39 protein-coding genes, 1 tRNA gene, 1 pseudogene and 1 riboswitch are annotated in these 42944 nt (G+C 64.6%); of the genes and pseudogenes, 15 read left to right on the forward strand and 26 right to left on the reverse strand.

The genetic code is table 11. The features are described 5' to 3' along the window. The 3 genes from IT472_RS08470 to IT472_RS08480 all read right to left on the reverse strand — a co-directional run. Positions 1-1322: oligopeptide transporter, OPT family (locus IT472_RS08470; protein ID WP_297180834.1), on the reverse strand; the 1322-nt coding region annotated here is incomplete at its 3' end. A 256-nt stretch (positions 1323-1578) separates the two neighbouring features. Beyond that, positions 1579-1833 (reverse strand): helix-turn-helix transcriptional regulator, encoded by a 255-nt coding sequence (locus IT472_RS08475; protein ID WP_297180836.1) that lies wholly within the window; start codon positions 1831-1833, stop codon positions 1579-1581. Between the two features lie 2 nt (positions 1834-1835). Beyond that, on the reverse strand, positions 1836-2123 hold the full coding sequence (locus IT472_RS08480) for a type II toxin-antitoxin system mRNA interferase toxin, RelE/StbE family (RefSeq protein WP_297180838.1): 288 nt from the start codon (positions 2121-2123) through the stop codon (positions 1836-1838). 189 nt (positions 2124-2312) lie between these two features. Here IT472_RS08480 and IT472_RS08485 point away from each other — a divergent pair, with 189 nt between their 5' ends. Beyond that, entirely contained in the window at positions 2313-4055 is a 1743-nt protein-coding gene (locus IT472_RS08485; RefSeq protein WP_297180905.1) for an oligopeptide:H+ symporter, read from the forward strand. A 76-nt stretch (positions 4056-4131) separates the two neighbouring features. Then, entirely contained in the window at positions 4132-6129 is a 1998-nt protein-coding gene (locus tag IT472_RS08490; protein ID WP_297180840.1) for a M13 family metallopeptidase, read from the forward strand. A 66-nt stretch (positions 6130-6195) separates the two neighbouring features. On the opposite strand, the gene IT472_RS08495 is transcribed toward IT472_RS08490, so the two are convergent. Next, positions 6196-6864 (reverse strand): rhomboid family intramembrane serine protease, encoded by a 669-nt coding sequence (locus IT472_RS08495; RefSeq protein WP_297180842.1) that lies wholly within the window; start codon positions 6862-6864, stop codon positions 6196-6198. A gap of 41 nt (positions 6865-6905) precedes the next feature. Beyond that, positions 6906-7250: an MGMT family protein gene (locus tag IT472_RS08500; protein ID WP_297180844.1), complete on the reverse strand. Its 345-nt coding sequence runs from the start codon at positions 7248-7250 to the stop codon at positions 6906-6908. Between the two features lie 48 nt (positions 7251-7298). Between IT472_RS08500 and IT472_RS08505 the strand changes: the two genes are divergently transcribed. Beyond that, positions 7299-7709 (forward strand): hypothetical protein, encoded by a 411-nt coding sequence (locus IT472_RS08505; protein WP_297180846.1) that lies wholly within the window; start codon positions 7299-7301, stop codon positions 7707-7709. A gap of 102 nt (positions 7710-7811) precedes the next feature. Here the strand turns inward: IT472_RS08505 and IT472_RS08510 are convergent, their stop codons facing one another. Both IT472_RS08510 and IT472_RS08515 read right to left on the reverse strand, forming a co-directional pair. Then, on the reverse strand, positions 7812-8933 hold the full coding sequence (locus IT472_RS08510) for an inorganic phosphate transporter (RefSeq protein WP_297180848.1): 1122 nt from the start codon (positions 8931-8933) through the stop codon (positions 7812-7814). Positions 8934-8946: 13 nt separating this feature from the next. After that, positions 8947-9573, reverse strand: coding sequence for a DUF47 family protein (locus tag IT472_RS08515; RefSeq protein ID WP_297180850.1), 627 nt, complete (start codon positions 9571-9573; stop codon positions 8947-8949). A 219-nt stretch (positions 9574-9792) separates the two neighbouring features. Between IT472_RS08515 and IT472_RS08520 the strand changes: the two genes are divergently transcribed. Further along, positions 9793-11112 (forward strand): hemolysin family protein, encoded by a 1320-nt coding sequence (locus IT472_RS08520; RefSeq protein WP_297180852.1) that lies wholly within the window; start codon positions 9793-9795, stop codon positions 11110-11112. A gap of 12 nt (positions 11113-11124) precedes the next feature. Here IT472_RS08520 and IT472_RS08525 read toward each other — a convergent pair whose 3' ends face one another. From IT472_RS08525 to IT472_RS08535, 3 genes are all read right to left on the reverse strand, one after another. Then, a complete protein-coding gene (locus IT472_RS08525) occupies positions 11125-13251 on the reverse strand; it encodes an EAL domain-containing protein (RefSeq protein ID WP_297180854.1) in 2127 nt (708 codons plus the stop codon). Then, positions 13248-14156, reverse strand: coding sequence for a phosphate/phosphite/phosphonate ABC transporter substrate-binding protein (locus tag IT472_RS08530; protein WP_297180856.1), 909 nt, complete (start codon positions 14154-14156; stop codon positions 13248-13250). Before IT472_RS08530 ends, IT472_RS08525 begins: the two co-directional genes overlap by 4 nt. A 67-nt stretch (positions 14157-14223) precedes the next feature. After that, positions 14224-15030: an RNA methyltransferase gene (locus IT472_RS08535; protein ID WP_297180858.1), complete on the reverse strand. Its 807-nt coding sequence runs from the start codon at positions 15028-15030 to the stop codon at positions 14224-14226. Between the two features lie 93 nt (positions 15031-15123). On the opposite strand from IT472_RS08535, the gene IT472_RS08540 reads away from it, so the two are divergent. After that, positions 15124-15945, forward strand: coding sequence for an inositol monophosphatase family protein (locus IT472_RS08540; protein WP_297180860.1), 822 nt, complete (start codon positions 15124-15126; stop codon positions 15943-15945). 106 nt (positions 15946-16051) lie between these two features. Here the strand turns inward: IT472_RS08540 and secF are convergent, their stop codons facing one another. The 6 genes from secF to IT472_RS08570 form a co-directional block, all read right to left on the reverse strand. Then, positions 16052-17014, reverse strand: coding sequence for a protein translocase subunit SecF (secF, locus tag IT472_RS08545; protein WP_297180861.1), 963 nt, complete (start codon positions 17012-17014; stop codon positions 16052-16054). Positions 17015-17026: 12 nt separating this feature from the next. Then, positions 17027-18895 carry a protein translocase subunit SecD gene (gene secD, locus IT472_RS08550; protein ID WP_297180863.1) on the reverse strand — a complete coding sequence of 623 codons (1869 nt, stop codon included), beginning with the start codon at positions 18893-18895 and terminating at the stop codon, positions 17027-17029. 60 nt (positions 18896-18955) lie between these two features. Continuing rightward, the gene (yajC, locus tag IT472_RS08555) at positions 18956-19297 is read right to left on the reverse strand and encodes a preprotein translocase subunit YajC (RefSeq protein WP_297180865.1); all 342 of its coding nucleotides are present in this window, start codon (positions 19295-19297) and stop codon (positions 18956-18958) included. A gap of 102 nt (positions 19298-19399) precedes the next feature. Further along, on the reverse strand, positions 19400-20524 hold the full coding sequence (gene tgt / locus IT472_RS08560) for a tRNA guanosine(34) transglycosylase Tgt (protein WP_297180867.1): 1125 nt from the start codon (positions 20522-20524) through the stop codon (positions 19400-19402). Further along, positions 20521-21561: a tRNA preQ1(34) S-adenosylmethionine ribosyltransferase-isomerase QueA gene (queA, locus tag IT472_RS08565; protein ID WP_297180870.1), complete on the reverse strand. Its 1041-nt coding sequence runs from the start codon at positions 21559-21561 to the stop codon at positions 20521-20523. The genes tgt and queA overlap by 4 nt, the downstream gene beginning before the upstream one ends. Positions 21562-21604: 43 nt before the next feature. Then, complete coding sequence (locus IT472_RS08570) at positions 21605-22036, reverse strand: Lrp/AsnC family transcriptional regulator (protein WP_297180872.1); 432 nt, start codon at positions 22034-22036, stop codon at positions 21605-21607. A 143-nt stretch (positions 22037-22179) separates the two neighbouring features. On the opposite strand from IT472_RS08570, the gene IT472_RS08575 reads away from it, so the two are divergent. Then, positions 22180-23673, forward strand: coding sequence for an aminotransferase class III-fold pyridoxal phosphate-dependent enzyme (locus IT472_RS08575; RefSeq protein ID WP_297180874.1), 1494 nt, complete (start codon positions 22180-22182; stop codon positions 23671-23673). A gap of 93 nt (positions 23674-23766) precedes the next feature. Continuing rightward, positions 23767-24399, forward strand: a complete 633-nt coding sequence (gene upp / locus IT472_RS08580; protein WP_297180876.1) for a uracil phosphoribosyltransferase — start codon at positions 23767-23769, stop codon at positions 24397-24399. A gap of 115 nt (positions 24400-24514) precedes the next feature. Here the strand turns inward: upp and IT472_RS08585 are convergent, their stop codons facing one another. The 5 genes and pseudogenes from IT472_RS08585 to rsmD all read right to left on the reverse strand — a co-directional run bounded on the left by IT472_RS08585 (position 24515) and on the right by rsmD (position 29421). Continuing rightward, positions 24515-25402: an MBL fold metallo-hydrolase gene (locus IT472_RS08585; RefSeq protein ID WP_297180878.1), complete on the reverse strand. Its 888-nt coding sequence runs from the start codon at positions 25400-25402 to the stop codon at positions 24515-24517. Positions 25403-25959: 557 nt separating this feature from the next. Then, a pseudogene (ggt, locus tag IT472_RS08590) lies at positions 25960-27606 on the reverse strand (gamma-glutamyltransferase); the annotation flags it as partial. A gap of 162 nt (positions 27607-27768) precedes the next feature. Continuing rightward, complete coding sequence (locus IT472_RS08595; protein ID WP_297180882.1) at positions 27769-28257, reverse strand: hypothetical protein; 489 nt, start codon at positions 28255-28257, stop codon at positions 27769-27771. A 59-nt stretch (positions 28258-28316) separates the two neighbouring features. After that, entirely contained in the window at positions 28317-28814 is a 498-nt protein-coding gene (coaD, locus tag IT472_RS08600; protein WP_297180884.1) for a pantetheine-phosphate adenylyltransferase, read from the reverse strand. A gap of 7 nt (positions 28815-28821) precedes the next feature. Beyond that, complete coding sequence (rsmD, locus tag IT472_RS08605; protein ID WP_297180907.1) at positions 28822-29421, reverse strand: 16S rRNA (guanine(966)-N(2))-methyltransferase RsmD; 600 nt, start codon at positions 29419-29421, stop codon at positions 28822-28824. Between the two features lie 54 nt (positions 29422-29475). Between rsmD and ftsY the strand changes: the two genes are divergently transcribed. From ftsY to IT472_RS08625, 4 genes are all read left to right on the forward strand, one after another. Next, positions 29476-30531: a signal recognition particle-docking protein FtsY gene (gene ftsY / locus IT472_RS08610; protein ID WP_297180886.1), complete on the forward strand. Its 1056-nt coding sequence runs from the start codon at positions 29476-29478 to the stop codon at positions 30529-30531. A gap of 127 nt (positions 30532-30658) precedes the next feature. Beyond that, the gene (locus IT472_RS08615; RefSeq protein ID WP_297180887.1) at positions 30659-31951 is read left to right on the forward strand and encodes a hypothetical protein; all 1293 of its coding nucleotides are present in this window, start codon (positions 30659-30661) and stop codon (positions 31949-31951) included. Beyond that, positions 31948-33003, forward strand: a complete 1056-nt coding sequence (gene mutY, locus IT472_RS08620) for an A/G-specific adenine glycosylase (protein WP_297180890.1) — start codon at positions 31948-31950, stop codon at positions 33001-33003. The genes IT472_RS08615 and mutY overlap by 4 nt, the downstream gene beginning before the upstream one ends. Next, positions 33000-33272, forward strand: coding sequence for an oxidative damage protection protein (locus IT472_RS08625; RefSeq protein WP_297180892.1), 273 nt, complete (start codon positions 33000-33002; stop codon positions 33270-33272). Before mutY ends, IT472_RS08625 begins: the two co-directional genes overlap by 4 nt. Before the next feature lie 41 nt (positions 33273-33313). On the opposite strand, the gene IT472_RS08630 is transcribed toward IT472_RS08625, so the two are convergent. Continuing rightward, positions 33314-33766 (reverse strand): DUF6491 family protein, encoded by a 453-nt coding sequence (locus tag IT472_RS08630; RefSeq protein WP_297180894.1) that lies wholly within the window; start codon positions 33764-33766, stop codon positions 33314-33316. 313 nt (positions 33767-34079) lie between these two features. Here IT472_RS08630 and IT472_RS08635 point away from each other — a divergent pair. Then, a tRNA-Phe gene (locus IT472_RS08635) sits at positions 34080-34155 on the forward strand. Positions 34156-34314: 159 nt separating this feature from the next. On the opposite strand, the gene IT472_RS08640 is transcribed toward IT472_RS08635, so the two are convergent. After that, the gene (locus tag IT472_RS08640) at positions 34315-36171 is read right to left on the reverse strand and encodes a peptidoglycan recognition family protein (RefSeq protein WP_297180896.1); all 1857 of its coding nucleotides are present in this window, start codon (positions 36169-36171) and stop codon (positions 34315-34317) included. A gap of 581 nt (positions 36172-36752) precedes the next feature. Beyond that, positions 36753-36848: riboswitch (TPP riboswitch) on the forward strand. A 58-nt stretch (positions 36849-36906) separates the two neighbouring features. On the opposite strand from IT472_RS08640, the gene IT472_RS08645 reads away from it, so the two are divergent. Both IT472_RS08645 and pnuC read left to right on the forward strand, forming a co-directional pair. Then, complete coding sequence (locus IT472_RS08645; protein ID WP_297180898.1) at positions 36907-39081, forward strand: TonB-dependent siderophore receptor; 2175 nt, start codon at positions 36907-36909, stop codon at positions 39079-39081. After that, entirely contained in the window at positions 39078-39695 is a 618-nt protein-coding gene (pnuC, locus tag IT472_RS08650; RefSeq protein ID WP_343231824.1) for a nicotinamide riboside transporter PnuC, read from the forward strand. Before IT472_RS08645 ends, pnuC begins: the two co-directional genes overlap by 4 nt. Positions 39696-39827: 132 nt before the next feature. Here the strand turns inward: pnuC and IT472_RS08655 are convergent, their stop codons facing one another. After that, positions 39828-40355 (reverse strand): hypothetical protein, encoded by a 528-nt coding sequence (locus tag IT472_RS08655; protein WP_297180900.1) that lies wholly within the window; start codon positions 40353-40355, stop codon positions 39828-39830. 327 nt (positions 40356-40682) lie between these two features. On the opposite strand from IT472_RS08655, the gene IT472_RS08660 reads away from it, so the two are divergent. Continuing rightward, a complete protein-coding gene (locus IT472_RS08660) occupies positions 40683-41261 on the forward strand; it encodes a hypothetical protein (RefSeq protein ID WP_297180902.1) in 579 nt (192 codons plus the stop codon). Positions 41262-41307: 46 nt separating this feature from the next. Here IT472_RS08660 and IT472_RS08665 read toward each other — a convergent pair whose 3' ends face one another. Both IT472_RS08665 and IT472_RS08670 read right to left on the reverse strand, forming a co-directional pair. Then, complete coding sequence (locus IT472_RS08665) at positions 41308-41544, reverse strand: hypothetical protein (protein ID WP_297180904.1); 237 nt, start codon at positions 41542-41544, stop codon at positions 41308-41310. Between the two features lie 107 nt (positions 41545-41651). Then, complete coding sequence (locus IT472_RS08670; protein WP_297180911.1) at positions 41652-42623, reverse strand: integron integrase; 972 nt, start codon at positions 42621-42623, stop codon at positions 41652-41654. Positions 42624-42944: the final 321 nt, after the last annotated feature.

Consider the following 42944-nt stretch of genomic DNA (forward strand, 5'->3'; position numbering starts at 1 on the left):
ATGTAGCCGGCCTTCAAATCCTGCAGGTTGTCGCCGCCGACCGCCGCCGCGCAGCACACCACCGCGCCGATCATGATCGCCGCCACCGCGCCCAGCGGCGCGCCGTTCACCCCCACCGCCTGCTTGCCAGCCTCGCCCAGCAGCACCAGCAGCACCGCCGAGGCAAACAGGATGGTGGCGATGGTAATTCCCGACACCGGATTGTTGGAACTGCCCACCAGTCCGGCCAGATAGGCCGACACCGACACGAACAGGAAGCCGGCCACGATCATGATGATCGCCATCGGGATGCTCACGTGCCACAGGCCGACGATGGCCTGGTACAGGCCCAGCAGCGGCAGCACGAACACCACCAGCGCGATCAGCATCCACTTCATCGGCAGGTCGCGCTCGGTTTCCGCCACCAATTCACCGCTGCCCTTGCGCGCCGCGGCAATCCCGCTCTTCACGCCCGACAGCAGCGATTTGCGCAAGCTGAACAGCGTCCACACGCCGCCGATCAGCATCGCCCCGACGCCGAGGTAGCGGATCTTGGCCGACCAGATCGCACCGGCGATATCCTCCGCACCCGCACCCACGATTTTCTGCGCCAGCGCCGGATCGCTGTCGAGGAAGAAGGCGTGGTAGATCGGGATCGCGATATGCCAGGACAGGATCGAACCGGACACCACCACAATCCCGATGTTCAGGCCGACGATGTAGCCCACGCCCAGCAGCGCCGGCGACAGATTGGTGCCGAGGTAGCCGAGGTATTTGCCGAAGAATCCGGCGCCAGCGGCGGTGTCCGGAATCAGCCGCATGCCGCTGGCCGCCGCGGCCTTGATCAACCCGCCCAGGGTCGCTGAAAACGCCAGGATCTTCAGCCCCGGCCCCGGGTTTTCGCCGGCTTTCAGGACTTCCGCCGCCGCCTTGCCCTCCGGGAACGGCAGCGGCTCTTCCACGATCATCGAACGCCGCAGCGGCACCGAGAACAGCACGCCCAGCAACCCGCCCAGGCCCGCGATCGCCAGCACCCACAGGTATTTGAAGTCCTGCCAGTAGCCTAGGATGATCAGCGCCGGGATGGTGAAGATCACCCCCGCCGCGATCGACGACCCCGCCGACGCGCCGGTCTGGACGATGTTGTTCTCCAGGATGCTGCCGCCGCCAAGCAAGCGCAGCACCCCCATCGACACCACCGCCGCCGGGATCGCGGTGGCGATGGTCAATCCGGCGAACAATCCCAGATAGGCATTCGCCGCCGACAGGATCACCGCCAGCACGATTGCCAGCACCACCGCACGCAGCGTCAACTGCGGCACCTTCTCACCCGGGTTCGACATCAGCGATCCTTTCAGACAGGCAGCCGGGCAACGCTAGCCGCTGCGGGCGGGCAAGTCCAGTATCGCTTGCGCAAACTCACGACCTAGCGCCGCGGCGAAACACCTTCCCCCCATGGATTCAGGCTCTGCACGTGCGCCTGCACGGCGATCTGCGCCCGCGGATGCACCTCGGTGCAGCGCGCAGCATCATGTTCCTGCCGGCCAGCTTCAACGGCTGCTTGCCGACGCGCAAAGTCGCGGGAACCTGACTGAATTGTCAGGCGACAGATTTGATCTGCCAGCCGGGAAACACGAGAACGGCAGGATGGCAGCGCAAGGCCGTACCCAGCGTCTTGGCACGTTCCACACCCAGATTGACCCGGCCATTTTCAATGCTGGAAATGGTGGTCTGAGGGATGCCGCACAGGGCGGAGAGCTGCGTCTGGCTGAGCCCCTGCAGTTCGCGGATGATGCGCACCGATTCACCGGGCGTGACGTCGATGCGCTTTTTGGCGGGAATGAGTCTGCGCATATTCAGCGTTTCCGATAGTCATGTGGAGTCACTCGAACGACCTGGACAATCATCACATCCGCCTCGATGGAATAGACGACACGCCATTGTTCGTTCAGCCGAGAGGATCTGCAACCTTTCCAGTCGCCCGAGAGTGCCTCATCCCGGAAGCCCTTGATGGCGCGAAGCCCTTGCGGGCCGGAAAGCATGGCAATGTCCTTCCATTTTTCATAGCGCTTGAGGATTTCGACGGGAACACGCCCGGAAGAGAGTTCCTTGTCCGCCTGGCGATGTTCAAGTATCTTCCACATTGTTTATTGTGACTAGGTTAAATATAGCATGTCAAGCGGTAACAATGCACAGCTGTCCGCTGTCATTTGGCCACTGAACCCACTTCGCCACGCGGCTGCAGCAACCAAACCCCGCCCTACCAACACTCACCCCTACAATCCCCCCACTATCCCACCCAGGCCACGCCCTTGACCGCAGCCGCCAGCGCCATGCCCGCCCGCGAGGATTTCCTTGGTCATCCCAAGGGGGTTTACGTCTGTTTTTTCACCGAGATGTGGGAGCGCTTCTCGTTTTACGGGATGAAGGCGCTGCTGTTGTTGTATCTGATCAAGTACCACCGGTTCGGGGATGCATCGGGGCTGGATCTGCTGGGGGCTTACGGCGGGCTGGTGTACTGCCTGCCGGTGATCGGTGGCTTGTTGGCCGACCGCTGGTTGGGGATGCGCAAGGCGGTGACGTTTGGCGGCATCCTGCTGGTGCTGGGGCATCTGGGCATGGCGGTGGAAGGCCATGCGGCCAGTGTCGTGAACGGGGTGGTGGTGCGCGATGAGGGTGCGCTGCGGGTGATGTATCTGTCGCTGGCGCTGATCATCATGGGTGTGGGTTTCCTCAAGCCCAACATTTCCACCATCGTCGGCAAGCTCTACGCGGACAACGATCCGCGCCGCGATTCCGGGTTTTCGCTGTTCTACGCCGGGATCAACCTCGGCGCCCTGTTCGCTTCGCTGGTGTGCGGCTATGTTGGCGAAACCTGGGGCTGGAAGTACGGGTTCGGCGCCGCCGGCATCGGCATGGTGATCGGGCTGGCGATGTTCCTGTGGGGCCAGCGCTACCTGCACGGCCACGCCGAACCGCCGCGGCCGCAGGCGCTGCGCGAATCGGTGGCCGGGATCCGTCGCGAATGGCTGATCTATGCACTGGCCGCGCTGGGCACGCTGCCGGTGGCCTGGCTGATGTGGGCCACCGCCAACGGCGCGTTTGCGCTGGGCGGCCAGATCTCGCTGGCGCTGCTGTTGATGATCGTGGTGCTGGGCGCGGTGCTGGTCTGGTTTGGCTGGTTCATCGGCGCCCGCTGCACCAAGGTCCAGCGCGAGCAGATGCTGGCGATGATGGCGATGATCTTCATGGCGCTGGTGTTCTTCACCCTCTACGAGCAGACCTACGGTTCGTGGGTGACGTTCACCGATCGGCTGCTGACCAAGGACATCGTGCCGGCAATGGTGGTGCGCGACGGCACGCCCTGGCCCTGGTCCACGGTGTCGCTGCTGCTGGCGCCGCTGGCGTTCTTCCTGGCGGCGCGGATGTCCGACCGCAACCCGGATTCGAACGCACCGCGCACGCTGTTTCTGGTGGCCAGCGCGGTCATCCTGGTGCTGCTGATCCGCGACTGCGTGGCACTGCCGCAAACCGCCGGTTCACTGACGTACCTCGGCGCGTTTTTCCTGGTCGCGCTGGCGCCGATCTTCACCGCGCTGTGGGGCTGGCTGGACAAGCGCAGGCTGGACCCGTCCAAGCCGACCAAATCGGCCATCGGGCTGCTGTTCGGCGGGCTGTCGTTCGTGCCGATGGCGCTGGCGGCGCAGCAGGTGGGCGCCACCGGCGCGATCGCCAGCGTGTGGTGGCTGGTGCTGGCCTACCTGATTCTGGAAATCGGCGAGATGTGCCTGTCGCCGGTGGGGCTGTCGGCGGTGACGCAGCTGGCGGTGCCGCGCGTGGTCAGCCTGATGATGGGCACCTGGTTTTTGGCGACGGCATTTTCGGAAACGCTGGCGGCGCTGTTCGGCAAGCTGGCCGCCATCGATGTGCCCGAGGGCGAGGCCATGGATCTGGTCGCCGCGGCCGCCAAATACGAGCACCTGTTCTGGCTGCTGATGTGGATCGGGATCGGCTGCGCGGTGCTCGCCTTCCTCGTCGCGCCGCTGCTGCGGAGGATGATGCACGGGGTGAAGTGAAGCTGAATCGGCATGGCCTATTCTCCTGTCGGTCGCTGCTACACTCGGGAACTTGATCGCAACGAGTCCTGACCGTATGCCCGCACTGCGCCCGCTCACCTTTGCACTCGCCGTCACTCTCGCCGCATCACTGGCTCCGCAAAGCAGTCTTGCCGCCAAGAAGCCGGCGCAAAACAGAAGGCCTGCGGCCGCGTGCAACGATTTCTACGCCGAGGCCAACAAGGGTTGGCTGGCCGCCAACCCGTTGCCGTCCAGCGGTGCGGTGTCCGCGCTGGGCGAGTTGGCGATGCATGCACAGCAGCAGCAGCGGCAGTTGCTGGAAACGGCCATGCGTGCGCCGCAAAACGATGTCCAGAAACTGCTCGGGGACTTCTGGGCCAGCGGCATGGACGAGGCGGCGGTCGAAGCTGACGGAGCAACGCCCATCGCCCCGCTGCTGCAACGCATCGCGGCCATCCGCAGCAACAAGGATGTCGCACCCGCGATCGCTGCCTTGCACCAGGTCGGCATCCCGGTGGCGTTCCAGTTTGGCGCCGACGTTGACCTGCGCGATCTCGGCCGTCACCTCGGGTACTTCAGCCAAGGCGGTATCGGCCTGCCGGATCCCGCCTATTACACGCGCACCGACGACGACACCCGCGCATTGGTCACGCGCTACACCGATTACATCCGCAAGATCCTCGCCCTGACTGGCGTCCCGCAGGCCGAGATCGAGCGCCAGACCGCGCTGGTGCTGGACATGGAGCGGCAGATCGCGCAATCGGCCCGCCCGCTCGCGGACCTGCGCGATCCGCGCAACAACTTCGCGCCGGTGGCCACATCCGGCCTCGGCAAGCAATTCCGCAACCTGCAACTCGATGCCTTCCTCAAGGCGCAAGGCATCAGCGACGACACGGTTTCGATGTCCAACCCGGAGATGTTCGCGAAAATCGACCGCCTGGTCGGTTCCCTGCCGCCGGCGCAGTGGCAAGCCTACCTGCGTTTCCGGGTCGGCGATTCGATGGCCCCCTATCTTTCGCAATCCTGGCGCAATGCAAGCTTCGATTTCCGCGGTCGGGTGCTGCTTGGCCAGACTGGACCGGCTCCGCGCTGGCAACAGGTGCTTGATGCGATCAACCTGGCCGCCGGGCCGATGCTGGGCCGGGAATACGCCGCCGCCCACCTCAACGATGCCACCCGCCGTCAGGCCGAGCACATCGCACTGCAGGTCCGCGACGCCCTGAAACAGGCGGTTGGCCGCAGCAGCCTCCTCGGAGAGGCCGCGCGCGCAGAGGCGATCCGGAAACTGGACCGGCTGCGGATCGAAGTCGGCTCCCCGAGCTACGACATCGACTTCAGCATGCAGCCGATGGGTCGTGGCAGTTTCGGCAGCAACATGCTGATCGCCTCCAGCTGGCGCCATCGGCAGGAGATGCGCCGGATCGGCAAGAACAGCGCCGCACGCCGTTGGGACGTGTTGCCACAGCAGCCAGCGCTGGCTTATGACCTCGCGCAGAACCGCCTGATCATCACCGCGGCCACGCTGCAGACGCCGGTACTCGACATGGCGATGCCGGAGGGCAATCGCTACGGTGCCTTCGGCGCATTGGTCGGGCACGAACTCAGCCACGCCATCGGCGGCCGCGGCCGCCACGTCGATGCCGACGGCAATGTGCGTGACTGGTGGGGCGCTGCGGAGTCGACCGCATGGGAGGCACTTGCCGCGAAAGTCTCGACACTGTATTCGGCGCTGCCCTACCCGGGCCTGAGCGGAGTCAAGGTCAATGGCCCGCTGACCCGGGACGAGGACATCGCCGACCTTGCGGGGGTCGAACTCGCCTTCGCCGCCCTGAACGCAGCGCAACCCAGCGCAAGCGGGCAGACCCGGAAGGCATTCTTCACCGGTTGGGCACAGCTCTGGGCCCAGCGCGTGACAGCCGGCGAAGCGCAGATCCGCGCCCAGCAGGACGTGCGTGCGCCGGGCGAATGGCGTGCCAACGTCCCGCTGATGCAAAGCAGCGGGTTCGCAGCGGCCTGGGGCTGCCCGGCCGGAGTCCCGATGCAGGCCACGTCCCCGGTTCGGATCTTCGACTGACCCCAGCCCCCGGTCATCGACAGCGCGTTCGCGGCTTCGGGCAACGCTGATTCATTCAGCGTTGCCTCAGCGCACGCTGCGCAGGTTCGGCGGACCCCGTCGCCCTGTCCCGAACGGTCCCTGCCCACGCCAATGGCGGATCAGCAGCCAGCCAAACAGCATCCCGCCAAGGTGTGCGAAATGCGCCACGCCGGGCATCCAGCCATTGAAGCCGGCACCCAGTTCGAACAGGCCATACAGGATGACCAAGGTGCGCGCCTTCATCGGAATCGGCGGGAACAGCAGCATCACGCGTTGGTTCGGAAACAGCAGGCCATAGCCAAGCAGCAATCCGAACACGCCACCGGACGCACCAAGGGTCGGATACGGCATGGCGCCCTGGGCAACCGACCAAGAACCAACGCAAAGCTGGCATAGGCCGGCACCGAACACGCAGACCAGGAAGAACGTCAGGAACCGCTTCGTTCCCCACACATATTCCAGCGGCGCGCCGAACATCACCAGAGCCAGCATGTTGAAGCCCAGGTGCATCGGGCCACCGTGCAGGAAGCCGTAGCTGAGCAATTGCCATGGCATGAACGCAGGAGCCGAGCCGGACGGGTCGTAAACCGCGCCACTCCACGGCCACAGCATCAAGAAAGAGAGTGCTTCATTGCCGAGTGCGAACTGCAGGCCGAAGCCGACCACATTGGCGATCAGCAGCGCCTTGGTGATGCGGGGAATGTCGAACGCCATCCGGGCGGGATCCAGGTTTCGTTGCAGTGCATCATAACGGGTCAGCGCGGCGCCCAGACCGCCGCGTCCAGGGTTTCTTCAGCTTCGGCCATCTGCACTCGGCCGTTGCGGACGGCCACACCCTCGGCGCGCAGGCGCTTGGCCTGTTCGCGGAACGGCCGAGAACCGGCGGCGAAAGCGATGCGTCCGTCGGCGCGCAAGATCCGATGCCAAGGCAGGTCGGCATCGTCGTTTTCCCCCAGCACCCGCGCCACCAATCGTGCGCGACCGGGCAAGCCGGAACGACGCGCGATCCCGCCATAACTGGCGACTTCGCCACGCGGCACCGCGCGGATCGCATCAAGGATGCGCTGGCGCGTGGAATCGTTGCCTTCAGGCGTAACCATGATCCGGGTTAGCATACCGGTTCACCCGTTCGCGCTTCGTGCCGCCCCATGAACAATTTCGAACAGATCCACCAGCACCTGCGTGCCGCGGACTATCGCCTGTTGCTGGAGGAACCCGGGCTGGCCTGTGTCGAGCTGACCCTGCGGCAGGGCAAGCGACACCAAGCGATCTTCCTGACCGAACTGCAGGACGACGACGGTCGCCGCTTCCTGCGCGTGAGCACCTCGATCGCCCCGATCACCGGGCTGGATGCACGCAAGGCGCTGGCGTTCAACTGGGAAAGCCGGGTCGGCTACCTCGCCATCGGTGAACTCGACGGCGTGCGTTACCTGCAGTTGTGCGAGAACCGTCCCTATGACAGCCTGCTGCCTGCGGAAGTGGATCGGTTGATCCTCGAAATCGGCGGCACCGGGGACGCCATGGAAATGCGTCTGTCGGCTGGCGGGGACTTGCTCTAAAGCCCACGCACCGAAGCGCCTTCGGGGCCGTGGCCGCAACGCGCCCACCGCTGCAATTCGCCGGGCGCACGACACGCCAACGCGCATCTCCAACGCCGCAGATCAAGCCCAGCCAAGGACCTCCAGCAGGCGATAGAACAGCCAAGCCACCGTCGCTGACGCCGGGATCGTCAGGATCCAAGCCCAGATGATCCGCTCGATGGTGTTGATCTTGAGTTTGCGCGGGTTCTTGGCGAATCCCACGCCCATGATCGCGGTGGATACCGTGTGGGTCGTCGAGACCGGCATGCCGAAATGGGCCGCCGTCATCAACACCGTGGCCGAACTCGTATCGACGGCAAATCCATCCAGCGGATGCAGCTTGACCATCTTGTGACCCAGCGTCTTGATGATCCGCCAGCCGCCTGAAGCAGTGCCCGCCGCCATCACCAGCGCGCAGGTCACCACGATCCACGTCGCCACCTCCGCACCCGCCGACTGCGCCGGATGCATGAACGCAAGCCAGTGCGGCAGATCGTCCAAGGCCCCGCTTGCTTCTGCCCCGACCAAGGTCAGGGCGATCACGCCCATGGTTTTCTGTGCGTCGTTATGGCCATGCGCATACCCCATGTATGCGGCGGACAGGATTTGCAGCTTGCCGAACAACGCATTGATCCAGCGCGGCCGGGCCAGCCGTCGCAACCAGCCCTTGGTGCGCTCCAGCCCGGATATCAACGTCCACAGCAGCACCATCAGGGTCAATCCCAACAGGAAGCCGACCAGCGGGGACGTCACCATCGGGACGATGACTTTCCACACCAGTCCCTTGCTCTTGGTCCAGTCGGCCGCGCTCTGGATCCAGATCAGCGCATCCCAGTTCATGTGCGCGGCCGACAGCGCCGCGCCGCACAACCCTCCGATCAATGCGTGCGAGGACGATGACGGCAGCCCGAACCACCAGGTGACCAGGTTCCAAACGATCGCGCCCAGCAGTGCGGACAGCACCAACTGGGAGGAGGCATCCACGACTCCGGTATTGACAATGCCGGTGGCGATTGTGGCCGCGACCGCGGTGCCCGTCAGCGCACCCAGCAAATTGGTGACCGCCGCCAACCCCACCGCCTGCATGGGCGTCAGCACCTTGGTGGCCACCGAAGCGGCGATGGAATTGGCGGTGTCATGGAAGCCGTTGATGAACTCGAAGATCAGCGCGGCGACCACGACGACAAGGACAAGCGTCAGCATCCGGGCGCGTCCGTCAGGAATTCTTGAGCACGATTTGATAGGCAACCACGCCGGCCTCGCGGCAACGGTCGATCGCCTTTTCGAGGATTTCAAAGAATTCCTTGAGCAGGAACATCTGCAGGCTGTCGAGCTTGCCCGAGTAGATCTCCCGGTACAGTTCCAGCATCAGCCGATCGGCCTCGTTCTCGATCGATCGCAGTTTCTCGTTGAGCGCGGTCATGCGATCGAGGTTCATGTGCTCGAGTTGGTCGACCATCTCCACGACCACCCCTGCCGCCTGTTCCAGCATCGCTGCCCGCGGCGCGAAATCGATGTTCCCGAGGTGCTGCACCGCCAGCGCATAGCGATCGGCGAATTTCTCGATCTGCTTCGGGATCTTGTGCAGCGCCGACCCCAACGCTTCGATGTCCTCGCGCTCGATCGGAGTGATGTAGCTGTCCACCAGCGCTTGGCTAATCTTGTCGGCAGCCGTGCGTTCGCGCAGGCGGGCTAGCTTGAAGGCGTCCAGCGCCGGCTCGCGATCCGGATCCCGCATCATCGCGTGCAACGCCTTGGCGCTGTCGAAGGCAGCCGCGGCAGCATCGTCAAGGAGGGCATAGAACTGGGTGCCGGATCCGAATATGGTCTGCAGTGAAAACATGGCGCGTCCGCGGGGTCGTAGGGGGCAATGCGCGGCATCCTAACGTCCCTATGTGACGCGTTCGTGACAGTCCCGCGGCTGCTATCATGCCCACGCGCCACGCACAGCCATGGATTCCAACCCGATCCCACCGCCCCGTTCCGTGCATTGCCCCTGCTGGCAAGCGTTGCCGATCACAGGCAGCACACCGACTGCACGCGACCATCCTGGTATCCGCCCGTGCTGGAACTGCTGATTGTCCTTGCCTTGCTCATCTTCAACGGCTTCTTCGCACTGTCGGAGATGGCGGTGCTCACCTCGCGCAAGGTCCGCCTCAAGCAACAGGCGGAAACCAGCCGTGGCGCACGCACCGCGCTTGAACTGGCTGAACGCCCGGAACGATTCCTGTCCACGGTCCAGGTCGGCATCACCAGCATCGTCATCTTGACCGGCATGTACGGCGGCGACGCCATCGGCCTGCGCATCGGCCACTGGCTGGCGGTCAACGTGCCCACCCTCGGCCGCCATTCCGAAACCGTCGGCAACGTGCTTGCGGTCACCGTGATCACCTACCTCAGCATCGTGATCGGTGAATTGATTCCCAAGCGACTGGCGCTGTTGGCACCCGAGCGCATCGCCGCGACGGTGGCAACGCCAATGCGTTGGCTGGCTTGGTTGGCAAACCCCATCGTCGGGCTGCTGAGCGCGACCGTGCACGCCTTCCTCGCCCTGTTCCGGATCAAGAGCGGCAGCGACGACCAAGTCACCGAGGAAGAAATCCGGATGCTGGTCAGCGAGGGCCACGAACAGGGCGTGATCGACATCGACGAACGCAACATGGTCAATCGGGTGATGCGCCTGGGCGACCGCACCGCCGACAGCCTGATGACGCCGCGCACCCGGATCGCATGGCTGGACACCACCGCCACCCTGCAGGAAAACCTCGCGGTGATGCTGGAGCATGCGTATTCACGCTACCCGGTCCACCGCGGCAGCGACGCCGACGTGGCCGGCATGCTGGAGGTCAAGACCCTGCTGGACGAATTGGGCCGGCCGCGCCCGGACCTGTTCAACGACATCCGCCCTGCCCTGTTCGTGTCGGAATCCACCCACGCAATGAAGCTGCTGGAGCTGTTGCGCGAAGACCAGCAGTCGGCGGCGCTGGTGGTCGACGAATACGGCGACATCCAAGGCATGGTGACGATTGCAGACATCGTCGATGCGGTGATCGGGCGGCTCCAGACCGGCAGCGACGCCGACGACGGCGAAGCCTTGGTGGTCGAACGCGAGGACGGCTCGCTGCTGGTCGATGGCGGCCTGCACATCGACGAGCTGCGCGAGTTGACCGGCGAGCGCATCCCGGATGCCGACGAGATGGAATTCCATACCGCCGCGGGACTGGTGATCGCCCATTTCGGACGCATCCCGCGGGTCAGCGAATATTTCCGGATCGGCCAGTGGCGGATCGAAGTCGTCGACCTCGATGGCCCGCGCGTCGACAAACTCCTGCTGCAACGCGAGGTGCCCACGCCCCAACCGGCAGACCGGCAAGACGCATGAAGCCTGCTGCGATCAGCCGAGCAAACGGACGAAATCGACCGCGGCCAAGGGCTCGCTGAGCCAGTAACCCTGCACGAAATCGCCATCGCGCTCGCGCAGCAGGTCGTATTGGCCACGTTGCTCGACGCCTTCGGCCACGACCACGATCCCGAGCGAATGCGCCATCGCCATGGTGGCGCTGGTCAACGCAAGATCGCCAGGGTCATCAAGCAGGTCGGTAATGAAACTGCGGTCGATCTTCAGGCCATCCACCTGCACCCGGCGCAGGTGATTGAGGCTGGAATAGCCGGTGCCGAAGTCATCCAACCACACCCGCACGCCCAGGTTGCGCAGCTTGGACAGCAAGTCCGCGGCATGCGCCACGTCGCGGATCACCGCGGTTTCAGTCACCTCGAGATGCAACAGGTTGGCGGCGAGTCCGCTTTTTCGCAATGCCTCGGTGACCTGAGCGAACAGGCCGGAACTGCGCAACTGGCGCCCCGACACGTTCACCGACACGAACGGCCGCGAGCCGTCAGCAAGCGCCGGCCACTGGGCCGCCTCCCGGCACGACAGGGCGAGGACTTGTTCACCAATCTCGTCGATCAGACCGCTTTGCTCGGCCACCGGGATGAACGCTTCCGGCGCAATCGCCCCTTCCACCGGATGGGCCCAGCGCAGCAGCGCCTCGGCGCCAACCAGCACGCGATCGCGGGTCCGGTAGATCGGCTGGTAGACCACCGACATCTCGCCGCGCTCCCAAGCACCGCGCAGGTCCTGCTCCATCCGCAGCCGCTGCATCGCATCCTCGTCAACTGCACGACTGTAGAAACGAAAGCAGTTCTTGCCGGCGAATTTGGCTTGGTACATCGCGATGTCGCCGCATTTCATCAACTGCGAGGTGGTATTGGCATCGTCCGGGAAGACCGCGATCCCGACCGAAGTCCCCAACACCAGACGCCGCCCGTGGAGCAGCAGCGGCTGGGCCAGGTCATGGACCAGCGCTTCGGCAATCCGGGTCGCCTGCCCGCGCAAGTCGGTGCCCGCCACGGCCTCCAGCAAGATCACAAACTCGTCGCCACCGAGACGAGCAACCAAGGTCCTTGCACCGTCCTTCTGGGCCACGGCATGTTCGATCCGGGCCGCCGTCTGCACAAGCACGTCGTCGCCCGCCTCGTGCCCGAGGGTATCGTTGATTCCCTTGAAGTCGTCGAGATCGGCAAACAGCAGTGCAAGCTGGCAGCCGGTCCCGTGCATTTCGCGCAGGCGCTGTTCCAGGTCAGCCCGGAACGCCAGCCGGTTGGCCAGTCCGGTCAGGGCATCGCTGTAGGCGGCCCGACGCATGTCACGGTCATGTCGCGCCACGCTTTCACGCATGTGCTCGAAGGCGTGGACTAGGTCACCCAGCTCATCGTTGCGCTCCGCCACCGGGACCGGCGAGGAAAAATTGCCGCTTTCGATTTCCCGCGCGGCGTCGGCGAGTTTCCTGATCGGCTGCACCAGGATCCGCTGTATCATCACGGCCCCGAAGACGCACACCACCGCCAAACCAAGGCACATCAGCAGCAGGCCCCACAGTCCGCGCCGGCTGACCTCGGAAAGCCGCGAGCGCAGCCCGCTGAGCGTCTCCTCCTCGGCCTGCGCGGCCGCAGATGACGAGTAGCCGATGCGAACGCCGCCCAGTCGCTCGTTGCCGACCGAGATCGGACGGGAAACGTCAATGCGCTCGCCAGCCTGCAACACCATGGGTCCATTTGCTGCCACGATCCGGGATGCAAGTGCGTCCTGCATCGGCCGGCCATAGGCCGGGATATCCCCCGAACCATCGTGGAGGATGCGGCCCTGCGGGTCATAAACGAGGACGTAGGTGACGTTCGGCGCCCGCTTGGCGTCGCGCGCGAGGTTGCCGACATCCTCGAGGTCGAAGAAATAGAGCGGATTCGCCAGCGAATCGGCGAGCTGATGAACCTGCGCCTCGCCGCTCTGGCGCAGTTGGGCCCTGAGCAACGACTGGGTGCTCTGACGGGCAATCTCGAACGTCTGGCGCTCACCGCTCATCTGCTGGAACCACAGCCCCAGCGTCAATATGAGCATCAGCATGAACACCACCACCATCGCGGTGGTGTAGCGCCACTGCAGGCTCGATCGGCGGATGTTCACTCGACTTCCCTGCGTACGCGCTGCACTCCACGGCCCAGGCTACGCAGCATCGCCCGGTCCTGTGCCGTGATCGGAACAAAGCGCGAGGTCCCCATGAAACTGCGCAACGCGGCTGCGGCGGCGGGATCGCTGGCCGCTTCCAGCAGGACTTCGCGCAGGCGCGCCTCTAGCCGAGGGTCCAGGCCATTGCGCGCCAGCATCACCGCACGCGGGACGTCCTCGCTCTGGCCGATGACCCGGAAATCGCGAGCAAACACCGAAGGCATGCGCTGCGGGTGGCCCCAGTCGATGTTGCTCAACACCCCGGCGGCAACCAGGCGCTTGTGCACCCATGTGGAGATATTGAGCTCGGTTCGTGCAAAAACGTAGCCGATCCGACCAGCCGCGGGCCGATCGGTCGGCGACAGCAGCGGCTCGAGCGATTCCCCGGCATCCAGCAATTGCGCCGCCGGAAGGTAGTAGGCGCTGGTCGACAATGGATTCTGGAACGCCACACTGTGGCCTTGGAGGTCATGCAAGGTGTGGATGGGGCTGTCCTTGCGCACGAAGAAAATCGCATGGTAGTGCGACACCCCGTCGCGCTCACTGATCAAGAACGAATGGGCCACCCCGCGGTCTTCCAGTCCTGCGGCATTGCCCGCGGTTTCATTGATCAGGTCGACGCGGCCGCGGCGCAGATAGCTGGACATCTGCTGCAGGTCGCGCGCCATCAGGATTCGGCCACTGCGGATGCCCACGTCATGCAGGCGCGGAACAAGGTATTGCAGCAGCGGCTCGAGCTGCTCGTAATGGGCCTTGGGATCGTCGCTGATCCGTCCCAGCACCAGCACGCTGGACTCACCGCCCACATCATTCGCGTCCTGCGCCGAGACTGTCGGAGCAAAGGAAAAAAGCAGTCCGAGCACGCAAACGAGCGCCCACAGGAGACGAGCCGAGGCTGGCGGCATGTTTCGTACAAACATCCCGTCAAGACTACAGGATTTCGCCGTCGCCAGTGCGCTGTCCGGCAAGCCGCGCCATGCGTTCGGAATCGGCAAGGATCCCGTGCAGCAGGCGAACTTCGGCGGCATCGAGGTTGGCGCGCAGGTACAGCCGCCTGAGCTTGCGCAGTGCAGAATCCGGCGTGCGTCCCTTGTGGAAATCGATGGCGTCGAGGGTCGTGGCCAAATGCTCGAACAGGCCTTCGAGTTGGGCGTGGGTTGCTGCCTCGGCGCTCGGTGGCGGCGTGCGCGTTCCTTCCACGCGTCCGGCACCCTCGCCGCCGGTGTCACCGAGCAGTGCGCACCGCAGCTCGTAGCTCAGCACCTGCACCGCCGCCGCGAGGTTGAGCGAACTGAACTCGGGATTGGAGGGGATGTGCACGGCGCCATGGCACAGGGCCATCTCGGCATTGTCGAGGCCGCTGCGCTCACGCCCGAACACCAGTGCCACCGGCCCGTTGGCCGCGGCGAGCACCGCACGCCCGGCGGCGTCGCGAGGATGCATCGGTTCCAACTGGATGCGCCGGTTGCGGGCAGTGCAGCCCAGAACCCAACGGCAGTCGGATATCGCCTCGACCAGGCCGGCAAAGACCGGGGCAGCTTCGATCAAGTCATCGGCACCCGCGGCCATGGCATGGGTGTCGCGATCGGGCGCCTTTTCAGGCGCCACCAGCACCAGTCGGGTCAGGCCCATGGCCTTCATCGCCCGTGCCGCCGATCCGATATTGCCGGGATGCTGGGTACCGACCAGCACGATGCGCAGGTTGCGTTCGAGCGTCGCTTGCGATGTTGCATCCATGTGCCAATGGTAAACTCTCCGCCCCGGACCCGAGCCGGACGCGCTCTTTTCCATCATCGTCCTTGACGCCTTATGCCTGCGAGGCCCTTTGCCATGCAAAAACCGATCGTCAACGTCATGGTCAAGGCGGCACGTGCAGCCGGTGGCGTGCTGCTGCGCGGAATGAACAAGCTGGATGCGATCAGCGTGGTCGAAAAGGACCGGCTGGACTACGCCAGCGAGCTGGATGACCAGGCCGAAAAAGCGATCATTCGCGAACTGAAGCGTGCCCATCCCGATGCCTCGTTCCTCGGCGAGGAAGGCGGTGCCCAGGGACGCGGCGGCGCGCTGTTCGTGATCGATCCGCTGGATGGCACCAGCAACTACCTGCGCGGGTTCCCCCACTGGTGCGTCTCCATCGCCTTGGTCGAAGGTGGGGTGGCGCAGCACGGCGTGGTGTTCGATCCCTTGCGGAACGAATTGTTCCTTGCCAGCCGCGGTGCAGGTGCAGTGCTCAACGACCGCCGCATCCGCGTCTCCGAGCGCAAGGACCTCAACGGCGCCGTGCTGGCCACCGGCTTCCCGCCGCGCGAACGAGAACGCGCCCCGGCGCAGCTCGAATGCCTGCGCGGCATCCTGCAGCAGGCCGAGGATTTCCGTCGCACCGGATCTGCGGCACTCGACCTGGCCTATGTCGCCAGCGGTCGCTGCGACGGCTATTTCGAAGCCGGCTTGAAGGCTTGGGACGTCGCCGCCGGACAATTGCTGGTGCGCGAGGCCGGCGGCCGAGTCTGCGATTTCCGTGGCACGCAGCCCGGCCCGATGGCTGCGCGCGCGGCCGACAGCAGCCACCAGGTCATTGCCGGCAACGTGAAACTTACCGACGTACTGCAGAAGGCCATCGTCGATTCCGGTTACGCAGCGGCGTTCCGCTGACCAACGCAGGTCTGCAGCACGCATAACACAAGGCCGCGCAGTGCGCGGCCTTGCTTCGACAAGCCATGCACGGGGCCGGGAGCAAGCGCACCCGGACCCACTGCTGTCACGGCCGCTTGGCCAGCTCCGCGTGGTCCTTGGCCTTGGGCATCAGGTCCTGCTTGCTGACCTTCAACCCGCCGATGGTCAGCAACGCACAGGAAATGAAGATCGACGACAGCGTGCCGATCACGATGCCGATCATCTGCGATTCCGCCATCCCGCGCAGCGAATCGCCACCAAACAGATACAACGCCAGCGCGGTCAGGAACGCGACGAATGACGTGATGACGGTACGCGACAGGGTTTGGTTGACCGACTTGTTCATGATATCGGTCGGGGCCAGGCGCAGGCTGCGGAAGTTTTCGCGCACGCGGTCGAACACCACGATGGTGTCGTTGATCGAGAAACCCATCACCGAAAGGATGCCGGCCAGCACATTGAGGTCGAACTCGTGCCGGCTGATCGCGAACCAGCCCGCGCAGACGATGACGTCATGCAAGGTGCCGATGGTTGCCGCGATCGCGAATTTCTTCTCGAACCGTATCGAGATGTACAGCAGGAAACCGATGATCACGAACAGCGCCGCATACATGCCGTTCAAGGCCAAGTCCTTGCCGACCTCGGCACTGATCACCGAACTGCTGCGCTTGGTCGCCGGATTGCCCTGGAGCGAGGCCGCCCGCGCCACCGCGTCACCGATGCTGGATGCCTTGTTCTGGTCGCCCTCCTTCTTGTCGTCGGTCTGCAGGCGCACCAGCAGGTCGTGGTCGCTGCCGAAACTCTGCACCTCCGCGCCATGGAAGCCGGCCGCGACCAGTTGTTCGCGGACCCTGTCGACATTGGGTTTCTGCGCGTAGCGCAATTCGACGCCGACACCACCGGTGAAGTCGAGCGAGAAATTGAACCCTTGCGTCATCATCGCGATGATCGAGGCGAACATCAGCACAGCAGCAACCGTCAGCGAGGCCACGCGCATCCGCATGAAGTCGATGTTGCTGTTGTAGGGGAACACATTGAAAGGCTTCATCGCATGTGCTCCTTAGATCGAGACCGACTGCAGCTTGCGCTTGCCGCCGTAGATCGCGGTCGCGATACCACGCGACACCGATACCGCCGTATAGGCCGAGGTGATGATGCCGAGCATGGTGGTCATGCCGAAGCCCTTCAGCGGACCACTGCCGAAGGCGAACATCGCCAGACCGGCCAGGAAGGCAGTGACGTTGGCGTCAAGGATCGTCCCGGACGCACGCTCGTAGCCTTCGGCAATCGCCTTTTGCGCCGGCAACCCGAGCCTCAACTCCTCGCGTATTCGCTCGTTGATCAGCACGTTGGCGTCCACCGACATGCCCACGGTCAAGGCGATGCCGGCGAGGCCGGGCAGGCTCATGGTGGCTCCGATCATCGACATCAGTGCGAACACCATCACCAGATTGATCAACAGCGCCAGACAGGTGATCAGGCCGAACATCCGGTAATAAACGAGGAAGAAGCCGAGTGCGAACAGGAACGAATAGGTCACTGCCTTGAGGCCGCGATCAATATTTTCCCGGCCCAGGCTCGGGCCGATGGTGCGCTCGTCGACGAAATCCATCGGTGCCGCCAGCGCGCCTGCGCGCAGCAGCAGGGCCAGGTCCGCGGCCTCCTTCATGCTCTCGAGGCCGGTGGTCTGGAACTGCCTTCCGAGGGTGTCCTTGATGTCGGCGACCGAGATCACCTGCTCGCGGGTGCGGGTGCTGTGGACTTCCCTGCCATCGACGATCCTCACTTCCGGGATGCGTTCGATGAAGACCACCGCCATCTTCTTGCCGACGTGGACGCTGGAATAATCGAACATGCGCTGCCCGCCGGCGGCGTTCAGTCGCACGCTGACCGCCGGCGACCCCGACTGCGAATCGAAGAACGAGGACGCAGTCTGCAGCTGTTCACCTGAGGCAATCACGCGCTTGTTGAGCAGGACAGGTATCGGCTTGCCGTCCGGCCCCAGTTGCTTGAGATAATAGATCCGCGCCTCCGGCGGCACGTTGCCGGTATCACGCGCTTCGATCGCATTGCCCTCGACCACCCCGCGGTATTCCAGCGTGGCGGTGGCGCCAAGGATGCGCTTGGCCTGCGCGGTGTCCTGCACGCCCGGCAGCTGGATCGCGATGCGGTCAGCGCCCTGGCGCTGGATGATGGGTTCGGCCACGCCCAATTCGTTGATGCGGTTGCTCAGGGTGCCGATGTTCTGCTGCACGGCATCAGTGAGGTACTTGTCCAACTCGGCCTGCGGGATAGTGACGGTGATCGTCTCGCCGTTGTTGTCGATCCGGTAGGTCGGCATGGTGGTGACGATCAGCCGCTGTGCCGCGTCGGCGTTCTGCCCGCTGGACAGCCTGGCGACGACCGTGTTGTTGGCGGCGGGTTCCACCGAGATGTAGCGGATGTGGTTGTCGCGGAACACGCCGCGGATATCCTCGGCGGTCGACTCGAACATCTTCTGCATCGCTGCGTGGCGATCAACCTGCATCAGGAAGTAAACGCCACCTTGCAGGTCGAGGCCCAGCAGCATCGGCTTGGCCTTGATCGCCGCCATCCAGTCCGGCACCGTCGAGGCCAGGTTGAGCGCCACCACGTAGTCGCCGCCCACCAAACCGCGCAACACGCCGGCAGCGCGCGACTGCTCTTCGGCCGAAGCCATACGCACCAGCAGGTTGCCATTGCTCTGGATTTCAACCTCCTTGGCCTGCAGGTGCGCCGCCTTGAGCGCGGTCTCGACCTTGGCGCGGAAGGCCGCATCCACGGTGGCCCCGCGGTTGGGCGTGATCTGCACCGACGGGTCCGACGGGTACATGTTCGGCACCGCGTACAAGGCGCTGAGCAGCAGGATCAGCACGGCGATGGCATATTTCAGGCGGCTGTAGACAAGCATCGGTCAACCCTGTTGGCGGCGTGCGCCAAACCGAAGTGGATCAGTGGGAAACGGAACGACTCACGCCGACTTCAGCGTGCCCTTGGGCAAGACATTGCCGACGGCGCCCTTCTGCACGCGCAATTGCACGCCAGCGGCCACCTCGACGGTGATGAAACTCTCGCCGATCGCGGCCACCGTCCCGGCGATGCCGCCGCTGGTGATGATCTCGTCGCCCTTGGCAAGCTTCTCGATCATCTGCCGGTGCTCCTTCTGTCGCTTCAACTGCGGGCGGATCATGATGAAGTACATGATCGCGATCAGTGCGATGAAGAACAGCGACGAAGACAGCAAGCTACCGGCCTGGGCGGGACCCGCGGCCTGCGCGTGGGCAACTGGAATCAGGAAATCGAGAGGGTTCATCATGGATCCGGGGGAGATGGGTTCGAACAGCCGACAAAGCGGCCAGCCGCGTATTATGCCACGCGTGGCTACTGGTGCCGGGACGAGGGCACATCGAGGCCTTCAGCGCGACTGCATGGCGTGGAAAGACTCCCGGAATCCGGCAAAAGTTCCCGATGCGATCGCATCGCGCATCTGCGCCATCAAGCGCTGGTAGTAGCGCAGGTTGTGCAGGGTGCCGAGCACCGGCCCCAGCATTTCGTTGCAGCGGTCGAGGTGGCGCAGGTAGGCGCGACTGAAGCCACCGGCGCAGGCCACGCAGTCGCAGCCTTCCTCGATCGGCCGCAGGTCATGCTCGTACTGGGCGTTGCGCACCCGGACCACGCCGGTGGCGGTGAAGAAATGCCCGTTGCGGGCATTGCGGGTGGGCATCACGCAATCGAACATGTCGACCCCACGCGCCACCGCCTCGACCAGGTCCTCGGGCCGGCCCACGCCCATCAGGTAGCGCGGCTGGTCTGCCGGTAGCTGCGGGGTGACGTGATCGAGCATGGCATTGCGCTCCTCCTCGGTCTCGCCCACCGCCAGCCCGCCAATGGCGTAGCCGTCGAACCCGATCTGCCGGAGCGCTTCCGCCGAACGCGTGCGCAGCTCCCGATGGACGCCACCCTGGACGATCCCGAACAGCGCAGCATCATTGCCTTCATGGGCGCGCTTGCTGCGTTCGGCCCAGCGCAGCGACAGCGCCATCGAACGCTCGACCAGGGTGCGTTCGACCGGCTTGCCGTCGACATGCACCGGTGGGCATTCATCGAAGATCATCACGATGTCGCTGCCCAGCACTTTCTGGATGTGCATCGACTCTTCCGGCCCGAGGAACACCTTGCGGCCGTCGGTGGGTGCGGCGAAGGTCACGCCCTGCTCGCTGATCTTGCGCCGGTGCGCCAGCGAGAACACCTGGAAACCACCGGAATCGGTGAGGATCGGTCCGTCCCAACGGGCGAAACCGTGCAGCCCTCCGTGGGCCTCGATGACATCCAGCCCGGGCCGCAGGAACAGGTGGAAGGTATTGCCGAGGATGATCTGCGCGCCGAGGTCGCGGACCTGCTGCGGCAGCACGCCCTTGACCGTGCCATAGGTGCCCACCGGCATGAATGCCGGGGTTTCGATGACGCCTCGCGGAAAAGCGATGCGGCCGCGGCGGGCACAGCCATCATTCGCAATCAACTGGAACGACATGCGGCTCATGCCGTGTCCTCCCTTGGATACAGCAGCATGGCATCGCCATAACTGAAGAACCGATAGCGATGGCGCACCGCGTGCCCATAGGCCGCAAACACCCGCGACTTGCCGGCGAATGCAGAGACCAGCATCAGCAGCGTGCTTTCCGGCAGGTGGAAATTGGTCAGCAGCGCGTCGACACTGCAGATCCGATAACCGGGATAAATGAAGATACTGGTATCACCGGCAAACGGTCGCAGCTGCCCATCGACCATCGCGCTTTCCAGCGCCCGCACCACCGTGGTGCCTACGGCGATGACCCGGCCGCCAGTCGAGCGCACGCGGCGCACCTTGTCGACCAGTTCGGCACCGACATCGATCCATTCGCTGTGCATGCGGTGATGGTTGACGTCGTCCACCCGCACCGGCTGGAACGTGCCCGCCCCGACGTGCAGGGTGATGTGCCCGAACTCCACTCCTTGCGCTCGCAAGGCATCCAGCAATGCATGGTCGAAATGCAGGCCTGCCGTCGGCGCCGCCACTGCCCCGGCTTCGCGAGCGAACACGGTCTGGTAGCGCTCGGCATCCTCGGCCTCGGGTTCGCGCTGGATGTACGGCGGCAACGGCATCTGTCCTGCGTGCAACAACCAGGTGTCCAGCGGCTCGCCGACGTGGAAGCGCAGCCGCCAGAAGCCGTCGCATGCACGCTCCAACACTTCGGCTTCGCCACCGACATCCAGCCGGATCCGACTGCCCGGCTGCGGTGGCTTGCTCACCCCCAACTGCACCCTGGCCTCATCACCAGTGAGCAAGCGCTCGACCATGATTTCGACCCGACCACCGGTGGCCTTGACGCCGAACAGTCGCGCCGGGATCACCCGGGTGTCGTTGAACACCAGCAAATCCCCGGCACGCAGCAATTGCGGCAGGTCTCGCACCAAATGATCGGCGAACGCGGCGTTCCCGGGCGGCACCACCAGCATGCGGCTTGCTGAGCGTTCCGCCAGCGGTGCCTGGGCGATGAGTCCCGTTGGCAGGTCGAAATGGAAATCCGAAGTTTTCAAGCGCGGCTGGCTGCTTTGGCAAGCCCCATTGTAATGAGTACGGTCAGCGCTCGAACTTGGTCGACAGGATGATCGAGGTATTGGTGCGCTCCACCCCGTCGATGGTGCCGATGCGGTCGGTCAGCACATCCATCTCGCCGACGCTGGTGGTGGTGGCAAGCGCGATCAGGTCGTGGCCGCCGCTGATCGAATACAGCACGCGGACTTCGTGCATCCCGCGCAACGCCTTCACCACCGCCACCATCTGCCGCGGCCGCAGGGTGATCAGGATGTGCGCACGGATGCGGCTCTGCTCGAGTTCCTGGTCGATCCGCACCGTGTATCCGCAGATCACGCCCTGACGTTCGAGCCGGGAAATGCGGTTTTGCACCGTGGTGCGGGACAGCCCAAGCTTGCGGGCGATGTCGGCGGTGGAGGCACGCGCGTTCTCGCGCAATACACAGAGCAGCTGTTCGTCGGCGGGTGAAATCGTCATATCGGCAAAGAATAACGTCGGTTCGCCCAAATTACCCGACGAAAAAGGCGAATCCCACCTTCCGATTGACCGCAAACCAGCGATAATTATGAGTTTTCCAGCCGCGCAAGCGTGCGGCCTCAGGTCCATCGGGAGATTCCACCATGCAACTCATCGACACCCTCGCCCCGCTGCGCGCGCACGGCAAGGCCCGCACCACCGGCCTCGACGACGCCACCGTGCTCGACTTCGCCGCCCGTGATCCGCAGCTTGGCCAGGCCATCGCCGCCGCTGCGGACGAGTACGCGCGCATCCGCGCCGAATTCCCGGATCTGCTGGAAATGGACGAAGCCGCGCAGGCGCATGAAGTTCAGTCCGGCTTCGTCAATTTCTATGCCGAAGATGCCGCCAATCCCTACGTGGCGCTGACCGCACGCGGTCCGTGGATCGTCACCCTGAAGGGCGCGGTGCTGTACGACACCGGCGGCTACGGCATGCTCGGCTTCGGTCACACCCCGGAGGCGGTGACCGCGGCGATGGCCAAGCCGCAGGCGATGGCCAACATCATGACCCCGAATGTCTCGCAGCTGCGCTTCGCGCAGGCGATGAAACGTGAAATCGGCCAGACCCGAGGTGGTTGCCCCTATGTCTCCTTCATGTGCCTGAACTCTGGTTCGGAATCGGTGTCGCTGGCCTCGCGGATCGTCGACGCCAATGCCAAGACCATGACCGACCCGGGTGCCCGCCACGCCGGCAAGACGATCAAGCGGCTGGTGGTCAAGGGCGCCTTCCACGGCCGCACCGAACGCCCGGCGCTGTATTCCGATTCCAGCCGCAAGAACTATGTGCAGCACTTGGCCAGCTACCGCGGCGAGGATTCGGTGCTGACCGTGGCGCCGTACGACATGGACGCGCTGCGCAAGGTGTATGCGGATGCCGACGCCAACGGCTGGTTCATCGAGGCGATGTTCCTCGAACCGGTGATGGGCGAAGGCGACCCGGGCCGCAGCGTGCCGGTGGCTTTCTACAACCTCGCCCGCGAGTTGACCACCGAACACGGCAGCCTGTTGCTGGTGGATTCGATCCAGGCCGGCCTGCGTGCCACCGGCTACCTGTCGATCGTCGACTACCCCGGCTTCGAGGGCGTCACCCCGCCGGACATGGAAACCTACTCCAAGGCGCTCAATGCCGGCCAGTACCCGCTGTCGGTGGTGGCAGTCACCCCGAAGGCTGCCGCCTGCTACAAGCGCGGCCTGTACGGCAACACCATGACCGCCAACCCGCGTGCGCTGGACGTGGCCTGCACCGTGCTCGGCCAGATCACCCCGGCCCTGCGCAGCAATATCCAGCAGCGCGGTCGCGAGGCCCTTGCCTTGCTGGAAGCCCTCAAGGCCGAGCTCGGCGGGCAGATCACCAAGGTGCAGGGCACCGGCCTGCTGTTCTCCTGCGAATTGACCAAGCAGTTCAAGGGCTACGGCGCGGGCTCCACCGAGGAGTGGATGCGTGAACGCGGCATCGGCGTGATCCACGGCGGTGAAAATTCGCTGCGTTTCACCCCGCAGTTCGGCGTGAGTTCGGACGAACTCAAGCTGGTGGTGTCGATGGTCAAACGCGCCCTGCTGGAAGGCCCGCGGCTGGAGCAGGCCGAAGCGGCCTGATCCAACCCACCAGCAATGCCATGCCGGGGCGGCCAAGATCGCCCCCCGTTTTCATGCACGACTGGGCGCTGTCGATTCGGTTAGCCTTGCGGCATGAAAACCATCGTCGTCGACCATCCGCTGGTTCGCCACAAGCTCGGCAAGCTCCGCGACATCCAGACCGATCCGGTGCATTTCCGCCAGTTCGCCGGTGAGATCGCCGCCCTGCTTGCCTTCGAAGCCACCCGCGACCTGCCCACCGAGGCCTGCGAGGTGCAGACCTGGGCCGGACCGCTCGACGTCGAGCGCGTGCGCGGCGACAGCCTCACCCTGGTGCCGATCCTGCGTGCCGGCCTCGGCTTCCTGCCCGGCGTGCAGGCCTTGCTGCCGTCCGCGCCCGTGAGCGTGATCGGCCTGCGCCGCAATGAAACCACCCACCGACCGGAAAGCTACTACCAACGCTTCGCCGACCGCATGGATCAGCGCACCGCCCTGCTGATCGACCCGATGCTCGCCACCGGCGGCAGCGCGGTGGCGGCCATCCAATTGCTCAAGGACGTCGGCTGCAGGCGGATCAAATGCATCTTTCTGGTCGCCGCACCGGAAGGCTTGGCGGCACTCGAGGTGGCGCACCCGGACATCGAAGTCTACGTCGCCGCGGTCGATGATCGCCTGGATGAAAACGCCTACATCCGGCCCGGCCTCGGTGATGCCGGTGATCGCCTGTTCGGTACGCCGGTGGATTGAGCAGTCACCGCGTGAGGGCTCTCCCCCGCAAACCCTCAACCACCCTTCGGGCACCTTCTCCCGCAAGCGGGAGAGGGAGGTGCATGGTCCCAAAGGTTTCCCCCGCGCCCGGCTCTCAGCCCAACGCCATCGCCCGCAGCTCCGCCAGCGCGTGGATCGCGCTGAACCGCCCTTTCTCGTCCTTGGCCACCTGCGCCAGCGCATGCTCGGCGTCGTGGGTGAAAAACAGCCCGACCTCGCGCGCCAGCATGTCTTCGAGGAAGGCGGTTTTCTCGTCGATCAACTCCTCGGCACAACGGTCGTAGCCCATCGTGATCGGCACGTGCACCCACGGGATGCCGGGAATCAGGTCGGCGCAGAACACCACGCCGCCGTGGGCAGCGCCATCCACAAGTCGCGGCCCCAACACTTCCGCCAGCAACAGCCCCGGCGTATGGCCATCGCTGTGATGGAAACGCACCGCCGGCCCCAGCGCCTTGCAGAAATCGCCCTCGACCAGTTCCAGTCGGCCACTGGCTTCCAGCAGGCCGGGCAGTTCCGGAATGAAACTGGCGCGATCACGCGGATGCGGGTGCAAGGCGCGCTGCCAATGCGCCCTGCCGATCACGAAGGTCGCGTTCGGAAACAGCAACTGCGGCGGCTGGCCTTCCGCCCACGGCGCCAGCAGCCCACCCGCGTGGTCGAAGTGCAGGTGCGACAGCACCACCACATCGATGTCCTCATGGCGGAAGCCGGCCTTGGCCAACGACTCCAGCAGCGCGTGATGGTCTTCGACCACGCCGTAACGTTCGCGCAGCTGCGGTGGGAAAAACGCGCCGATGCCGGTATCGAACAGCACGGTCTTGCCGTTGATGGGTGAGGCCAGCAGCGCGCGGCAGGCCAGATCGATGCGGTTGCGCTCGTCCACCCGCACCCAGCGCTCCCACAGCGCGCGCGGGGCATTGCCGAACATCGCACCACCGTCGAGTTTCTGGGTATTGCCTTCGATCGACCAAAGCTTCATGGCCGAAGTGTACGCCGGCCGGCGAAAACCCCGTTGACATCAAACATGACCGGCAACGGCAATAAACCGGCCATCGCGCACACCACCCAAAGGCAATGCTGAATAAGTCCGTCCTGGACATTTTCAGCACCGCCGAGTCCGGCACCCTTCGTCAAGCTCAGGACGGGCATGTCCGGACTCGCCTCACACAGATCAATCACTTGCGTGTTTGATCCGTTGCCGGCCATCCTTGGCCGGCAGTCAACGCTGACTTGATCAGCGTTGCCCGAAGAGCCGCCTGCCTGCGTGATCGGTTCGAGCGGGCCATGGATGGCCCGCGGCCGCGAATCGAAGCCAGACGCGTAGCTTGAGCGGCGAGCCGATCACGCAGGCAGGCGGCTGGCGCGGACGCCAGCGCAAATCCGTCAGTCACTCAGGGAGAGCGCCCTGCCACCGTGGTTGCGTGGGTTCGGGCGGACAGCGGGGCAAGTGCAGGCGCAGTCCGCGGGTGCCCCACTCGGGTTCGCCGAACATGCAGGCAGGCGGCCGGCGCGGGCGCCAGCACAAATCCGCGTCGGTCAGGGCGAAACCATCACCTCGGCCTTGCCCACCGGATTGCGCGGATCGCTGCCACCCAGCAGGACGTTGCGGACGCGATCCCACTCCACCGTCTGCAGATTGCCCCAGACATGGCTGGAGCCGCGCCCACCCGCAGCTTCATCGGGTGGCAGCTCCAGCGTGTGGCCCCTCGCCCGCAGCTGTGCAGCCGCAGCCGGCGAGACCGCGCCTGGCTCGGCGTCGATCACGTCGGGTAACCACTGATGGTGGTAGCGCGGCAAGGCCGCCACCTGCTGCGCATCGAGGCCATCGTCGTAGCCGAGGATGCCGAGCAGGACCATGGTAATGATCCGACTGCCGCCCGGTGTGCCCAGCACCACCACCTTGTCCGGCGATTCCATGAAGGTCGGTGTCATCGAGCTGAGCATGCGCTTGCCGGGCCTGGGCGCGTTCGCCGCATAGCCCATCACCCCGAACGCATTGGGCGTGCCGGGCTTGAGCGCGAAATCGTCCATCTCGTCGTTGAGCAACACACCTGTGCCCGGCGCGACCAGGCCGGAACCGTACAGCAGGTTCACGGTCTGGGTCGCGCCGACGCGATTGCCCTCGGCATCGATGATCGAAAAATGCGTGGTTTCGTCATCTTCCAGCGGCGTCGGCTGGCCCGAGAGCAGATTGCTCGGCGTGGCCTTGTCCGGATTGATCGACGCGCGCAGCCCGGCGGCGTAGGCCGGGCTGGTCAGCAGCGCCTGCGGCACCTGCACGAAATCCGGATCGCCCAGATAGAACGTCCGATCACGATAGGCGCGACGCATCGATTCGACCACCAGATGCACCCGCTGTGCTTCCGGCATCGCCTTCAGATCATACGGTTCCAGGATTTGCAGCATCTGTGCCAGCGCGATCCCACCCGAGGACACCGGCGGCGCCGTCACGATGTTCCAGTCGTGATAGCGGAAACGGATCGGCTCGCGCTCCTTGACCCCATAAGCGGCGAGCTCGGCGTGCGTCCACTGCCCGCCTTCGGCATTGACCGCTGCCACCAATTGGCGTGCCACCCGGCCGCGGTAGAACCCGTCGAAGCCCCGCTCCGCCAGCAATTCCAGCGTTACCGCCAGTTCCGGCTGGCGGAACACATCACCCTCGGCAATGGGTTTTCCATTCGGCGAGAACAGCGCCCGCGAACCCGGATAGCGATCCATCACTGCACGTCGCTGCTGGTAGCCATGCGCCATCCGCGCATACACCGGGAAGCCGTCGCGGGCGATGCGAATCGCCGGCGCCAGCGTCTGCTTCAGCGGCAGGCGTCCGTATTTTTCCGCGACATGGACCAAAAGCGCAGGCAGGCCGGGAATGCCGGCCGACCACGGGCCGTTTTCCGCGCGGTCCTGATCAAGGTTGCCATTGTGATCGAGGAAACGCTCCGGCGTCGCCGCCGCCGGCGAGGTTTCGCGGCCGTCCACGAAAATGTCCCGCCCGCTTTTTGCGTCGTGCAGCAGCCACAGACCGCCACCGCCCAAACCCGAACTGATCGGCTCGACCACCGACAGCACCGCCGACACCGCCACCGCGGCATCGAAGGCGTTGCCACCTTCGCGAAGGACCTGTGCACCCGCAGCAGTTGCCGCTGCGTGTGCACTTGCAATCACCGCGCCGGGCGGATGCGCGGGCTCCGTTTGCGCCAGACCCGTCGCCCCCACGCCCAGTGCAAGCAGCGGCAGCAACAGACCGAACGCCGCTGCCGTCAGCCGCGATGCGATCCCCCAACCGCGACTCTGCACGGACCGCATCCGGTCAGGCCGACGCACCGACCAAGCCGGGCATCTCCGTCACTTGGCCTCGACGAAGATGTAGTCGACGCCCGCCGGTGTCACCGCCGCCTTGACCCGATCATTGAGGTTCGGCGGACCGATGAAGACCACCTTGACGCCCTTCATCGAGCCCTGCGGCACCGCCGGGAAGGCCGCCTCGATCATCTCGACTTCCTTGTCCGACGCCGGTGACGCGAATACCAGCATATTGCCCTGGATGATGCCGCGGCCAAGGTCTTCCTTCAGCTTGTCCAGCTGGCGACCGTACAGGCCCTCGAAGTCTTCGGTGCTGACCGACGGCAGGAAATACACGAACGGGCTGCCGGTGATCCCTTCCATGTAGGGCTGCAGCTTGTAATTCAGGTAAGCCACCCAATCCTTTTGCTGATCACTGCTCGGCAATGCGACTGCAACCGGTTCCGCGGCTTGTGGAGCCTCTTGTTTCTTGCAGGCCGTAAACGGCATCAGCAGGACGAAGACGAGCATCAAGCGCGTCAACATGTTCATGGCATTTCCCCAAGTTTGTTGATGGTGAACGAAGTGACACGAGCTTGGCGGGAAGGCGGTCATGCGTGCCCCTCCCGCCGGGCTTCGAGCGCAGCCGCGACCGCGGCAGGCACGAAGCCGGACACGTCGCCGCCGAGTCGGGAGATTTCCCGCACCAGTGACGACGAGATGAAACCGTATTGCTCAGCCGGTGTCAGAAACAAGGTCTCGACCTCCGGGATCAGGTGGCGATTCATGCTCGCCATCTGGAATTCGTATTCAAAATCGGAGACCGCGCGCAGGCCCCGCAACAGCACGCCACCGCCAACGTCACGCACAAAATGCGCCAGCAGGGTCGAGAATCCCCGTACTTCGACATTGGCGTGGTGGCGGAGTGCCTCTTCGGCCAAGGCCACGCGCACTTCCAACGGGAGCGCCGGTCCTTTCGACGGGCTGGTGGCCACCCCGACGATCAAGCGCTCGAACAACGGCGCGGCCCGATTGACGAGGTCGATATGCCCGTTGGTTATCGGGTCGAACGTGCCGGGATAGACCGCGATGCGGGATGCCGCTGTCATGCTGACTTCAACCACCTGGGTACGGGCTCGGCTCGATTTTACCCCGTCTGTACAGCGCATAGCGCACTTCACGGGTGCGGTTTTCGCGATGCAGGGCCCAATCCGGTCCCGGATCAGGCGTCATGTCGAAGGGACTTTCGACATAGAGCCAGCCATTAGTGGCGATTTTTCCCTCCAGCGCTGCCAACACGTCCGCCCAAAGGTTGGAATTGAATGGAGGATCGACGAAGGCAATATCGAACCTGGGCCCCATCCATTCCGCGAGGAACCGTCGCGCATCGATGCCGTGGACGAGCACCCGGTCGGCCGCAGCCAGACGTTGCACTGTTGCCCGCAGCGCCTGCAACAGGCCCGAATCGGTCTCGACAAGGTGCGCCTGCGCCGCGCCGCGTGAAACCGCCTCCAGGCCCAAGGCTCCACTGCCAGCAAACAGATCGAGCACTCGTGCACCCGGCAGCTCTGCCTGCAGCCAGTTGAACAGGGTCTCACGGACCCGATCCGAGGTCGGCCGCAGGCCGGGTTTGTTCGGCACCGGCAGGCGCGTGCCGCGCCAGTGCCCACCAATGATGCGCACGCGTCCAAGACCGGCTTCATGGCCTGCGTTCATCGAGGGTGGGAGGGGGCGAGTGTTACCATGCGAGCCATTCTCCGACATTCGCGCATGCCCATGGTCAGTTGGTTCCGCCGCAAGACGCCCGATGCGCCCGCGAGCGCGCCGACGGCGGCCCAAGCGAACCCGGAAGCCGTGTCACGGGCGAACGATACGCCCGCCGAAGCACAGCCCGAACCGGCACCCGCGGCGGCCGGCAAGCTCGGCTGGATGCAGCGCCTCGGCAAGTTGCTGAATACCGACGTGGCCGAGTTGCTGGGCCGCAACCCGATCCTCGACGATGACCTGCTCGACGAGATCGAAACCGCGTTGATCAGCGCCGATGTCGGCGTGACCGCCAGCACCGAACTGGTGAACATACTGCGCAAGCGAATGAAGGCGCGCGAGTTTGCCGACGCCAAGGCCCTGCTGACCGCCCTGCGCACGGAGCTGGTCGCCCTGCTGCGGCCAGTCGAGCGTCCGCTGCAGATCGATCTGACCAAAAAGCCCTTCGTCGTGCTGACCGTCGGCGTCAACGGTGCCGGCAAGACCACCACCATCGGCAAATTGGCACGCCGCTTCAAGGACGAAGGCCGTGGCCTGATGTTGGCCGCCGGCGACACCTTCCGCGCCGCTGCGGTCGCGCAGTTGCAGGCCTGGGGCGAGCGCAATGGCGTGACGGTGGTGGCACAGGGCCAGAATGCCGACACCGCGTCGGTTGCCTTCGATGCCCTGCAGGCAGCGAAATCACGCGGCACCGAGGTGTTGATCGCCGACACTGCCGGTCGCCTGCACACCCAGGGCGGGCTGATGGACGAGTTGGCGAAGGTCGCCCGCGTGCTGAAGAAGCTCGATCCCGAGGCACCCCATGAAGTCTTGATGGTGATCGATGGCACCACCGGCCAGAACGCGATCAACCAACTGCGCAAGTTCAACGAGAAGATCCCGGTGACCGGCCTCGTCGTCACCAAGCTCGACGGCACCGCCAAGGGTGGCGTCGTGTTCGCGTTGGCACGCGAATTCGGCATCCCGATCCGTTACGCCGGCATCGGCGAGCGCCCGGAAGACCTGCGGGTGTTCGACGCCGAAGCCTTCGTCGACGCCCTTCTGCCCGAAGCCTTGGGCTGATGATCCGTAAAGCCCGGACAGCGATGGTGGGCACGCCTTTCGTAGCCGGTTCCACGCGGCTTCGCTGCCACATGGAGCCGGCATGTGATTGCTTGTGCCATTCCGAACCGGCGCAAACCCAACGCCCGTGAGCATGGACAAGGCCAGGCTGCCGGCAACTGCACGCCCGCGTCGGCACTGGCGGCGTCGGCTGCTGGCCCTGTTTGTCGTCTTCGCCGCGCTGGCATGGCTGCTGCAGCCACAGCGCAGCGGCCCCTTCATGCTCGCCCGCCTCGGGGAGTCCCTGGGCCTGCAGATCACGGTGCAATCCATCGATTACCGGCTGCGCGGCACGCCGGAAGTGACCCTGGACGGCCTCGTCGTCACCCAGCCCGGCCATCCCGAACCCCTGTTGCAGGCCAGGCATGCGCGGATTGCGCTGCCTTGGCAAACCCTGCGATCCAGGGGCAACCCGCTGGTCTTCGACCGGATAGAAGTGGAGGCCCCCAGGCTCGACCTTGTGGCCACACAGCGCTGGCTTGCCTCCCGCCCGCCCGCCCCGCCCACGAAGATCCCGCTGATCACCCACGGCATCGGCCTCCGTGATGGCAGCATCGTCGCTCCCGACTGGCGTATCGAAGGCATCTCGATCACCGCCGCAACCCTGCATCCGCGTCAACCGCTGCACGCGCACGTCGCTGGCCGCTACCGCGATGCAACGATCTCCATCCCGGCCAGACTGGAGATCATCATTGCCGACCCGCAGGCCTTGCCCGACGGGATGGCAAGCACGATCGAGGCACGCGGCACCCTCGCGCTGATCGGCACGGACTGGGCATTGCCGGCGCAACTCGTCGCCCATGCCCCGCTTCGGTTTGGCGAAGGGACGATTCGCATGGATCCAGCCAAGCTCGGCATCGTCGGGCGCTACCGCTCCGGCACGACATCGGTTCCGTTCCGGCTTGGCCTGTACGGACGCATCATCCACGCGGAAAGCCGCTGGACATTCGACCCAGCCACCGCCGTGCTCGCGGGCGGCGACGTGTTGCCTGAGGTCAGTGTGCGCGGCAGCGCGGTTCTCGGGGAGGACTTGCGCCTGCACCTGGCAGGATCCATGGCCTCATGGCCGCAGGCGTGGCCGGCATTGCCGGCGCCGCTGGCAGGCTCACGATCACCCTTTGGACTCACGCTGGACTACGCCGGCGCACCCGCACTTGACGCCTTGATTTCCCTTGCACTGCGTCGCGACGCAACCCGTTTCGACGCCCGCTTCCGGCGCGCCGACGTGGTCGCTTGGCTGGACGCAACAGCCGGCTCACCGTTGCCGCCGCTGCAGGGGACATTGGCCACCCCAAGGCTGGTCCTGCCCGGTGCCACGCTGGATGGCGTGGAGATCGAGATCGAAGACTCCCGCACCACGTCCGATGCCGTCACGCCATGAGCGCGGCCATCTCCCGGTTCGCCCCACGCCTGCTTGACTGGCACGACCAGTTCGGTCGCCACCAGTTGCCTTGGCAACACCCGCGCTCGCCCTACCGCGTGTGGCTGAGTGAAATCATGCTGCAGCAGACCCAGGTGGCCGTTGCCACGGACTACTTCCTGCGCTTCGTTGCAGCACTGCCCGACCTTCCCGCGCTGGCACGGGCGCCGCTCGACCAGGTGCTCGCACTGTGGTCGGGGCTGGGCTACTACGCCCGCGCCCGCAACCTGCATTCTGCCGCGCGGCTGTGCATGGCCAAGCACTCCGGAGTGTTGCCGGACAGGATGGATGCGCTGCTGGAACTGCCGGGCATCGGCCGCAGCACCGCAGGCGCAATCCTTGCACTGGCCCACGACGTGCCCGCCCCGATCCTGGACGGGAATGCCAAGCGCCTGCTGTGCCGGGTGTTCGCCATCGAGGGCTGGCCCGGGACATCTGCCGTCGAAAAGCAACTGTGGGCCTTGTCGGAAAAACTCTTGCCCAGGGCCAGGCTGGCCACCTACACGCAGGCGCTGATGGACTTGGGCGCCACCGTGTGCACCCGCGCCAATCCGGCCTGTGGACGTTGCCCGTTGCAGGATTCCTGCCGTGCGCACGCCCAGGGACGCACCACGACCCTGCCCACTCCGCGACCGGGCAAGCCACTGCCGCAGCGCGAAGCCCACATGCTGGTCATCAAGGATGCCAAGGCGCGGGTCCTGCTCCAGCAACGACCCCCAGCCGGCCTCTGGGCATCCCTGTGGTCGCTGCCGGAGTTACCTGATCGCGCGCAGGCACTCGCATGGTTCCAGGACCGCTTTGATGATGATCCTGCAGGTGCCGTGCACATGGCGCCTTTCCTGCATGGATTCAGCCACTATCGCCTGAGCATCCACCCGATCCTGATCACCATCAGCGGTACACGCCACCGGATGACGGACCGCAACGACCTGCGCTGGATGCGTCGCGACGACCTCCCCGTGCTCGGACTGCCAGCGCCAGTGCGCAAGCTGCTCCAGGAGCCAAGCGAATGACGCGCCGAGTGCACTGCGTCGTCGACGGCATCGACACCGAAGGCCTGGACTACCCGCCGTGGCCAAGCGCCGCCGGGCTGCGCGTCTACCATGAGGTGGGCAAACAGGCTTGGCAGCGCTGGCTGGCCCACCAGACCATCCTGATCAACGAATACCGGATCTCACCGATGAACTCGGAACAGCGCGCTTTCCTGGAACTGGAAATGGTCAAGTTCCTGTTCGAGGACAGCGTGCACATGCCCCCCGGATATGTCCCGAAGGACGAGTGATTCGCGGGTTCATCGACCGGGAAGCGCTGGCTGCGCACCGATCAGAGCCGTCCGCGCAAGGCCCTTTCTGCAGCCCGCAGTGCCTCGAGGTCGACCGGCCGAATATCCTGGATGCGGCAGACGAAATTTTCGCCTCCGACCTTCACCTTGTCGAACCTTGACAGCATGATGCCGTTCAGCGGTTCGAGATCCAGCGTCTGGGCGCCATGGTCCCAGTTCAGGCAGGGCCCGGACAGGGTCACCAGCCAGCGCTCCCCGGGCCGCAGATCCAGCGAAAAATGCCAGCCGTCGATTCGGCTCCAGCCGATCGGGGTGGTGTAGTTTATCCGCCGCACCGGGGCACCGGAATGATCCATGTACAGCGCGAGACGCCGCCTTTCCTCGAGGATGGGCGCGTAGGGGCTGATGCCACTGGTGCCGGCCCCACCAGGATTGGGGGTGGCGCACGAAGCCAGCCCCAACACAACGAATGCGGAAAAGATCGATGTCCTCATGACACGCCTCCCATCCACTTGTACCCGCATCTTGCACGCTCCAGGGCAACCTCCGATTAACCCAGAGGTTGCCGCCAGCCATGGACGGCTGGCCACGAATCAATCATGCACGTGATCGATTCGTGCGAGTCGAGCCTGGGCCTGTGCCGGGCTCGACGTGGGCTGACAACGCCAGGATGGCGTTGTCCAGACCTTCCCGAGACCAATCCTGACTGATTCGCAGTCATGTGGATGAGACGATTGCCAAGAACGGTTCGCATTCGTTCAGCTTGCTCGACAAGCCGCGTCCACGTATCATGCGCGGCCTGAACTTGGCTCGGTAGCTCAGTTGGTAGAGCAGCGGATTGAAAATCCGCGTGTCGGTGGTTCGATTCCGCCCCGAGCCACCAATACACAACGCCCAACTGTTCTCAGTTGGGCGTTTTCGTTTGTGGATTCCGCCCACCACGCTGGGTTCCTGCCTTTTTTCGTGTGCGACCGGGTGCATGAGGCAAAAAGCACGACGACCCCGTCAGGGTCGTCGTGGTGGAATGCCCTCGTGTCACGGATCAGTTCTTGATCTGCACATCGTCGACATAGACGAAGAGGTTGTAGCTGGTCTGGGCGTGGTACAGCCAGACCGCATCGAGGGTCACCGTCGAGGCGGTGATGGCGCCATTGCCGCCGACCCAGGCGTCCCATTGGGCGGCATCTTCCAGACTCCATTCCACATAGGTCCACGTGTTTGCAGGGAGCGTGCGGGAAACCGAGCGTTCGGTACCGTCGCTGTCATCCACGCCAAGCGCAACCGACATGCCAGTGCCGGCGGCATAGACCCAGAACCCGACTTTGCCATTGGCACGCGTCAGCTGGACGTTGGCCGAGGGTGAACCGCTGCCCGACAACAAGCGCACATTCCAACTGGCCGACGTGCTCGGGTTATCGACCAGCTTGACCTGGAGCGAGCAACTGCCGTATCGGCTCATGCTGCAGTAGCGCAGCGCGGTGGACGCCGTGGATATGCCGGTGGTGCTGCCCGAGTAGGTCGGCGAGGTGTTGAAGTGGCCCACCGTGGACTCGAAGCTGTCGAGCAGCTTTACCGTCCCGGCCGGCGCCGGGTTGAGCAGACTGTAGTAGCGCGACCAGTTCCAGTAGATGCCCGGGTCGGTGTGGTCGTTGCCGCTGTAGTGCTGGTGGCCCTTGATCTTGACCGAATCGGACAGCACCACGGAACCGCTCGACGACGGTCCGTTGTAGGCCGAGCTGCACTTGATCGCGCTGTACTTGCTGCAGAAATTGCGTACCAGCGCGCTGGAGGCGTTGTACATCGCGGTGGTGTACCAGGAACTGTTGCTGATGTAGCCCTCGTGCTCGATCCCCAGCGTGTAGCTGTTATGGTTGCGCACGTGCCATGCGGTATGTGCGTTGCGCACCATCTGGGTCACCTGCCCGTCAGAGCTGCGGATGACATAGTGGGCGCTTACCTGCGCCGCCGGGTTCTTGAACCACGAGATGGTGCCGGCATAGCTGCCCTGGGTGGTGTGGATGGTGACGGCACCGATCGCCGCGCTGCGTGACGCGGTGTAATTGCTGGGGCTGGCCGGATCCCAGATCGCCGGACCGTAGTCGGTGGCGCCCTGCGCTCGGCCAATGGCTCCGGTGCCTCGCGCCACCAAGGTTTCGCTGAGCGGGTCAATGGCATAGCCATCCGCAACGACACGCCCGCTGCTGATGTCCAAACGCACGAATGGCGCACGCAGCAGGACCAGTTGACGGGCGGCAAAGGCGCGCTCCCACTGGATTGGCCGCTCCGGTACGATGGCGCCCCTGTCATTCACGCCGCGGTCCATCGACAGCAACACGTCAAAAGCAAAGCTCTGGCGCGCAAAGTCATCGATGGCATTGCCGCCGGGCACCGGCGTGAAGCCCGCATAGCGCGCAAGCACCTGGCTGATCTGTTCCGGCGCCGGCGCAATGCCGTTGCGTGCGAGGCCGGCGGTGCGGATTTCCTGCGCCAGCAGCGCCGCGGCGGCGAGGATATTGGCGCGACTGTCGGTCATGATCAGACGCGTAGACAGGCCAGTGAGCCGGGAAGCGGCGGCGACTTGATCGGCGAATCCCTCGCCGGCATACAGTCCCATCACGCCATAGGCAGTTGGCATGCGGTTGTGGTGGTGTTCGGTGTCGGCAGGCTGCAGCGGCAGCCAACGGCTCTGTGACCAAGCGATGGCTTCCAGCGTGCCCGCCGGGATTTGCGGATAAGTGCGGTAGGCCTCGGCGAAATACTTGGGCATCACCGAGCGCATGGCGCGCAGTTGCAGCTCTTCCATCTGCAACAGGCGCAACAGCTGCGGGTCTTCGCCACCGACGACGCGTGCGGGTGCGGCCGGTGCGCCGCCTGTGGCGAGCGCGGGATTTGCGGCCATCGCCGCGGTCGCTGCAAATGCAAAAACGCCAGCTACCATGCTTGCAAGCAAGCCTGATCGAGTGGACATCCGGTGATTCTCCCCAAGGTAACGCGATGATGATTCAGAAGTGGTGCGTGCATCCCCATGCACCGCCGGGAAGTTAGCACGCATCCGTGGACAAGACTTGTCGCGATGCAACACGTTACCGAACCTCCGATTTAGAGCAACGTTGATTGAGTCGGCGTTGCCTGCCGACCATGGATGGTCGGCCGCAGATCGATCACCGAAGTGATTGATCCGCGGGAGTTGCGTTCGGGCATGCACCGGACGCAGCGTGTGCTGACACGTCCAGAAGGGACATGTTCAGCATTGCCTTGAGCAAGCAGCCGAACGGATCACGCATCACGCTGCGCGTCGTGACGCAACGACCTCGCATGAAAGTCCTGCAACGCCATCATCCACGGACCGGATGCCAGCAAGCCCCGGGATAGCCAGCCTCCGGCCAGCTCCAGGAACGCCGGACCCTGCCCCATCACACCCTGCGTCGATTCCAGATTGGCAAGGCATCTGGCCCTGCGGCTGCTTTGGTGGTTCAATGGCGCCCGAAGCGGGGGTGCCCGGCGTGGCCGGGCTGAGAGAGTCCCTTGGAACCTGATCCGGTTTGCACCGGCGTAGGGAGCTTGATCGAGGCACTGCGTCCACGTCGGATGCACGCCTGCCGTCGCTTCGCCTATCCCCTACCGGCGTCGCGACATGAGTCCCAAGTTCTCCCCCCTGCTGCTTGCCCTGCTGCCGCTGTTGGCCAATGCCCAGTCCACGCGCCCACCGGCGCCCACGACCGACGGCAATGAGCAGCCCACCCAGCTGCCCGCCGTGAAGGTGACCGCCCACGATGAGGCCACCCCGCGACAGGAGCGGATCGCTGCCTGGGGCATTGCCACCCCGCACGACACCCCGGCGGCGATCAGCGTGATCGGGCGCGACCGCATCGAAGCCCGCCAGATCCGTACCCTGAGTGAACTGGCCCGCGAAGACGCCACGCTCGGGGACAATTACGCGCCGGTCGGCTATTACCAGAACATCGCGATCCGTGGTTATGCGCTGGACCTCGGCACCGGCTATCGGATCAACAACCTGGCGATGACCGGCGAACAGCCCATCGCGCTGGAAGACAAGCAGCAGGTCGAAGTGCTCAAGGGCCTGGCCGGCCTGTCCGCCGGGGTGATGGAACCGGGCGGCGTGGTCAACTTCGTCAGCAAGCGGCCGGAGGACGTGCGCACGTTGACGCTAGGCGTGGATTCGCGCGGTTCGAGCTATGCCGCGCTGGACCTTGGCGCATGGATCACGCCGCGCTTCGGCTTGCGCACAAACATCGCCGGCGAACGCATGCACGCCTTCGTGGAGCACGCCGATGGCCGCCGCGCGTTCTTCGCCGTGGCCGCGGACTGGAAGATCAGCGACGCGACCACGCTCGAGCTGGACCTCAACCATCTCGACAGCGCCCAGCGTTCGGCCTCCGGATACATGCTGATTGGAGGGACGCAGTTCCCGCAGCACGTGGATCGCCACGCGATGCTCGGCTACCAACCGTGGCAGAAGCCGGTCGCCATCCGCGCCAACAATGCCAGCGCACGCCTGCGCCACGCCTTCAATGATGACTGGACGCTCCGGCTTGCACTCGGCCGCAGCCGCAGCGTGATCGACGACAACGTCGCCTTCGCCTACGGTTGCTGGTACGTGACGGCCTGCTCGAACGGCAGCCCGCCCAACTATTTCGCACCGGATGGCAGTTACGACATCTACGACTACCGCAATCCCGGCGATACCCGCACCAGCGACGACGCGCGGATCACGCTGGAAGGCCACTTCACCACCGGCGGCATCGGGCACGCCCTCACCCTTGGCGTCAGCGCCTTCCATCGCGGTATCAACCGGCATTGGCACGTCAACGATTACATCGGCACCGGCAACATCAATGATCCGCTGCCGCCCGTGTTCAACCCCTCACCCAAGCAGATCGGCCCGCGCGTGCAGCGCCTGAACAGTTGGCAGCGGTCTCTTTTTGCGATGGATCGGGTGAGTCTGGACGAGCACTGGCAACTGCTCATCGGCGTGCGCCACATCGACCTCAGCGAACAGGCACGCAGCAAGAAGAACATCCTCGAACGCGATACCCACCTGCACACGACACTGCCGCAGGTCGCCCTGCTGTGGCAGCCGAATGATGCTCTCACAACCTACGCCAGCTACAGCGAAGGGCTGTCACTGGGCCAGCAAGCACCGTCATGGACCAGCAACGATGGCGACTCGCTGGCACCACGGCTTTCGCGGCAAGTCGAGGCCGGCATCAAATACCGATGGACCCCGCGCCTGGATGTCGATGCCGCCCTGTTCCGCATCCGCCAGCCCTACCAATACGCGCAACCCGACGGCTCCTGGGCCGGCTTCACCTTCGTCCAACGCGGCGAGGAAGTGCATACCGGACTGGAACTGTCTGCCAACGGGCGCATGGGCGATGCCACCAGCCTGCATGCCAGCCTTGCGCTGACGCAGGCACATGCAACAGGCACCGGCACGCCCGCCTATGACGGCCATCAGGTGGTCAACGTGCCGCGCCTGCGCGCCAGCCTGCAGATCGACCACCGGCTTGCCGGATTGCCGCGAATCACCGTGTTCGGGGGCTGGCGCTATGCCGCAGCCAACCCGGCGACGCCGGACGGGGCATTGAGCGCACCCGCCTACAGCGTGTTCGATCTCGGCCTGCGGCATGATGGCTCGCTCGATGGCCATGAGGTGAGCACGCAGGTGGGCATCGACAATCTGTTCAACCGCTTCTACTGGCGCGACACCGGCAGCTCGCAGGGCGACAACTACCTGTTCCCGGGCGCACCGCGCCTGCTGCGCCTGACGGTGCGCGTGTCGCTGTGAGCCTGCCCCTGCACGAGATCATCGCCGCCACGCTCAGCGCCACCAGCGTCTGGCTGGGCACCCGCCGCAGTCCGTGGTGCTATCCGGCCGGGCTGGTCTCGGTCAGCGTCTACATCTGGGTCTATTTCGGCGCCCGGCTGTATTCGGAAGTGCTGCTGCAGTGCATCTGGATCGGCATGCTGGTGCTCGGCTGGTGGCGCTGGCGGCAGCATCTGGATCGCAGCGGTCACGTCCGCGTGGCGCGGCTGCGGGGCAACGCCGCTGCGCTCCACCTGGCCATCGGCAGCAGTTGCGGGCTGGCGCTGGGCTATGTGATGGCCACCCACACACCGGCCGCCCTGCCCTGGCTCGACGCCATGCTTACCACCCTGAGCCTGGTCGCGCAGTTCTGGCAGAACCGCCGCCACGCCGCCACCTGGTGGCTGTGGATCGTGCTGGATCTGGTCTACGTCGGCATGTTCATCAACAAGCACCTGTTCGTCACTGCGGTGCTGTACGCGGGCTTCGTGGTGTTGGCCGCCAAGGGCCTGCGCGACTGGCGCCGCGCGGCGCAGCAGCAGGCGCAAGCGGATACGACACCGCAGGTTCCCGTCGGAAGCACGCCGCCGGGTTGAACGCAATCCGACTTCACGCCGGATGACATCGGAAGCGTGCCCAAGAGCTCGGCCCCTCGAACCGCGGCATCTGGCGCATTCCCCAGATCCAGTCCTGCCGAGCATGGACGCCTCGATCGACACGGACACGGCTCAGTACGAAATCAGGAACGCTCCGCCGGTGACGTTGAACGCGGTCGCGGGCGTCGCCGGATCATGGGCGCGGAAGCTGAATGACGCGCTGATGGAGTCTTGGCGATGCCGCCGGATCATCAGCGTGCCAAAGTTGTGCCGACTCGTATGTGCAAGTCGGCACGGCGGTGCAGCATCCGCAGAAACTTCCCGGCACGATGGGTCAACGTCCCCAAAGGCTCCATAATCTTCGGCTGTGCCCAGATAGAAGACCCCCTCCTTGCCGGTATAACTGTGCAACACGAGTTGGATCACTTGACGACCCGAACGGGCCTCGACGAACAGCGCATTGTCCTTGATCCAAAGTCGGCCAGTGCCCGCGAACGGCGTTTCCCTCCAGCCACCTGGATGCTCCCGGGGATACACGAGCTGGGCCGTGAAGTAGTCGCCTTGGTCGGGAGCATCGTGGATGTTGCAGCCGGGAAGAACGAACAGCAACAGGGCCACCGCCGCGGTACCGTAGCGGTGCAGTGGGTTCCGTGGCTGCATGTCTAGCCTCCTTGAGACGCCACCGCCACATTGCATGCCGCTGCCTGAATCGGAGCCAGTGCCGCAACGACCGAGGACTTGACTCGGAGGATGCGATGGCCGGGATCGCAAGGAAGAAAGCCCGCTTGAGCCCGGGTTTCGAGTTCTCTCGCCTGCCACTTCCTGCGGGCCAACGGCCGCGTACCACGGGCGTCTTCCACCTCGGGCGGCCCCCGCGCCGTGGTCACGCATCCACGAGCGCCTGCCGGCAGCCCAACCGCGTGACGCAGATTTTTTCGATATTGCGTCCTGCACGACACTTCAACATCGGAGTCCACGGCGGCGTCCGTGCAGGCCCGCGAAGCCTCACGCCCGTCTGTGTCAGACTCAGGCAGCAAACCCACCTCCGAGCGGGCAAATCCGGACGATCAGGAGTTTTCCATGCGCCACGCCTGCCTGTTCATGGCCACCATCCTGGCAACGTTGTTGGGTGCCGGTGCCACCGGTTGTTCCGGTTCGGGAGACGCCGGGCTCGCGCCTGCCACCCCCTCCGCTTCCGCGGCGGATTCTGCAACGGTCGCGACCCAGTCGACGCCGGATTCGACTCAAGCACCGTCCGGGGCTCCCGCCACCTGGCCCCCAGACCTGCAACTTCCGAACGGGATTGCACTGCTCGGAACGCCGGTCCAGACGGCCGACGGAATGTCTGCAACGCTCAGTTGCTCTGGCAAGGCGTCCACCGCACTGACCGGTCTCACCGCGATGCTCAACAACGCCGGCTACAAAACGAACTGGCGCTTGCCTGCAGGCGATGCTTCCCAAATCGCCATCCTCAAAGGCAGCGCACGCGGCAAGAACGTGCGCGCCCAATTCAACGTGACCGCCGAGGGCGTGTGTCACGACGTGGCGTTCTCGGTGAGCGACTGACCGCCGCCCTGCGCGGCTGGCGCATGTGCGACGCCCAAGCCGGGCTTCAGAGCGGATCGCTGGACGGATCCCAGGGGTCGGCCGCGCTCAACTGCCCACGCAGCGCGTCCTCATCCGCCGCCGCGATCCAATCCAGCCCCTCGGCAAGGTTCACCACTTGCAATTGGCCGCGTCGAATCGCGTCGCCGTGCAGCGGACTGAACACCAGCAGGATCACCCCGTAGGACGCATCCAGCACCGCCGCCTGCCAGCGCTGGCCGTCGGAATCCGCGAATGTGCGCATCCTGTCGACTCTGGTACCAATGCGTCCATTTTAGTCGGATCCGGAAACCTGATGCCTGAATGCAATTCCAAATACTCAAGACCGCGCAGATCCAAGGACCTCGGAACTCAGCGTCCAAGATCCAGCGGACTGCGCACACCAAGTCCACCACGATTGAGCACATGAGTATAAATCTGGGTCGTCGATACATCCTTGTGGCCAAGCAGTTCCTGGATCGTGCGAATGTCATAACCCGCCTCCAACAGGTGGGTGGCGAATGTATGCCGCAATGTATGCGCGCTAAGCGACTTGACGATCCCGGCTTGAAAGCGCGCCCTCTTGATTGCACGAGACAACACGCCATCATCGACATGGTGGCGGTGGGTCTTCCCGGTACGAGGATCAACGGAACGATTATCGGAAGGGAACACGAACTGCCATCCGAATTCCTTACCTGCGTTCGGATATTTCCGTGACAGCGCGAAAGGCAAGGGAGTTTCCCCGAATCCTTCCGTAAGATCCATTGAATGCAACACGCGTGAGCGCTCGATTTCCCGCTGCAGCGGCTCCTCAAGCGCGCGAGGAAGCATCGTTCGGCGATCCTTGGCGCCCTTGCCATTGCGCACAAGGATCTCGTTGCGTGAAAAATCCACATCCTTGACCCTCAACCGCAGGCATTCCATCAACCGCATCCCCGTGCCATACAGCAAACTGGCCATGAGCCAATTCCGACCATTCAGCAACGATAACAACTGACGCACCTCCTCGCGAGAAAGCACAGTTGGCAACCGGCGAGGCCGCTTGGCCCGGAGTACCGACTCCATCCACGGCAGTTCGATGTCCAAAACATCGCGATACAAGAACAACAACGCTGAAAGGGCTTGGTTCTGCGTACTGGCCGACACCCGCGCTTCAATGGCCAGTTGGCTAAGGAACGCCTCAACCTCCAAGCCCCCCATCTCCCTAGGGTGACGCCGACCATTGGCAAAGATGAACCGACGTATCCACCCCAAGTACGCCTGCTCAGTTCGCAAGCTATAGCGTTTTGCGCGTATCTTGCAGCGAACTACCTCCAACAGGCCGGGATGTCGCGCAATCATTGTCTCCTTGGCTACATCCCTATTTTTATCCTCATAATCCATACTCACGCGCCTTCGGCCTCATATCTAGCGATGTTAAGCGACTTGACGATCTGTAGCATCAGGTAAAGCATTGTTTTCTTGTAAGAAATTTCTTGACCACCTCACGACCATAGTGTTAGCCTCTGACCTACACTCCGCGTCCGGAGTCTACTAGGCGTTAGACCTCAGCGGTTAAGGAATAAAGCGTTTTACGCAAGAGTTTGTCGGCGCGGCTGTTTCTGATGCACGCTCCGGAATTTCCTATCGCGCAATGCGGCATTTCCCGTCTCGACTGAATGC

Source organism: Thermomonas sp., from assembly GCF_020850895.1.
Lineage (GTDB): Bacteria > Pseudomonadota > Gammaproteobacteria > Xanthomonadales > Xanthomonadaceae > Thermomonas.

Bases quoted from the DNA above. Each gene is read 5' to 3' on its own strand.
- IT472_RS08625 (WP_297180892.1), top strand. From the start codon at position 33,000: ATGACGCGCCGAGTGCACTGCGTCGTCGACGGCATCGACACCGAAGGC.
- IT472_RS08595 (WP_297180882.1), bottom strand. From the start codon at position 28,257: ATGAACATGTTGACGCGCTTGATGCTCGTCTTCGTCCTGCTGATGCCG.
- coaD (WP_297180884.1), bottom strand. From the start codon at position 28,814: ATGACAGCGGCATCCCGCATCGCGGTCTATCCCGGCACGTTCGACCCG.
- IT472_RS08665 (WP_297180904.1), bottom strand. From the start codon at position 41,544: ATGCGCACATTCGCGGATTCCGACGGCCAGCGCTGGCAGGCGGCGGTG.
- yajC (WP_297180865.1), bottom strand. From the start codon at position 19,297: ATGAACCCTCTCGATTTCCTGATTCCAGTTGCCCACGCGCAGGCCGCG.
- ftsY (WP_297180886.1), top strand. From the start codon at position 29,476: ATGCCCATGGTCAGTTGGTTCCGCCGCAAGACGCCCGATGCGCCCGCG.
- IT472_RS08670 (WP_297180911.1), bottom strand. From the start codon at position 42,623: ATGATTGCGCGACATCCCGGCCTGTTGGAGGTAGTTCGCTGCAAGATA.
- IT472_RS08485 (WP_297180905.1), top strand. From the start codon at position 2,313: ATGCCCGCCCGCGAGGATTTCCTTGGTCATCCCAAGGGGGTTTACGTC.
- upp (WP_297180876.1), top strand. From the start codon at position 23,767: ATGAAAACCATCGTCGTCGACCATCCGCTGGTTCGCCACAAGCTCGGC.
- IT472_RS08640 (WP_297180896.1), bottom strand. From the start codon at position 36,171: ATGGCCGCAAATCCCGCGCTCGCCACAGGCGGCGCACCGGCCGCACCC.
- IT472_RS08505 (WP_297180846.1), top strand. From the start codon at position 7,299: ATGAACAATTTCGAACAGATCCACCAGCACCTGCGTGCCGCGGACTAT.
- IT472_RS08585 (WP_297180878.1), bottom strand. From the start codon at position 25,402: ATGAAGCTTTGGTCGATCGAAGGCAATACCCAGAAACTCGACGGTGGT.
- IT472_RS08655 (WP_297180900.1), bottom strand. From the start codon at position 40,355: ATGCAGCCACGGAACCCACTGCACCGCTACGGTACCGCGGCGGTGGCC.
- IT472_RS08510 (WP_297180848.1), bottom strand. From the start codon at position 8,933: ATGCTGACGCTTGTCCTTGTCGTCGTGGTCGCCGCGCTGATCTTCGAG.
- IT472_RS08570 (WP_297180872.1), bottom strand. From the start codon at position 22,036: ATGACGATTTCACCCGCCGACGAACAGCTGCTCTGTGTATTGCGCGAG.
- secD (WP_297180863.1), bottom strand. From the start codon at position 18,895: ATGCTTGTCTACAGCCGCCTGAAATATGCCATCGCCGTGCTGATCCTG.
- IT472_RS08645 (WP_297180898.1), top strand. From the start codon at position 36,907: ATGAGTCCCAAGTTCTCCCCCCTGCTGCTTGCCCTGCTGCCGCTGTTG.
- IT472_RS08490 (WP_297180840.1), top strand. From the start codon at position 4,132: ATGCCCGCACTGCGCCCGCTCACCTTTGCACTCGCCGTCACTCTCGCC.
- IT472_RS08480 (WP_297180838.1), bottom strand. From the start codon at position 2,123: ATGTGGAAGATACTTGAACATCGCCAGGCGGACAAGGAACTCTCTTCC.
- rsmD (WP_297180907.1), bottom strand. From the start codon at position 29,421: ATGAACGCAGGCCATGAAGCCGGTCTTGGACGCGTGCGCATCATTGGT.
- IT472_RS08535 (WP_297180858.1), bottom strand. From the start codon at position 15,030: ATGGATGCAACATCGCAAGCGACGCTCGAACGCAACCTGCGCATCGTG.
- IT472_RS08630 (WP_297180894.1), bottom strand. From the start codon at position 33,766: ATGAGGACATCGATCTTTTCCGCATTCGTTGTGTTGGGGCTGGCTTCG.
- secF (WP_297180861.1), bottom strand. From the start codon at position 17,014: ATGAAGCCTTTCAATGTGTTCCCCTACAACAGCAACATCGACTTCATG.
- IT472_RS08540 (WP_297180860.1), top strand. From the start codon at position 15,124: ATGCAAAAACCGATCGTCAACGTCATGGTCAAGGCGGCACGTGCAGCC.
- IT472_RS08515 (WP_297180850.1), bottom strand. From the start codon at position 9,573: ATGTTTTCACTGCAGACCATATTCGGATCCGGCACCCAGTTCTATGCC.
- IT472_RS08575 (WP_297180874.1), top strand. From the start codon at position 22,180: ATGCAACTCATCGACACCCTCGCCCCGCTGCGCGCGCACGGCAAGGCC.
- IT472_RS08495 (WP_297180842.1), bottom strand. From the start codon at position 6,864: ATGGCGTTCGACATTCCCCGCATCACCAAGGCGCTGCTGATCGCCAAT.
- mutY (WP_297180890.1), top strand. From the start codon at position 31,948: ATGAGCGCGGCCATCTCCCGGTTCGCCCCACGCCTGCTTGACTGGCAC.
- IT472_RS08475 (WP_297180836.1), bottom strand. From the start codon at position 1,833: ATGCGCAGACTCATTCCCGCCAAAAAGCGCATCGACGTCACGCCCGGT.
- tgt (WP_297180867.1), bottom strand. From the start codon at position 20,524: ATGAGCCGCATGTCGTTCCAGTTGATTGCGAATGATGGCTGTGCCCGC.
- IT472_RS08500 (WP_297180844.1), bottom strand. From the start codon at position 7,250: ATGGTTACGCCTGAAGGCAACGATTCCACGCGCCAGCGCATCCTTGAT.